We start from the raw sequence: 57671 nt of genomic DNA on the forward strand, positions 1-57671 counted from the left end.
GTGGTGGCGACTGACTTCCGAGGCGAGACCTGCACCAGCGTGTTCGATGCCGACGCTGGCATCGCGCTGGACAGCACCTTTGTGAAGGTCGTGGCCTGGTACGACAACGAGTGGGGCTACTCCAACAAGTGCCTTGAGATGGTGCGCGTGGTGGCCAAGTAAGCGCACGCTTTTTTCTGAAGACAAGGGCACTCAAGGGTGCCCTTGTCATTTCTGGGCCGCAGCGGCGTCACGTTGTGCAGGGAGCGCAAGGCTTGTCCTGCGTCGGCGATTCAAAAATAGACCGACTGGTCTATCGGATGCGGTGATGAAACCTGCTGCCGAACACCCGGGCACCCGCGATCTCCGCCATGCATCGGCCTGACATCCCTTTGTTCAACATGTGCCGCTCCTGCGGAGGCCATGCGCGCCCGATCCGGGCGCACCCAGGGCGCTTACATCGTTGCACCGGCTCTGGTGGCATGGCTGGATGACGCCGCTGGAGCGCCGCATGTGCGTTTTCTGATCCTGGCAGGCTATCGCTACAGCGATATGCGCTCGACTGCTTTGACATACGGGTTGCCACTGCCTGAGTCGGCACCCATATCGCATGCGGGAGGGCCAGAGCCCGCTAACCGGTCTGCAGCGCCCGTCAACCTTCCATCATCGGTGTGACTTTTCAGACCTTCTTCCGCCAGAGGGATGGTCCATGTGCTACACAACGTGTTACAAAACGTTATGTGTGTTGCAGCCCAAGGTATTTCCCGAGTCATCGCGCGCTTCGCCGCGGTGGCGTGCTTGGGCGTGCTCGGCTCGGCGGCGGCGTGGGCGCAGACTTCGGGCGACGTCGAAAAGGCAGCCTCAGGCCTGTTGATCGGCCTGAAGCCAGGTGTCAACAAGGAGCTTGCGGACAACGCAGACCGCAGCCCGACCCGCGATCGGGTGCGTGCGCAAGCGCGTTGGAGCCGAGCTGCGCACGCCGGACAGACCGAGGCTATCCGAGTGGCTCGTGAAGCGGGTGTGTCCATCCGACGTTCCACCGCATCTGGCGATGCCCAGGTCCTGGGTCTGGAGCGCCCGCTCAAGGGCCAGGCGCTGAGTGACGCGATGCGCCGCCTGCGTCTGCACCCCGATGTGGCCTGGGTCGAGCCCGATGTGCTGGTACCGCGCCTGCAGGCGTTGCCGGTGGTCCCCAATGACACCAAGTTTGTGCAGCAATGGCACCTGCAAACACCCGATCCCACGCGACCCGCTGCGCTGAACCTGCCCGCCGCCTGGGCCCGCACCACTGGGACGCCGATTGCCGGTGCGCCGGTTGTGGTGGCGGTGGTAGACAGCGGGGTGCGCCTCGATCACCCGGACCTGGCCGGCAAGCTGTTGCCCGGGCGCGACCTGATCAGCGAGCTGGACATCGCCAACGACGGCAACGGCCGTGACGACGATCCGAGTGACCCTGGCGACTGGGTCAGCGCCAGTGATCTGCACAAGCCGGTCTTTGCCGGTTGCAGCACCAGCGACAGCTCCTGGCATGGCACCTTCATCAGCGGCCAGATCGCCGCGGCGACCGACAACGCGTCGGCTGTCGCCGGTTTGAGTTGGGGCGCCCAGGTGTTGCCGGTGCGGGTCTCAGGCAAATGCGGCGCACGCCTGTCCGATCTGCTCGATGGCGTGCGCTGGGCCGCGGGTCTTCCGGTCGAAGGGCAGCCACTCAATCCCCATCCGGCCCGCGTCATCAACTTGAGCTTTGGTGGCGACGCGTTGTGTTCGCCTGCGTACCAGGAAACCATCGATGCCGCGACCGCAGCCGGTGCGCTGGTGGTCGTGGCCGCGGGCAATGGCGGCGGTGCGCTCAAGCGCCCGGCCGACTGCCAGCGCGTGCTGGCGGTCGCCTCTGTTCAGCGAGACGGCAGCAAGGCGTCCTATTCCAGCTTCGGTGCCAACGTGGCCCTGTCGGCGCCAGGAGGTTCCTGGAGCAGCACGCCCCAGGACACCTTGATCACGTCGATCACCAACAGCGGGCTCAATGGCCCGGTCGATAACACCGTCGGCCTGAAGCAGGGCACCAGCTTTGCCGCGCCGCAAGCAGCCGGCGTGGCCAGTCTGATGCTGTCGGTGAACCCCGCGCTCACGCCTGAGCAGCTCATCGAGCGCATGAAGGTCGCCGCTCGCCCGCATGGCAACTTGGGCTTGCCCGCCTGTGGCCCCACCAGCTCGCAGGTCTGCCAATGCACCACCGACACCTGTGGCGCTGGTTTGCTGGACGCCGACCGAGCGGTCCAGCTTGCATCCGGCCCCGCCGCGATCATTGATGCGCTCGGCTCGGTATTGCCCGGCTCGTTGCTTACCTTGGACGGCCGCCGCAGCGCGGCCGCGCCCAGCGCTGTGGTCGTGAGCTATCGCTGGACGCAGCTGGCAGGTCCACCGGTGGTCATCACCGCCGATGACCAGGCACTGGCCACAGTGCAACTGCCCACCGAAGAAGCGGAGTACAGGTTCCGCCTGAGTGTTACCGACAGTGACGGGCAGGTCGGCGAAAGTGAGTTTCGCGTGCTGGCCAGCCGGCAGAATGTGCTGGCAGGGGCAGCGATCGGTGGCGGCGGCGGCGCCAACAGCCTGCTGTGGGGTGCTGCGTTCTGGGCCTGGGTGCTGGGTCTTGGCCTGGCACAGTACCGGCAACGCCGACCCACCGTCGGCGCCGCCTGACGGGCCTGTGTGACCTCAGTTGCAGGGTTGCAGAGCTTTGCCCGCCAGCGGGGCTCCCAGTGCGGCCACAGCCCGCCGCTGCGCCGGTGTGATTGCCGGCAAACGGAGCGTGAAGTTGAGAGATTCGGCGCGCTCCTGGGCCACGCGCGCGGTGCGCACGCCGGTCCGCGCGACTTCCTGAAGGGCCTGCTGCGCCGAGGCGTCGCTCGAATAGGTGCCCAGCGCCAGGCCGGGACTGAGCCCACCCGAGACCTCGCGAAACGCCACCTTGAGCTCGCGTAGCTCGGCTTTTTTACGCTCAAGCTGCTCTTCGTTATCGTAGCGCCCCATGTAAACAATCCAGCGCCCGCCGCTGCGGCTCTCGTTCATCTGCCAGCTGCTGGCCGGTAGGCCTGCTAGGGTCAGCGCGGCACGTAGGCCATCGGCCTGGGCTTCGGTGAAGGCGCCAGCTTGCCAGCAGGTGCGGGCAGCCTCGGCGGCCTCGGTCACTGGCGGCGCTGGCACCGGCGCTGGAGGCGGGGCCACGGTCTCGGCAGGCTGTGCCGGTGTCGGCAGCTCGATCTCGCGTTCAGCTGCAGGAGCGTTGACCGGAGGCGATTCAGGCGCGATGTCGCGCGGTGTATTGAGCAGGCGTTGCGCTTCGGGCTTGATCTGCGCGTCCAGTCGCTGGGGCTCGCGCACTTGCGGCGGCGCGTAACCTATCGACGCCAGATAGCCTTGGCTCCAGGCGAAATATCCGGCATTGGCCAGCACCAGCAGCCAGATCGCCCACCTCAGCATGGGCGCACGCTCACTTCCGAACTGCTTACGGCGCGCCAGCCGGCGTCGGTCTTCACTCGCAGCGCGCCGCTGGCGTCCACGCCGTCGGCCAGGCCCAAGCTGCCGTCAGACAAGGTCACCCGTTGCTGGAACAAGGCATCGCGGGCCGCAAACCGACTGGCGAACGCCGTAAAACCGTCGGCCTGGAACCGCAGGATGTCGCGCACCAGCGCGGGCACGACCTGCTCCAGCGTTTCCCCGGCGGTCTGACCGACGCAGACCTCAGCCAGCCCTGCCGGCGCAATCGGGGCCGCCGAATCAGGGGAGGCCAGTGCCCGCACGGCCGCTGCATCAGGCCGGGCGATGTTGATGCCCATGCCGATCACCACGGTGCGGGGGCGATCAGGCCCTTCGCCCTGGCTCGCCGTTTCCACCAGGATGCCACCGAGCTTGCGCTGGTGTAGCCACAAATCGTTGGGCCACTTGAGCATCACGTCCGGGTGCAGGCTCTCGGCGAGGCTCACCCCCACCGCCAGCGACAGGCCCGACCAGCTCGACGGGGTCAGCGGCAGGGCCAGTGAAAACGTAAGGGACTGCCCTGGCTGGCTGTGCCAGGCCTTGCCCAATCGCCCGCGCCCGGCCGTCTGGACCTCGGCCGCCAGCAGCACCGGCTCCTGTTGTCCGGTGCGTGCGCGGCGCATCAACTCGCTGTTGGTCGAGTCCACGCTGGGCAGCACCTCCACGGTGAAACCAGGCAGTACGGGTACAACCGCCTGCCAGACGGCCTCGACATGGCGGGTCAGCGAGTCGTGATGCGCCACCGTCATGCGGCCTTCTTCTTGTCCTTGCGCTTGCCCTTGCCCTTATTACCCGGGCGGGCGTCCTTGTCCTGCGGTGCGAGCAGCGTGCCACGGCACTTCTTGGCGCCGCACCAGCAGGGGTACTGCTTGAGCAGCTTGCGCGTGTGGGGCTCGTCGATCACCAGACCGTAGTCGTAAAACAGTTCTTGGCCTGCCGGGATGTTCTTGCGAGCGCGGATGAACACTCGACCGTCTTCCACCTCAGCTTCGCAGTTGGGCTTGCAGCTGTGGTTGATCCATCGCGAAGAGTTTCCGCCCACCTTGGCGTCGATCACATGGTCTTCGTCGACATGAAAATAGAAAGTGTGGTTCGGGTCGGTCGGGTCGTGCGGGTGGCGGCGTAGCGCCTCGTCCCAGGCGATCACCTCGCCCACGTACTCGATCAGCGTCTCGCCTTCAGCTAGGTCCACCAGCGCGTAGACGCCTTTGCCGTGCACGCCCGATCGGCGAGTCTGGATGCGGCGCCCGCCGGACGCTGTCGGCCCGGGCGCTGTCTGTGGAGGGGTATTAGCGAAACCGGCAGTTTTCTTCACGAAGGGAATTTTTGGTAAGGTTGTTTCATGCAGGTGTGCGCGAGTGTGCGCGTGCCCATGTGCGCGTGTACACGCGCGAGCCAACCGATTGTAGAGATGAAAAACCAAGGTTCAGCCAAAACGCTGGTGATTGCCGAGAAGCCCTCGGTGGCCCAGGACATCGTGCGCGCACTCACCCCGGTGGCGGGCAAGTTCGAGAAGCACGACGACCACTTCGAGAACGACCAGTACGTGGTCACCTCGGCGGTGGGTCATTTGGTGGAAATCGCCGCGCCCGAAGAGTTCGACGTCAAGCGCGGCAAGTGGAGCTTTGCCCACCTGCCGGTGCTGCCGCCCTACTTTGATCTCAAGCCCATCGACAAGACCAAGTCACGCCTGTCGGCGGTGGTCAAGCAGGCCAAGCGCAAGGATGTGGGCCAACTCATCAATGCCTGCGACGCGGGCCGCGAAGGCGAGCTGATCTTCCGCCTGATCGAGCAGTACGCAGGCGGGCAGAAAAACGGCGCCTACCAGAGCCTGGGCAAGCCAGTGCGGCGCCTGTGGTTGCAGTCGATGACGCCAGCCGCGATCCGCGACGGCTTTGAGAACTTGAAGAGCGACGAGCAGATGCAGGGCCTGGCCGATGCGGCGCGCAGCCGCTCCGAAGCCGACTGGATGGTCGGCATCAACGGCACGCGCGCCATGACCGCCTTCAATTCGCGCGACGGCGGCTTCTTCCTGACCACCGTGGGCCGGGTGCAGACGCCCACCTTGTCCATCGTGGTCGAGCGCGAAGAAAAGATCCGCGCCCACCGAAGTCGCGACTACTGGGAGATCCACGGCAGTTTCCTGGCCGAAGCCGGCGAGTACCCGGGCAAGTGGTTCGACCCCAATTTCAAGAAGCCTACCGGGGAGGATGCCGACGCCGAACAACGTGCCGACCGCGTCTGGAGTCAGCGCGAGGCGATGGCCATCGCCGAGGCGGTGCAGAGCAAGGCCTGCAGCGTCAAGGAAGAGAGCAAGCCCACCACACAGGCCAGTGGTCTGCTATACGACCTCACCAGCCTGCAGCGCGAAGCCAACGGCCGCTTCGGCTTCTCGGCCAAGACCACGCTGCAGCTCGCACAAAGCCTGTACGAGCGGCACAAGGCCCTGACCTACCCTCGAACCGATTCGCGCGCCCTGCCCGAAGACTACCTGCCCACGGTCAAGCAGACCTTCGAGATGCTGGCCGACAGCGGCATGAAACACCTGGCGCCCCACGCGCTCACCGCGCTCAACAACGGCTACATCCGCCCGAGCAAGCGCGTGTTCGACAACAGCAAGGTCAGCGATCACTTTGCCATCATTCCGACTCTGCAAGCGCCCAGCGGCCTGAGCGAGGCTGAGCAAAAGCTCTACGACCTGGTCGTTCGGCGCTTCCTGGCGGTGTTTTTTCCCAGCGCCGAGTTCCTGGTCACGACCCGCATCACGTCTGCCGTCGGTCATCACTTCAAGACCGAAGGCAAGGTGCTGGTCAAGCCGGGCTGGATGGCGGTGTACGGCAAGGAAGCAGCGGAAGACGTGGCCGATGCCAAAGAAGGGGACAAGGGTCAGAGCCTGGTGCCAGTGCGTGAAGGCGAGACGGTGCGTGCAGAGAGCGTCGAGCCCAAGGCGCTGAAAACCAAGCCGCCGGCGCGCTACTCTGAAGCCACCCTGCTCGGCGCCATGGAAGGCGCGGGCAAACTGGTGGATGACGACGAGCTGCGCGAAGCCATGCAGGAAAAAGGACTGGGCACACCTGCCACCCGCGCGGCCACCATTGAAGGCCTGCTGACCGAGAAGTACATGCTGCGCGAAGGTCGCGAGATGATTCCGACGGCCAAGGCCTTCCAGCTCATGACGCTGTTGCGCGGCCTGAGCGTGGAGGAGCTCTGTAAGGCCGAGCTCACCGGTGAATGGGAGTACAAGCTGGCGCAGATGGAGCAAGGCAAGCTCAGCCGCGCTGCCTTCATGGCCGACATCGCCGCCATGACCGAACGCATGGTGAAAAAGGCCAAGGAATACGACCGCGACACCATCCCCGGCAACTACGCCACGCTGACCACACCCTGCCCCAATTGCGGTGGTGTGGTGAAAGAAAATTACCGGCGCTACAGCTGCGTGGGCAAAGACGGCGCCAGCGAGGGCTGCGGTTTCTCGTTCGGCAAGTCGCCGGCTGGCCGAACCTTTGAACCCGAAGAGGCGGAGCAGCTGCTGCGCGACAAAAAGATCGGCCCGCTCGAAGGCTTCCGCTCCAAGGCCGGCTGGCCCTTCGTGGCCGAGATCGTGATCAAGTTCAACGAGGAAGAGAAAAACTGGAAGCTCGAATTTGACTTCGGCGACGACAAGAAAAACGAAGAGAGCGGTGAGCTGGTGGATTTCGCTGGTGCAGAGTCGCTGGGGGCCTGTCCCAAGTGCGGCAGCCCGGTGTACGAACATGGCAGCAACTACGTCTGCAGCAAGACCGTGCCCACCGAGGCGCAGCCTACGCCGAGCTGCGATTTCAAGAGTGGCAAGATCATCCTGCAACAGCCGGTGGCGCGCGAGCAGATGAGTAAGCTGCTGGAAACCGGCAAGACGGACCTGCTGGACAAGTTCGTCTCCATGCGCACGCGCCGTGCCTTCAAGGCCTTCCTGGCCTGGGACAAGGAGGCCGGCAAGGTGAACTTCGAGTTCGAGCCACGCACCAGCAAGTTCCCGCCGCGCAAGACCGCCGCGGGGGCGCCCGCCAGGACCGCCGCTGCGAAGAATGCCGCGCCCGCCAAAAAGGCGGCGGCCAAGAAAGCCACCGCCCCCAAGGCGCCTAAGGCCCCGCGCAAGACCACCGCGGCCACCGGCAAGCAGCCGAGCGCTGCGCTCATCGCAGTGATCGGCGAAGGCCTGGTGTCGCGCCCCGAAGTGACCAAGAAGCTCTGGGACTACATCAAGGCCAACGCATTGCAGGACACCGCTGACAAGCGCAAGATCAACGCCGACGCCAAGCTGCAGGCCGTATTCGGCAAACCGCAGGTGACGATGTTCGAGATCGCCAAACTGATCGGACCGCACCTGAGCTAGAGACCCCTGCGCTCCGCCGCTGCGCGGGTCGCTGCCTTGGAACAGGGAGGAACCGGTTTCTGCTCCGGTTCCGGGGCCGGACCGGCTCGGGGCGGCCGGGATCGATTTGTTCTTCGCATACTGTCTGACTGGAGTTGCTTTATGAGCCTGAAACTGTATTTCGCCCCTGGCGCCTGTTCGTTCGTGCCGCATGCCATGCTGGAGATAGCTGGCGTGGCGTTCGAGCCCTCCATGGTCAAGCTGCACAAGGGCGAACAGCGCACGGCCGACTACTTGGCACTCAATCCGCGCGGCCAGGTGCCGGTGCTGGTCGACGGCGATGAAGTGATCACGCAGATCATCGCCATCTTGCTGCACCTCGACACCCGGCTGCCTAAGGCGCACATCCTGCCGGCCGATGGCGTGGCGCGCACGCGAGCGTTGTCTTTGCTGGCCTGGATGAACAACACGGTGCACCCGACCTTCACCCACTTCTTCATGCCGGAGAAGTTCAGTGACGACGAAGCAGCCAAAAAGGCGATCCGTGCGTTTGCTGTGCCGCGCTACCGGGAATGCTTGGAAGAGATTGAAGCCCTCGCCGCTCAGGCCTCGCCCTGGTTGTTCGGCGAGCGCCCGGGCGCGCTGGACGGCTATGCGCTCACGCTGTTGCGATGGGGTGGCTACGCCGGCATCGACCCCACCACCCTGCCTGCAACCTGGGGCCTCGTGCAGCGTTTCGCGGCACTGCCTGGTGTGGCCAAAGCGGTAGAACGGGAGCGCCTGGTCTTGAACGTGTACCAGTCCGCGGGCTGAACGGTCGGCGCGGGCAGGTCGTTCAGTCCGTCAGTCCTCATCACCGCGCGGTGGAGAGAACCGCACCGACACCAGCAACCCGCGTTGCTGGAGGTGTTCGGGATGGGCGTCTTCCATCTGCACCGTGGCGCCATGTTGCTGGGCGATTTCCTGCACGATGGCCAGGCCCAGCCCTGAACCGTCGACGTTGGTACCCAGCGCCCGGTAGAACGGCTGCATCACCAGTTCCCGCTCGTTGGCCGGGATGCCGGGTCCGTTGTCTTCCACCTGCAGGATCTGCACGCCGCTGAATCGGTCCACCAGCACCCGCGCCGTGACCACACCGCCGCGGCCGGCGTAGTGTATGGCGTTGTCCACCAGGTTGCGGACCATCTCCTGCAGCAGCGTTGGGTTGCCGTCGATGATGCAGGCCTCGGGCAGCTGCTCGGGACCGTCGTAGCCCAGGTCGATGCCATGTTCCATGGCGCGCGGCACCGAATCCTGCACCACCTGGGTGACCAGTTGCGCGAGGTCGATGCGCGCACTGGGCAGAGCGCGCCCGGTGGTTTCGGCCCGGGCCAGCGCCAGCAGCTGATTGACTGTGTGCGTGGCGCGTGTGCTGGAGCGGGCGATCTGCTGCAGTGAGCCGCGGATTTCGGCCGGGTCGGTCTCACGCTGGGCCAGTTCGGCCTGCATGCGCAGCCCGGCCAGCGGCGTCTTCAGCTGGTGGGCGGCATCGGCCAGGAAGCGCTTCTGGGTGGTGAGCGAAATTTTGAGCCGGGTCAGCAGGTCGTTGATGGAAGACACCAACGGAGCCACTTCTTGCGGAATAAAAGACTCTTCGATCGGGCTCAGGTCGTCGGGCTTGCGGGCACGGATGCGTTGCTCCAGCTCGTTGAGCGGGCGGATGCCGCGCACCAGCGCTAACCACACCAGCAGCACCGCCAGCGGCAGGATGATGAACTGCGGCACCATCACACCTTTGATGATTTCGGTGGCGAGCGTCGAGCGTTTGCCCTTGGTCTCGGCCACCTGCATCAACACCAGGCGCCGGGGGTCGCTGTGCCGCGCCAGCCAGGTGTAGGCGACGCGTACCTCGTCACCGCGCACCAGGTCATCGCGCATCAGCACGCGGCCGGGCTCGGGCGTTTCGTTGTCGCGCGGCAGAGGAAAGTCGGTCTCGCCGCTGATCAACTCGCCGCGCGGATCGACCAGCTGGTAGTACACCAGGTCGCTGTCGTCGGCACGCAGCAGGTCGCGTGCCTGGGGCGTGAGGTTGAAGCTCACCACGTCGTTGCGGGTGACCACGAATTGGGTGAGCGCCTGCAGGTTGAATTCCAGCGCGCGGTCAAAAGGCTTGCTCGCAATCCCCTGCGCCACAAACCAGGTTAAGGCCAGCGAGAGCGGCCAAAGCAGCAGCAGCGGCGTGAGCATCCAGTCCAGAATTTCTCCAAACAGGCTGCGCTGCTCGCGCTGGAACAGCCCGAATGACATCGGCCCGCTGCCCAGTGTTTCGGCGTCGGTAGGACTCCCCCCTGTACCGCCTTTTGCGTCACCCCCCCGGGGGGTCGGCGCACTGCGGCCCGGCCAAGCCGGTTCCGCTGCGCCACTGTATGAACCGCCCTTCATTGGTCGACCAGAGCAGGTCGCCAGCGCCTAAAACAATGCGGCCTGCAACTGACTCTTCGGCGCGGAATGCGTGGTTCAGAAATCCCCTGGAAACGGCTTCGCCGGGCCACAGGGATTGCCCCCCATTGGGGGGGTGACGCCGAAGGCGGCGCAGGGGGGGTCAAATCTTCTCCAAACAGTAACCCAGTCCCCGCACCGTGGCGATGCGGATCGGGCCCTTTTCGATCTTTTTGCGCAGGCGGTGGATGTAGACCTCGATCGCGTTGTTGCTCACCTCTTCGCCCCACTCGCACAGCCGCTCGACCAGCTGGTCTTTGCTGACCAGCCGACCGGCGCGCTGCAGCAAGACCTCCAGTAAGCCCAGCTCGCGCGCCGAGAGCTCCACCATCTTGCCGTCGATGGTGGCCACCCGGCCCGCTTGGTCGTATTCCAGCGGACCGTGTTTGATCGTGTTGGTGCTGCCGCCCATGCCGCGGCGCGTGAGCGCCCGCACGCGGGCTTCCAGCTCCTGCAGCGAAAACGGCTTGGCCATGTAGTCGTCCGCGCCGTAGTCCAGTCCTTTGACGCGCTCCTCCACGCTGTCGGCAGCGGTCAGGATGAGCACCGGGATCGACGATCCGCGCGCGCGCATGCGCTTGAGCACTTCGAGCCCATGCAGCTTGGGCAGGCCCAGGTCCAGGATCAGCAGATCAAATTCGTTGTTGGTCATCAGCGCGGCATCGGCCTCACTGCCGCTGGCCACGTGGTCCACCGCGGCGCCGGCGGCGCGCAAGCCGCGCAGCAGGCCATCAGCCAGCACCTGGTCGTCTTCCGCAATGAGGATGCGCATGCGTGTCTCCGATCGTTTTTTGCATTATGGCGAAAGCCGTACTGGGGGTGCGTGGCGACAAACCCGCATCAACCCAGCATTGACGCGCTGTTCGCATCATCCTGATTCAGCGCGCGCCATAGGCCTCCAGTCCCAACATCACGACGGTCGCCACATCGTCGCCCACCAGCGCGTGGAATTCATCTTGCGCCTGCGTCACCGCCTGGCGGAAGGCTTCCAGCCAGAGCAGCCCGGTGGCGGTGAAGACGATGCGGCGCGCACGCGCATCGTGCGGGTCGGCTTGGCGCTCCACCAGGCCCCAGGCCTCGCATTGCGTCACCAGGTCGCTCATGGCCTGTTTGCTCATGCCTGCTGCCTGCGCCAGTTCGGTCAGGCGCGAACCGGACACCTGAAGGTGGCGCGTGATGTGCACATGGGCCGCCGCGATCTGGTCACGCGCTGCCAGATTGGACAACGCCAGCGGTACGTTGGGGTCGTGCGCCATCAGGTGCAGTACCCGCTCGTCAAAACGCCGCAAAGCCAGACCCATGAGCCTGCCCAGGTGGCTTTGTCGCCAGCGGTCGTCAGGAGTGGTCAGGTCGCGGTTGGTGGCGTTCATGGAAGTGGCCAGGTTGGCGGAGCGAAGCGGCGCAAGGGGGGATATCATATCGTCAAGGAAACTGACCAAAATACGGCTTGTCAGAAAAGTATCGCGCGATAAACTCCTGTTCAAGCATCCAGCCTGTACGCAAAAACATATTCTGGAAGCGAATACCCACTCACACGAAAAGGAGCATTCAATATGGACACAGCCGTCAAACCCAATCCCCTCAACAGCGAAAAGGCCAAGGCCTTGCAGGCCGCCCTGGCCCAGATCGAGAAGCAGTTTGGCAAGGGCACCATCATGCGGCTGGGCGAAGGCGAGGTGATCGAAGACATCCAGGTTGTCTCCACCGGCTCCCTAGGTCTTGACATCGCGCTGGGCGTCGGTGGCCTGCCGCGCGGCCGGGTGGTCGAGATTTACGGCCCGGAATCGTCGGGCAAGACCACGCTGACCCTGCAGGTGATCGCCGAGATGCAGAAGCTCGCCGGTCAGTGCGCCTTTGTCGACGCCGAACACGCGCTGGACATCCAGTACGCGCAAAAGCTGGGCGTGAACCTGCAAGACCTGCTGATCTCCCAGCCCGACACCGGCGAACAGGCGCTGGAAATCGTGGACAGCCTCGTGCGTTCCGGCGCTGTCGACCTGATCGTGGTCGACTCGGTGGCGGCGCTCACGCCCAAGGCTGAATTGGAAGGCGAAATGGGCGATTCGCTGCCAGGTCTTCAGGCGCGCCTCATGAGCCAGGCGCTGCGCAAGCTCACCGCCACCATCAAGAAGACCAACTGCATGGTCATCTTCATCAACCAGATTCGCATGAAGATCGGCGTGATGTTCGGCAGCCCCGAGACTACCACCGGCGGCAACGCGCTCAAGTTCTACGCCTCGGTGCGGCTGGACATCCGCCGCACTGGGACCATCAAAAAGGGCGACGACGCCATCGGCAATGAGACCAAGGTCAAGGTGGTGAAGAACAAGGTGGCGCCCCCGTTCAAGACCGCCGAGTTCGACATTCTGTTTGGCGAGGGCATCAGCCGAGAAGGTGAGATTCTCGACCTTGGCGTAGCCAACCGCGTGATCGAAAAATCGGGCGCCTGGTACGCCTACAACGGAGAAAAAATTGGTCAGGGTCGCGACAACTCACGCGAATTCCTGCGCGAAAACCCCGATCTGCGCCTGGAGATCGAGAACAAGGTGCGCACCGAGCTGGGTGTGCCGCTGCTGCCGGTGGACGAGGCCCCACCCGCCAAGGGTGGCAAAGCCAGCAAGGCCGAGAAAGCCGAAAAGGCTGACAAGCCGGTCACGGCCGAGTAAACACAGCACACCACAGACAACGCGCCGCTTGAGGCGCGCCCTGGCGTGGTGTTGACCGTCTTCAAACGATCAGATGGCTTTTGATCAACCCTCGCTCAAAGGGCGCGCCCTGCGCCTGCTCGGTCAGCGTGAACACTCGCGTGCCGAGCTGGAACGCAAGCTGCGCCAGCATGAGGCAGTGCCTGGCGAACTGGCGCGTGCGCTGGACGACTTGCAGGCCAAGGGCTTCATCAACGAACAGCGGGTACTGGAGTCGGTGGTGCACCGGCGCGCGCCACGCCTGGGCGCGATGCGGGTGCGGCAGGAACTGCAGGCCAAGGGTCTGGCGCCAGAAGCCATCGCTCAGGCTGTGGCCGATTTGCAAGCCAGCGAGGTGGAGCGCGCTCGCGAAGTCTGGCGAAAGAAGTTTGGTGAGCCGGCGGCAGACGCCCAGGGTCGCGCGAAACAGATGCGCTTTCTCGCGACCCGGGGGTTTGGTGCCGAGGCGATCCACCGGGTGGTCAAAGGCGGTGAAGAAGACTGAGTGAGAGCGCGCTCAGAGCTCGCGTGAGCCATCCAGCGGTTCCTTAGCGCGGCGCTTTGACTCAAGGATGCCGTGGAGCGAGCTTTGCCGGACCACAGGCATTGCCCCCAGGGGGGCGACGTACCGCAGGTGCGGCAGGGGGAATCACATCCCGAGCATCAATTGCAAATTCTGTACCGCCGCGCCGCTGGCGCCCTTGCCCAGGTTGTCCAGGCGGGCGATCAGCACCGCCTGGCGGTGCGCTTCGTTGGCGAACACGCGCAGCTCCAGCTGGTTGGTGTCGTTGAGCGCAGTGGCGTCGAGCTTGCCGTCGGCGGTGGCGGGCTCTACCCGCACAAAGCCGCCCGCGGCGGCGCTGGCCGCGTAGTGGGCTACCAGCGCGTCGTGCAGGTCGCTGGCCTTGGGCTGGCCGGGCAAGTGGTCCAGATGCAGAGGCAGCTGCACCAGCATGCCCTGGCGGAAGTTGCCGACGGCGGGGATGAAGATCGGGCGGCGGGTCAGGCCGGTGCAGAACAGGATTTCAGGGATGTGTTTGTGCGCCAGTCCCAGTGCGTAGGCTTCGTGCAAGGGTGCCTCGCCTTTTTCGTACGCCTCGATCATGGTGCGCCCGCCGCCGGAATAGCCACTGACCGATGGCAGCGAGACCGGGAAATCGGTGGGCAGCAGGCCGGAATCCACCAGCGGGCGCAGCAGCGCGATGGCACCGGTGGCGTAGCAGCCGGGATTGCCCACCCGGTCGGCCGACACCACGGCGGCGCGCTGTTCGGCACAGAGCTCGGGAAAGCCGTAGACCCAGCCTGGCGCGCAGCGGTGGGCGGTGGAAGCGTCGATGATGCGGGGCTTGCGGCCGGGCAAGCCATCGATCATGGCCACGGACTCAATGGCCGCGTCGTCGTGCAGGCACAAAATCACCAGATCGGCCTGCGCCATCAGCTCGCGCTTGGCCTCGGGGTCCTTGCGGCGCTCGGGCGCGATGCTCAGCAACTCAATGTCCGGCAGCATCTGCAGCCGTTCGCGAATCTGCAGGCCGGTGGTACCGGCCTCGCCATCTATGAAGAGTTTGGCCATGATCTGTCCGCCTTGTCAGTTCTGGTTCAGAGAATCACTCATATAATTATGCATTACGTTTCGCGCCGCCCCGCCCGATTTTGGTGCGTTGCAGCATGATACATTCCGTCGGTAAAGCGCCCAGCGCGCTCTCGCGGCCTCCTTCGGGGCTGAATTCCGATCCTGTTCACCCTTCCCTGAGAGAGCCCTCATGAAGATCCACGAGTACCAAGCCAAGGAAATCTTGCGCCAATTTGGTGTGCCAGTGCCGCGTGGCATTGCTGCGTTCACGGTGCAAGAAGCCGTCGAAGCCGCCCAGAAACTCGGAGGCCCGGTCTGGGTGGTGAAAGCGCAGATCCATGCTGGCGGCCGTGGCAAGGGCGGTGGCGTCAAGGTGGCCAAGTCAATCGACGACGTGAAGCGCCTGGCAGGCGAGATCCTGGGCATGCAGCTCAAGACCCATCAGACGGGCCCTGAGGGCCAGAAGGTGCGTCGCCTCTATATTGAAGACGGCGCCGACATCCAGAAAGAGTATTACGTCTCGGTGGTCACTGACCGCGCCACGCAGAAAGTGGCGTTCATTGCCTCCAGCGAGGGCGGCATGGACATCGAGGAAGTGGCGCACAGCACGCCCGAAAAGATCATCAAGGTGTTTGTGGACCCGCTGGTGGGTCTCACCGACGCCCAGGCCAAGGAAATTTCTGACGGCATCGGCATGCCGGCGGGTTCCAGCGCGCAGACGATCGACATCCTGCAAAAGCTCTACAAGTGCTACATGGACACCGACGCGTCGCTGGTGGAGATCAACCCGCTGAACCGCGATGGCAAGGGCAACGTGGTGGCACTCGACGCCAAGTTCAACTTCGACCCGAACGCGCTGTTCCGCCATCCCGATGTCGTGGCCTACCGCGATCTGGATGAGGAAGACGCAGCCGAGATAGAAGCCTCCAAGTTCGACCTGGCCTACATCTCACTGGACGGCAACATCGGCTGCCTGGTCAACGGCGCTGGCCTGGCCATGGCGACCATGGACACCATCAAGCTGTACGGCGCCGAGCCGGCCAACTTCCTGGATGTGGGCGGTGGCGCCACCCCGGAGAAGGTTACCGAAGCGTTCAAGATCATGCTCAAGAACGACAAGGTCAAGGCCATCATGGTGAATATCTTCGGCGGCATCATGAAGTGCGACACGATCGCCACCGGTGTGATCACCGCCTGTAAGGCGACCAACCTCAGCGTGCCGTTGGTGGTGCGCATGAAGGGCACCAACGAAGCCTTAGGCAAGAAGATGCTGGCCGAGTCTGGCCTGCCCATCATCAGCGCCGACACCATGGCCGAGGCGGCCGAGAAGGTGGTCGCTGCGGTCAAAGCCGCCTAAGGCGCCCAGAGCGGTTCAAAAATCTTGCGGGACAGACCTTCAGCGCTGTCCCCAACTGAATAAGGTCCAGCATGTCGATCTACATCAATAAAGACACCAAAGTCATCACCCAGGGCATCACCGGCAAAACCGGTCAGTTCCACACGGAAAAGTGCCAGGAATACGCGAACGGCAAAAACTGCTTCGTCGCTGGCGTGAACCCCAAGAAGGCCGGCGAATCGATCTTCAACATCCCGATCTACGCTTCGGTGAAAGAAGCCGCTGCCGAGACCGGCGCCACCGTGTCGGTGATCTATGTGCCTCCCGCTGGGGCTGCCGCCGCGATCTGGGAAGCGGTCGAGGCTGATCTCGATCTGGCGATCTGCATCACCGAAGGCATTCCGGTCAAGGACATGCTGATCGTGCGCAACAAGATGAAGGCCAAGGAAGCCGCTGGTGGCAAAAAGACCTTGCTGCTGGGCCCGAACTGCCCCGGCCTGATCACACCCGACGAGATCAAGATCGGCATCATGCCCGGCCATATCCACAAAAAAGGCCGTATCGGTGTCGTGTCCCGCTCAGGCACGTTGACCTACGAAGCCGTTGCACAGCTGACCGAAATCGGCCTGGGCCAGTCGAGTGCGGTGGGCATTGGTGGCGACCCCATCAACGGCCTAAAGCACATCGACGTGATGCAGGCTTTCAATGACGACCCCGACACCGATGCCGTGATCATGATCGGCGAGATCGGCGGCCCCGATGAAGCCGAAGCAGCGGAATGGTGCAAAGCCAACATGAAGAAGCCCATCGTCGGCTTCATCGCCGGTGTCACGGCACCGGCCGGAAAGCGCATGGGCCACGCCGGTGCGCTGATCAGCGGCGGCGCTGACACCGCCGACGCCAAGCTCGCCATCATGGAAGCCTGCGGTTTCAAGGTCACGCGCAACCCGTCCGAGATGGCCAAGCTGCTCAAAGCCCTGCTCTGAGCCAGTTCGGCATTTTCTGAAAAAGGCAACGCTGGGGCGTTGCCTTTTTTATGGCCTTTGCTATGGCGGTCACAAATCGTTACCACCCAGGGCCGTTGGGGCCCCGCCTGTCAAGGCGGTCTGACAGCGCATGTGGCCACCTCAGACAATCACCTTCCTGCGCGCAGTTCCGTCGATCTGGCGGGATCGGTGCGTGCCCGCATCGGCCCATTGTTCAAGAAGCGCTTTTTGTCCAGCAAGTCCTCCTCATCATTCAAACGCCGCCCAGCCTCCGCCTGGCGGCGCGATGCTGTGCTGGGCGCAGGCGTCTTGCTCGCGGTGCTTGTCTTGCACCTCGCCACCGATCTGCTGGGTGGTCTGGAGCGTCGGTTCTACGACTTTGCCAGTCTGCGCAGCGATCGTGCGCCCAGCGATCGCATTGCCATCATCGCCATCGACGACCAGAGCATCGCCAACATCGGTCGCTGGCCCTGGCCGCGCGAGGTGCACGCCCAACTGATCGACAAGCTTGCGGACGCCGGCGCCAAGACGGTAGCGCACACCGCCTTGTTCCTGGAGCCCCAGGTAGCGCCCGGCATGGACAAGCTGCGCGAACTGCGGAGCCTGCTCGATGGCCGCTCGCCCGCCGCCTCTGATCTGAGTGACCTCGGTGACGTCTCGCGCCAGCAACTGCTGGGCTTCATCGCCGAGGCTGAGCGCGGCCTGGACCACGATGCCCGCCTGGCCAACAGCCTGAAGCAAGCCAACCGGGTTATCGTGCCGTCGGTATTCACCCTCGGTGAGTCGCCTGGGCGCCCTGATCAGCCGCTGCCCCCGTTTGCACAGCGCAGCGTGCTGCCCCTTCCCAGCGGCACTGGCCTGCCCGCCTCGCAGTCGCAGCAACCCATTGAATCCATTGGCGAAGCCGCCCTCGCCGTTGCCCACCTCAACCAGGTGCCGGATCGAGACGGTGCAGTGCGCCAGGAAGCGCTATTGCTCAACTTCGATGGTCAGACCGTTCCGTCCATGGCCCTGGCCGTCGCTGCACACAGCCTGAACCTCGGGCCTGCCGATGTGAGCGCGGTGCCCGGCGAGGGCATCACGCTGGGCAGGCTGCGCATCCCGACCGGTGACGATGGGCTGGTGCTGCCGCAGTTCTACCCCGACCAGGGCGGCCGCCCGGCGTTTGCGGTCGACGCGCTCTACGACGTGCTCTCGGGCAAGATCCCTGCCAGCAAATACGCCGACAAGGTGGTGCTCATTGGCGCCACCGCGGCGGGGGTGGGCACCTTGTTCAACACGCCGGTGTCACCGGCCATGTCGCCCGCGACCATGCTGGCGCACACCACCTCCAGCATCCTCAACGGCCATTTCATCGCTCGCCCCGCCTGGGCGGGTTTCGCCACGCTAGGGCTGCTGCTGGGGGTGGCGGGCTACGTGACCGCGGTGCTGCCCCGTCTCTCGGCCGCCACTGGTGCCTGGATCACGGGGCTGGGCTTTCTGGCCATATTGGGGCTGGAGTACGGCTTGCTTTCCCAGGCCTCGGTGTGGTTGCAGTCGGTGCTGCCCGCAGCCGCCCTGCTGGCCGGCCACTTGGCGCTGACCACGCGCCGATTCCTGGTGACCGAGGCCGGCAAGGTGCGCTCGGATGCCGAGTCGGCCGAAACCAATCGCATGATGGGCTTGGCGCTGCAAGGTCAGGGCCAGCTCGACATGGCGTTTGACCGCTTCCGGCGGGTACCCGCCAGCCCGGAGCTGGTGGACAACCTCAAGCACCTCGCGCTCGACTTCGAACGCAAGCGCCAGTTCAACAAGGCGCATGCGGTCTACGAGCATCTGGGCCGCCTCGGTGGACAAGATGCCGATCTGCAGCAGCGCCTGAGCCGCGCGCAGCGCCTGTCCGAGACCGTCATCCTGGGCGGCGGTGCGTCCCACCCGGGCGGCACATTGCTGCTGACCGGCGGCGGCGTGGAGAAACCCATGCTCGGGCGCTACCAGGTGGAAAAGGAGCTGGGCAAAGGTGCAATGGGTGTGGTCTACCAGGGCCGCGACCCCAAGATTGGCCGGGTGGTGGCGATCAAGACCCTGGCGCTGAGCAGCGAATTCGAAGGCCAGGAGTTGCAGGAGGCGCGCGAGCGCTTCTTCCGCGAGGCCGAGACCGCCGGGCGCCTGCAGCACCCCAACATCGTCACCATTTTTGATGCTGGCGAAGAGCACGACCTGGCCTTCATCGCCATGGAATTTCTGCCTGGCCGCGATCTGGTGGAGCACACCCGGCCGGGCCACCTGCTGCCGCTGGCCACTGTGATCAACATCGGCGAGCAGGTGGCGCGTGCACTGGACTATGCCCACCAGCACCAGGTGGTGCACCGCGACATCAAGCCCGCCAACATCATGTACGACCCCGCGTCCGAGGCGGTGAAGGTGACCGACTTCGGCATCGCCCGCATCACCGACGCCAGCAGGACCAAGACCGGCATGGTGCTTGGCACGCCCAGCTTCATGTCGCCCGAGCAACTCGCCGGCCAGAAGATCGAAGGCAGTTCCGACCTCTACTCGCTGGGCGTGACCCTGTTTCAGATGCTGACCGGCACGCTGCCGTTGCGGGGAGATTCCATGGCCGCGCTGATGTACCAGATCGCCAACCAGCCCGCGCCCGACCTGCGCACCCTGCGCCCAGATTTGCCGTCAGCGCTCGCCGATATACTGGCGCAAGCGTTGTCCAAGTCGCCGCAGGCGCGTTTCGCGAACGGCAAGTCCATGGCAGATGCCCTGCGGGGTATTGCCCTGGCCCTGCCTCCCGAGCCATCCGCCGTGCCCACGCCGACCGTCGCCTCCGCTGAGACCATCACCGCCTACGAGACCACGCAGATCGAAGTGAACACCGCGCAGTCGTCGTTTGCCGCCACCGAGGCCGCCCATGAGGCTTATCCGCCTCTGGTCCGCTGAGCACCTGACGCCTGCCACCCTAACCCGATGATGAACTTCGAGTACTTCAGCCTGACCGACCCCGGTCTGGTGCGCGACAACAACGAGGACTCGGTGGCCCTGGACCCGGACCATCAGGTGGCCGTTCTGGCCGATGGCATGGGCGGTTACAACGCGGGCGAAGTTGCCAGCGCAATGGCCACCACCTTCGTCAAGACCGAGCTTGGCCGCTGGATTTCGGAAGGCGGTTCCGAAGCGAGCGCACGCGAGGTGCGCCGGGCGATGGAGATCTGCATCGACAACGCCAACCGCTCCATCTTCAACGCCGCCAATTCCAACCCCTTGTACGCCGGCATGGGCACCACCCTGGTCATGGGCGTGTTCCAGGGTGCACGCACCTTGATCGGCCATGTGGGCGACTCGCGCTGCTACCGCCTGCGCCAGGGATCGCTGGTCCAGCTCACGCGCGACCACTCCCTGTTGCAAGAACAGATCGATGCCGGCCTGATTTCGCCCGAGCAGGCCCAGTACGCCACCCACAAAAATCTGGTCACGCGCGCCCTGGGCGTGGAAGACACGGTGTTGCTAGAAGTCAGCGAGTACCGGGCCGAAGAAGGCGACATTTACTTGCTTTGCTCCGATGGCCTGACCGATATGATGACCGACGAGCGCATCGCCGCCATCCTCGTGACAGCGGGTACGCTGGAGGAAAAAAGTCGCGCTTTGGTCGACGCCGCGAATGACAGCGGAGGCCGCGACAATATTTCGGTGATACTTGCGCAAGCCCGGCCCAAACCGGCGCGCAGAGGGTTGCTGTCCCGCATGCTGGGCCAGTGAGTGGGTTTATCGAACGGGTTCTTCAGGTTCCACAGGAGTCGGCCATGCCGAAAATGATCGTTTCCATTGACGGCGTCGTCATCAAGGAAGTGCAGCTCACCAAAGACCGCACCACGCTGGGTCGGCGGCCATACAACGACATCGTTATCGACAACCTGGCCGTCAGCGGCGAGCACGCGGTGATGCAGATGTCGGGCAATGACGTGACCCTGGAAGATCTCAACAGTACCAACGGTACCTACGTCAACGGCAAGGCGATCAAGAAGCAGGCCTTGCAGAATGGCGACACCGTCGAGATCGGCAAATACAAGATCAAGTTTGTTCACGAGGGCACCTCAGACCACCATGAAAAGACCATGGTGATCAACTCTGGTGCCGTGGTGGGTGCGGCTGCCGCGCCGGCCGCGGCAGCCGCTTCGACCGCCACCGCTGCAATCAAGGTGCTGTCAGGCGCTGCGGCGGGCCGCGAGGTGCCGTTGGTCAAGGTGGTCACCACCATCGGCAAGCCTGGCGTGGCGGTCGCGGCCATCACGCGGCGCCCCCATGGTTACGTGGTGGCCCTGGTGGAAGGTGCGACCAAACCCACGGTGAACGACAAGCCACTCGGCACCGAGGCGATCGAGCTGCGCGACGGCGACGTGATCGAGCTCGCCGGCACGCGCATGCAGTTCGTCCAGTCCTGAGGGAAAGTCGGGTGAGCCCACCGGCTCGCCCGAACCTGAGGCGGCCGCGCCCGGCCGTGCGCGCCCCTTCCAAGTCATGGCGGTCCTGAGGCAACACGGCGCGCGGATCGCCGTCACCCTGATCCCGCTCATCCTTGCCGTGCTGCACGCCATAGGCTTGGCGCCCATGGGGGTGCTGCAGCGGCTGGATCACCTCATTTACGACACCCGTCTGCGGGCCACCATGCCCGCCACGCTAGACGAGCGGGTGGTGATCGTCGACATCGACGAAAAGAGCCTGGCTGAAGTCGGGCGCTGGCCTTGGTCGCGCGACCACATCGCCCAGCTGGTCGACACCTTGTTCGATCAGCTGGGCATCGCCCTGCTGGGCTTTGACACCGTGTTTGCCGAGCCTGACAACAGCTCGGGGCTGCGCCAGCTGCAACGGCTCGCCCAAGGGGAGCTGGCAGAACAACCGGGGTTTGCCGCCGCGGTGCAATCCCTCGCGCCACAGCTCGATCACGACGCGCGCCTGGCGCGCGCGCTGCAGGGGCGGCCGGTGGTCCTGGGGTATTACTTCACCAGCGACCGAGAAGCCCACCGCAGCGGCACACTGCCCGAACCGGTGATGCAGGCCAGCGACCTGCAGGGCCGCAGCATCTTGGCCACGCGCTGGGACGGCTTTGGCGCCAACATCGCCCCGCTGGTCGCCGCCGCGCCGCGCGCCGGCTTCTTCAATGCGATCACCGCGCCCGACGGCGTGGTGCGCTCCCTGCCGCTGCTGGCCGAGCACGACGGGCGTTATTACGAATCGCTGTCGCTCGCGATGTTTCGTCTGCTGCTGGGTTCGCCGACGGTGCAGCCTGGGTTTCCGGCCAACCGCCTGCTGCCGCGCAACTACCTGTCGCTTGAAAGCGTGCGGCTGGTGCAGGGCACGACCACGCTGGCCATACCCGTCGACGAGCGGCTCTCGGCGTTGATCCCGTTTCGTGGACCTGGGGGCCCGCAGGGGGGCTCGTTTACCTACGTGTCGGCCAGCGACGTGCTGGCCGGGCGGCTGGCGCGCGACCAGCTGCGCAACAAGATCGTGCTCGTGGGCACCACCGCGCCGGGCCTGCTCGATCTGCGCGTGACCCCGGTGGGCGAAGCCTATCCCGGCGTGGAGACCCACGCCAACCTGATCGCCAGCCTGCTCGACGGCGAACTGGTCAGCCAGCCCGATTACGCGCTCGGCTACGAGCTGGTGGTGCTGGTCGCCGCGGGCCTGATGCTGGCACTGGTTTTGCCCCTCCTGAGCGCGTGGCGCGCCGTGGTGCTCAGTCTGGGTGTGGTGGCCGCTGTGGTGGGCCTGAACCTCTGGCTCTACCTCGGCCCGGGGCTGGTGCTGCCGCTGGCCAGCGCCCTGGTCATGATCGGTTTTGCGTTTGCACTCAACATGAGCTATGGCTACTTCGTGGAGAGCCGCGCCAAACGCGAGCTGGCCCAGCTCTTTGGCACCTACGTGCCGCCGGTGCTGGTCGAGGAGATGGTCAAAGACCCGGCCAGCTACAGCATGCAGGCCACCACGCGCGAACTCACCGTGATGTTCTGCGACATGCGCGGCTTCACCGCGCTTTCTGAAAGCATGGAGCCTGCCCAGTTGCAGGCCTTGCTCAACACCGTGTTCAGCCGCCTGACGCAGGTGATTCGCGAGCACCGCGGCACCATCGACAAATACATGGGCGACTGCGTCATGGCGTTCTGGGGTGCGCCGGTCGACATGCCCGACCACGCGGCCCAAGCGGTGGCTGCGGCACTGGACATGGCGCGCGCCGTTGACGCACTCAACCGCGAGCACGCCGCCCAGGGCCTGCCCGCCATCGGTGTGGGCATCGGCCTGAATACCGGCGCCATGTGTGTGGGCGACATGGGCTCGGACGTGCGCCGCAGCTACACGGTGATTGGCGATGCGGTCAACCTCGCGTCCCGGCTCGAGGGCCTGTGCCGGGTTTACGGCGTGGACGTGATCGCTAGCGACAGCACCCGGGCCCAGGCCAGCGGCTGGGTGTGGCAGGAGCTCGACCGGGTGCGTGTCAAGGGCAAGGCCAGTAGCGTGACGGTTTACACGCCCTGGGGCGTCGGGCCCGATCTGCCCCCCGTGCAGGCCCAAGAAATGCAGCGCTGGAACCAGGCTTTGCAGGCCTGGCGGTCGCAAGACTGGCCCACCTGCGAGGCAGTGCTCGCGCAGCTGCAGCGGCAGAACGAGAAAAAAGTCCTTTACCGCCTCTATGCCCAGCGGGTAGCCTCCCTAAAGGTGCTGCCAATGGACCCTGCGTGGGACGGCACTACCACTTTTGAAACCAAGTAGGCAGACCCGGGTCCGCCTGCCAACCACCAGACCACCCATGCGGGTTCGCGTACTCGGCTGTTCCGGCGCCATCGCCAAAGACTGCCGCACCACCTCGTTTCTCCTGGACGATGACGTGCTTGTCGACGCCGGCACCGGCGTCGGCGATCTCACGCTCGACGAGATGGCGCAGATCCACCATGTGCTGCTGACCCACTCGCACCTGGACCACGTGGCCGCGCTGCCGCTCATGCTCGACGCGGTCGCGGCGCGCCGGCTCACCGCCGGCGCCGAGCCGCTGCTGGTGCACGCCCTGCCCGGCACCATCGCCGCACTCAAGGCCCACGTGTTCAACAACCTGATATGGCCCGACTTCTCGGTCATCCCCAGCGCCGAGCGCCCGCTGATGCGCTTTGTGCCCATCGAGGTGGGTCAGGTGCTGCAGGTGGGCAGCCAGACGGTCGAGGTGCTGCCGGCGGTTCACACCGTGCCTGCGGTGGGCTATGCAGCGACAGGGACCACTGGCCACTGGGTGTTCACGGGTGACACCGAGCGCAACCCGGCGTTCTGGGCGCGCGTGAACCAGATGAACGTGGCCATGCTCGTGATCGAGACCGCCTTCAGCGACCGCGAGAGGGCCCTGGCCGCCCGCAGCCTGCACCTGGCACCCAGCGTGCTCGCCACCGAGCTTGACCACATCAACCGCGCCCACCACTACCCGATCTACATCACCCACACCAAGCCGGCCGAAACCGGCTTGATCATGGAAGAGATCGAGCGCTTCGATCAGACACCCAGCCGCCCCGGCGATTTGCGCCACGACATCCGCTGGCTCAGCGCTGGAATGCGCTTCGAGGTGTGACAAAAGCTGTCGGCAACCGGCGAGCTGACAAAAATCGTCACCCCGGGCTGGGGCAACACGACACAAAACGTCACTCCTTGGCGGCAAAACGTGAAACAGAACACAAAAAACACCCCAGTTCAGGTTGGCACGGTCCCTGCTGAATAGAACCCGTCAGTCAACCTGTTTCCCCAATCCCTCAAGGAGTTTTTCTCATGAACATGAAGCGGTCCATGCAAAAAGGTTTCACCCTCATCGAACTGATGATCGTGGTGGCCATCATCGGTATCCTGGCTGCTGTGGCCCTGCCGGCTTACCAGGATTACACGGTGCGTGCTCGTGTGACGGAAGGCTTGTCGCTGGCCGGCGCGGCCAAGTTGGCAGTCGGCGAAAACAACGCCAACGGCAATGCTTTCGGCGCTGGTTACGGTGGCACTGTGGCGACCCGCTCCGTCGGCGCGACTGTTTGCGCTGCGGCTGGAGCTTGTACCTTGGCCGAGCTGAATACCGCCTTTGATGCTGGAGCGGCCGCTGGCGGTCTTGGTATTGGTATCGACCAGGAAACGGGCCATGTTTCCATTGGCTTCTTGCCCGCAGTGCAGCCTGTTGCCACCTCGCGCCTGGTCTTGAACGTTACGGCCAACGGTGCTGCTCTTGTTGGTGACGCGAACGGAAGCACGCCCGCAGCGGTCAACCTCCGCTGGGATTGCTACGCTGCAGGTGTGGCGACCCGTGCCACGCTCGCTGTGGCTGGTGGCCCGACCCTCCCGGTGCGCTTCGCTCCTGCTGAGTGCCGTTGATCCAAGCAACTTGCACCCAATGAAAAAGAGCGCTTCGGCGCTCTTTTTCATTGAGGTATGCAGACACTGGGTGAATTTCCCCCGGTACTCGCTTGATCTCTTGCCAACAGCTTTAAAAATGACGTGCTGAACTCTGCAGGTGAAGTGACAAGCATTGTCACCAAGTACCCAAGGCTCGTGAGATTTCTCACGAGAATCTGCACATCCAGTATGGCGCGTTCTTTGCTGTAAATCAGGTCTGCAGGCATGCAACTGCAGATCTCAGATCCATTTAAAAAGCAGGTACACAAAATGAAGCAAACATCACACAACGGCTTCACCTTGATCGAACTGATGATCGTGGTGGCCATCATTGGCATTTTGGCTGCGGTGGCTCTGCCTGCTTATCAGGACTACACCATTAGGGCACGGGTAGTAGAGGGCATCACATTGGCCGGTGCCGCAAAAATCTCAGTCGTCGAAAACAACGCCGCGAGCAACGCATTTGGTGCTGAGTACGGGGGCACCGTCGCCACGCGCGCGGTGGGGGCAACAGTATGCGCGGCAGTGGGTGCCTGCACCGTTGCCGAGCTGAACACTGCTTTTGATGCTGGCTCAACGCTCGCTGGGGCTGGCATTGGTATTGATCAGGAGACAGGGCATATCTCAATCGGCTTCCTTCCCACAGTTCAGCCTGTCGCGACCTCACGTTTGGTCCTTAACGTCACCGACAACGGTTTGGCACTCGCTGGCGACGCCGCAGGCAGTACGCCAGCGGCTGTAAATCTGCGCTGGGACTGCTACGCAGCTGGTGTACCCTCCCGTGCCACGCTCCCGGTGGCTGGAGGGCCTACTCTACCGGTTCGTTTTGCTCCGGCAGAATGCCGATAGATTGGCGTGCTCTCCCGAACTGAACAGGCAATGTCGTCATCTCGCCTTGGCCTCTCTTGCTCGGTGATCCTTTGACGCCTCGGCAGACTCCCGTGTCTCAAGATCGGGATTGTGATGGGTACGAGCTAGGCGAATTGACACGAAAGGAGATGTCTTGATAAAGACGGGACGCATACGTTTCGCGCTGCGATGGGCATTCGGGCACTTCTTGGTCAGTGCCTTGGTGGTGTCCTTGGCCGCAATCTTGGTTTTTTTGATTTGGTACCCGTCCCCCTGGCGGGAGATGTTGGGCATCGGATCAATTTTTGCGCTGGTAGCCGTGGTGGACTTGGTGTGCGGGCCTATCTTGACCTTGGTGCTTGCGAGCCCAGTGAAATCGAGACGGGAACGATGGCTAGATTTGACGCTCGTGGCGCTCATCCAAATCGCTGCCTTGGGCTATGGCCTCTGGTCAGTGGCTTCAGCGCGTCCTGTTGTGCTGGTTTTTGAGGTTGATCGTTTGTTTGTCTTGACGGCCAACGAGGTGCAGATGGAGTTACTTGGTCAAGCTCCCGAAGCGCTGAATCAACTCTCATGGGCTGGAGTCGCCCGAGTGGGACTTCGTGAAGCCACTTCGCCGCAAGAGTACCTGAGCAGTGTCGAGCTGTCGATCCAAGGGATCACTCAAGCCATGCGTCCAAACTGGTGGCGGCTCTATGACGGTGAAGTGAAATCCGCCATTCTCAAGAAGGCTAAACCGCTCATCACGCTGAAGGAAAAACGACCTTTACAGGCTGATGAGCTGCAGCGAGCGGTAAGAAAGACCGGACGAAGTGCTGAGAGCCTGTATTTCCTACCACTAACTTCTAGCAAGGAGATGGGATGGATAGCATTGCTCGATGCCTCTGGAGAAATCGTGGGGTACGCACCCGTGGATGGATTTGACTGAAATTGGTACGAGTGTGACGGTCTACGGGAAGAAGCAGCTTCACGAAATGCAAGTCGGGAGCAACTTGTTATTCAACTCGAAACCGCCCGCTCTTGCCCCCGGCCTTCTCCACCAAGCGCACCCCGCCCATCACCATGCCCCGATCCACCGCCTTACACATGTCGTAGATGGTGAGCAAGGCCACCGAGACAGCGGACAAGGCTTCCATCTCCACACCGGTCTGGCCGGTGCATTCCGCCGTGGCGCGGCAAAGAACTTGGTTCGCGGAGGCGTCCACCTCAAACTCAATCGCCACCCGCGTCAGCGCGATCGGGTGGCACAGGGGTATGAGGTCGCTCGTCTTCTTGGCGGCCTGGATGCCGGCGATGCGGGCGATGCCCAGCACATCGCCTTTTTTTGCAGTGCCCTGCTGGATAAGCGTCAGCGTGGCGGGCAACATGGTGATGTGGCCTTCGGCAATCGCTACCCGGTGGGTGCTGGCTTTCGCCGACACGTCGACCATGTGCGCCTGACCCTGCTGATCGAAGTGCGTCAAGGGGCTGTCTGGGGAGGGTTGGGCGTCGGTGTGGGCAGGGGCGGTCATGGCAGCGCTTTGCGCCGGCTTTACAGCCGGTGGGTGGAAACCTTGGGGTGAAGGCGGCATCATACGGGGATGACCTTTTTGACAAGCCTTCGGCCTGCCTGGCCGCGGTGGTCTGGCCCCCTGTTGGTGCTGGCGCTGCTGAGCGCATCGGCCAGCCTCTCGGTGGCGCAGACCGGCCTGCCACCCGTGGGCGCGGGCGTGTCTGGCTTGCCCAGCCTGGGTGACGGCGCGGGCATGACGGTGGCCGAGGAACGGCGGCTGGGCGACCGCATTGCGCGCGACATTTACCGTGACCCGGACTACCTGGATGACCCAGTGCTGGTCGACTACCTGCAGTCGGTGTGGCAACCTTTGTTGGCTGCGGCCCGTACGCGCGGTGACGTGGCGCCCGAGCTGAGCGAGCGGTTGGCCTGGGAGCTGATGATTTCGCGCGACAAGCGCGTCAACGCGTTTGCCCTGCCGGGCGGCTACCTGGGCGTGAACCTGGGCTTGCTGGCCGTGACTGAGCGGCCCGAAGAGCTGGCCTCCGTGCTGGCGCACGAGCTCAGCCATGTCTCGCAACGCCACATCGCTCGCATGATCGCCACGCAGGACCGACTCGCACCATGGATGCTGGGCGCCATGATTCTGGGTGCACTGGCGGCACGCAGCAACGTCGACGTGGCCAATGCCGCCATTGCGGGCAGCCAGGCAGTCGCAGCGCAAAGCCAGCTCAATTTTTCGCGCGACATGGAGCGCGAGGCCGATCGCGTGGGTTTCGGGATGCTGACCGGCGCGGGTTTTGACGGCCGGGGATTTGTCAGTATGTTCGACAAGCTGCAGCAGGCCGGCCGCCTCAACGACGATGGGTCGTTCCCCTACTTGCGCAGCCACCCGTTGACCGGCGAGCGCATCGCCGACATGCGCGCACGGCTGCCGCTGGTGGGCGCTGCCCCCGTCCATGGCCCGCTGCGCCAGGGCGCTGCAGGCGGCGCTGGCCAGTTGGGACCATCCACGCAACTGCATGTGCTCATGGCAGCCCGCGCCCGCGTCCTGGCGGAAAACAGCCCCGACCGCTGGCGCGACTGGCAGCAAAACGGGTCTTCCGCCGCTGCCTCGCCGGGCGATCGTTACGCTGCCGCCTACGCCAGCCTGCGCTTGGGGCAACGCGCGCAGGCCCTGGCGCTGGCGCAGCGGCTGCGCGGTGAGGTGGAATTGAGCCAGCGGACCGCCGTGGATCAGCTCCAGCTTGAGATCCTGCTTTCGCCTGGTGCGCCACTGACCGCCGCTGAACTGACGCTGCGCGCTCAGCTGGGTGACAAGGCCTGGGCTGGTGGCTCGCGTGCGGGGATGCTGCTCGGTGCGCAGGCTGCGCTGGCCAGCGACCAGCCGCAGCGGGCCAGCGCGCGCTTGCTGGACTGGGTGGTGCAGCACCCGCGCGATGCCCTGGCCTGGCAGACCTTGGCGCGTGCCCAGCAGGTGCAAGGCCAGACGCTGCGCGCCGTGCGCGCCGAGGCCGAGTCCAGGGTGGCGCAGCGCGATTACGCTGGTGCGCTCGATCGTTTCAAGGCCGCGCAGGCGCTGCCGGCGGTGCTGCGGGCGGCCGACCCGATCGAGCTGGCGATCGTGGACAGCCGTCGGCGCGAGGTGGAGGTGTTGCTGCGCGAGGCCGAGTCGGAGAAGTGAACGGGCTCGCGCTCAGCGCGCGAACACCGCCTTGAGCCCTGCGTCCACCACCAGCATCAACACCGAATAAATCAGCGAACCGATCAACGCAGCCCAGAAGCCGGGCACCTGAAAACCGTCGAGCAGGCTTGCGGCGGCCCAGAACATCAGCGCGTTGATGACGAAAAGAAACAACCCCAGCGTGACCACGGTCACCGGCAGGGTGAGCACCACCAGTAGTGGGCGCACCAGGGTGTTGAGCAAGGCGATGACGGCTGCCGCGATCAGCGCCGCGCTGTAGCTCTGAATCTGCACGCCGGGATAGAGGTAAGCCACCAGCAGCAGTGCACTGGCTGCGAGCAACCATTTGGCAATTAATTTCATGGGGTCAGCATAGCACTGGGCGGTGATGACGCTGCCCGGTGCCAGGAGATCACGCCGCCTCGGCGGGCGGCTGCCGGGCGGCCAGCGCTTTGCCGATGGCCAGCACCAGCAAGGCCCCTGCGATGGCCGCACCGTACTTCACCAGTGACGATTGCGGGATTTTGACCATCCACTGCCACTGGCTGGGGTCGGCGAAAACCGGGTCGGTTACCAGCATGCCGCCGGCGATCCAGCCCAGCAGCATGCCGCCGGCTACGATGATGAAGGGAAAACGCGCCATCAGCTTGATGACGATCTGGCTGCCCGCCACGATGATGGGAATGGAAATCAGCAGGCCCAGCACGACCAGCAGGGTGGAGTGTTCGCCTGCGTTTTGCGCCGCGCCCGCGATCGCGATCACGTTGTCCACGCTCATCACCAGGTCGGCGACGATGATGGTCTTGATGGCCGCCAGCAGCTTGTCGCTGCCAGCCACATTGCCGTGCTCTTCCGAGTCAGGCGCCAGCAGCTTCACGCCGATCCACACCAGCAGCAGCGCGCCGACAAACTTGAGGAAAGGCAGGTTGAGCAGCGTCATCGCAAACAGGATCAGCACCACCCGCAGGACGATGGCGCCCGCTGTGCCCCAGATGATCCCTTTGGTACGCTGTGCTGGCGGCAGCTTGCGGCAGGCCAGTGCAATCACCACCGCGTTGTCGCCACCCAGCAGGATGTCGATCACCACGATCTGGCCCAGCGCAACCCAGAAGGCCGCCGATGTCAGGAATTCCATAAACTTTTCAAGGTGGGGCGCACCGTGGGCACCGGTTCGGGCCCATGAGGATGGGGGTTGGGTGACCCGCCTTAGGCAGGTGGGACGGACCTTGTTGACCAGCTGGCCACTGGGTCACAGGATTGTATCGACGCCGACCTGTCGCCAGCTGTCAGTCCACTTGTTGCCAGCAGGGCATGCATCGACCGAGGGGATTGACCACGCACCCTGCTCTGTGGGCCCCGCTGGCTATGATCGATCTCCCCATGGCCGGCATCCACATCACCGACATCGAAGCCGCGATCAACCACTGGCGCGCCCGCTCACCGTCCGCCGACGGGGGCGCGCTGGCGCCGCCTCTGCGCGCGCTGGCCGAGGTGTACGCCCTTTTGGTCTACCACGGCGAAACCGAGGCCGACGAAGCCACGCTGCCTGCGGAGGCAAAAGCCGCCTGGCAGGTCTGGTTCGACAGCACGCCCGACACACCCTGCATCGCGATCTGTTCCACCAGCCAGGGCGATGCCATGTGCAAAGGCTGCGGCCGCAGCTTCGACGAGGTGCAGCGCTGGACCGAGATGAGCCCGGGCGAGAAGCGCTCCACCTGGCGCCGCATCACGCTCGACGGCACAGCCTGGCGCTTCAACCGCTATGCCGAGCGGGCGTTGGAAAGCAAGGCGGGCTGACGCATCGCATGAGGGGAAGCCCCTCTCAGAACGCCGCGGATCTGGCTCCGCCAGTCCGCCAGCGTTGCCCCCCTGGGGGGGTGACGCCGCAGGCGGTGCGGGGGGTCACACTCTGCGGGCCAGCTCCGCTGCCTTGCCTACGTAGCTGCCTGGCGTCATGGCCAGCAGGCGGTCTTTCTCCGGCTGGGGAATCTCCAGGCTGCGGATGAGCTCGTGCAAGGCCTCGGCCGTCACGGTCTGGCCACGCGTGACTTCCTTGAGCTTTTCGTAGGCACCGGACACGCCGTAGCGGCGCATCACGGTCTGGATCGGTTCGGCCAGCACCTCCCACGAGTTGTCCAGGTCTTCGGCCAGCGCGGCCTCGTTGAGCTCGAGCTTGCCCAGGCCCACGCCCAGCGAGTGATAGGCCAGCACCGCGTAGCCAAGGGCCACGCCCATGTTGCGCAGCACGGTGGAGTCCGTGAGGTCGCGCTGCCAGCGGCTGACGGGCAGCTTCTCGGCCAGGTGCTTGAGCAAGGCATTGGCCAGGCCCAGGTTGCCCTCGGCGTTCTCGAAGTCGATCGGGTTGACTTTGTGCGGCATGGTCGACGAGCCGATCTCACCAGCTTTGAGCCGTTGCTTGAAATAGCCCAGGCTCACATAACCCCAGATGTCGCGTGCGAGGTCGATCAGGATCGTGTTGCTGCGGGCGATGGCGTCAAACAGCTCGGCCATGTAGTCGTGCGGCTCGATCTGGATGCTGTAGGGCTGAAAGCTCAGGCCCAGACCCAGCGGCTCGGGCGTTTCCACCACGCGCTGGCTGAAGGCTTCCCAGTCGAATTCGGGCCAGGCGGCTAGGTGGGCGTTGTAGTTGCCCACTGCGCCGTTCATCTTGCCCATGAGCTTGACGCTGGCGATGCGCTCGCGTGCGGCCACCAGGCGCACCACCACGTTGGCGATCTCTTTGCCCACGGTGGTCGGGCTGGCGGTCTGACCGTGGGTGCGGCTGAGCATGGGCACAGCCGCGAACGCGTAGGCCATTTCTCGCAGCTTGGTGATCACTGCATCGAGCGCCGGTAGCAGCACGGCGTCGCGCCCGCCCTTGAGCTGCAGCGCGTGACTGGTGTTGTTGATGTCTTCGCTAGTGCAGGCGAAATGCACAAATTCGGCGGCGCGCTGCAGCTCGGGGCGGGCCTCGAACTTGGCCTTGATCCAGTACTCGACCGCCTTCACATCGTGATTGGTGGTCTTCTCGATGTCCTTGATCGCGTTGGCATCAGCTTCGCTGAAGTTTTTCACCAGCCCCATGAGGTAAGTGCGCGCACCGGGCGACAGTGGCTTGAACTCGGCAAAGCCAGCGTCGGACAAGGCAATGAACCAGGCCACTTCGACCTGCACGCGCCGGTGCATGTAGCCCTGCTCGCTCATGAAGGGGCGCAACTGGGCCAGTCGGCTGGCGTAGCGGCCGTCCAGCGGCGAAAGGGCGGCCACAGGGGAGGGCACGGACTGGGCGGCGGCAGGCGCCAGTTTGGGGGCAGGGGCGGTAGGGCGCATGGCGCGATTGTAGGAGGGCACGGTGAAGCGCCTGCGCCGAAACCTCTCTGGCCCCGGTATCCGGTATCCGGTGTCAGGGGTGGGGCCGGACACGCTGGCTAAAATGGCCAGCCCGAGGGAAACCTGTCACCCATCACCCAAGTCCATGAAACTGATTGGCGCCATCACCAGCCCCTACGTTCGCAAGGTGCGCATCGTCATGGCCGAAAAGAAGCTGGATTACCAGTTCCTGCCCGAGGACGTGTGGTCGGCGACCACCCAGATCGGCGCGTCCAACCCGCTGGGCAAGGTGCCCTGCCTGGTGATGGAAGGAGCCGAGGCGGTTTTTGACTCGCGCGTCATCGTCGAGTACCTCGACACCCTGTCCCCGGTGGGCAAGCTCATCCCGGGTCAGGGCCGCGAACGAGCCGAGGTCAAGACCTGGGAAGCGCTGGCCGACGGTGTGCTCGATGCCGCTATCCTCGCGCGCCTGGAAGCCACCTGGCCCGGCCGCGACGAGGGACAGCGTTCCCAGGCCTGGATCGATCGCCAGCTGAGCAAGATCAACACGGCCTTGGCCGCCATGGCGCGTGGTCTGGGCGACAAGCCCTTTTGCTCCGGTGTGCATTTCAGCCTGTCCGACGTGGCTGTGGGCTGTGCCTTGGGCTACCTCGACTTCCGCTTTCCCCAGATCGACTGGCGCACGCCCCACCCCAACCTGACCAAACTCAGCGACAAGCTGGCCCTGCGGCAGAGCTTTATAGATTCTCGACCAGACTAGGCACACCCCCGCGCCACAGGCGCGGCGCGGGGGTGTCGTCAGGTGACGGCGCGCTTTTTCAACCAGCGCATCAACCCCCCCACCACCGGCAGCTTCTCGTACAGCTCCTCGGCCGCATCCCAGTAGTCGCGGTGGTCGCTGATGTGGCCGTCTGGCGTGAGGGTGAGGTGTGAGCCGCCGCGGATCACCTGTGGGCTGACAGTGTCGAAACGCTTGAAGCGAAAGTGCATCTCCCACACCAGAAACAGCTGCGTGTCATCGACGATGCGCCGCGTGACCACAAAACGCGGCTCATGCAGGCTCTCGAACATGTGCTCGAAGATGCGGGTGATGGCGGCGGTGCCGAAGACTTCGTTGAACGGATCCTTGAAACGCGCGCCCTCGGTGTAGAGGGCGGCGAGTTGCGGCAGGCTGTGTGGCGTCAGGGTCTCGAACTGACGGGCGATCTGCTCGGCCGCAGCCCGGTGGTCGCGCGCTTCGCTCATAAACCGGTGAAGCGGCGAACCGCCGGGAAGTAGGCCCGGTAGGGCAGCAGGCTGAGCAGTTTCATCACGCGGGTGAAACGCTTGGGGTAGTGGATTTCAAACTCGCCCCGCGCCCAGCCGGCGATCATGTCTTGGGCTGCCTGCTCGGGGGTGATGAGCGCGGGCATGGTGAAGTTGTTTTGCGCCGTCAGCGGCGTTTGCACAAAGCCTGGGTGCACCACGCTCACGCCCACGCCCAGCGGCTCCAGGTCGAGGTAAAGGTTTTCCGCCAGGTTGGTGAGCGCCGCCTTGGTGGGTCCATACGCCAAGCTCTTGGGCAGGCCGCGGAAACCGGCCACACTGCTGATCAGGCTCACATGGCCGCGGCCGCGCGCGATCAGCGCGGGCAACACCGCGTCCATGACATGCAGTGCGCCGGTGTAGTTGATGGCCAGGTGCTGCTTCAGATCGGCCATGTCTATCTCGGTGGCGCGCATCTCGCGGTAGTGGCCGGCGCAGTACAGCACCAGATCCAGCGGGCCCTGGGCCAGGATGGCCTGCGCCGTGGCGCGGACCGCCTCGGCGTCGGTCACATCGAGCGGCCAGGCCTGAGGAGCGTTGCGAGGGTCTTGGTGGTTGCTACTGTGCTGTTCGACAAAACGATTCAAGGCCTCGGCGCCGCGCGCCGAAACCAGCACCTGCGCGCCGAGGGCGTGCAGGGCCGATGCCGTGGCCGCGCCGATGCCGCTGGAGGCGCCGATCAGCCACACCCGCTGGCCACGCCAGTCGGTGATTCGTGGGTTGAAGCTGGGCCACCAGGCACTGCCGCGCGTCGGCGCCGCCGCCATAGGAATCGCGGTGGGCTGGTCTGCGGCGAATTGGCGAGGTGCGGTCATGGGTGCATCCTCACACATGGCGCTTGACGAAGGTGAGTTGCACTTCGCCCAAGTAGATGCCGAACTTGCTCATCATGGCCTTGTTGAGCATGACGCGATCGTCCATCAGGTACATCCAGTCGTCGAACTGCACCTCGTACACCTTGCCGTCGACCGGCAGCGACAGCGTGTAACCCCAGCGGAACGCATTGCCCGCAGTCTGGCCGAAGGCGGTGCCGACCACGTCGTCCGCGGTGCCGCTGTAGCGGCCTTCGCCGAGGTACTTCATGCGCCAGATGCGCTTTTGTTTCTCACCGTCCGAGTAGATGAAATCTTCATCGAGCACACCGTCGGCGCCATTCCAGCTGCAGTTCATCACCACGGTGAAGCGGCGCGCCACCGTGCCGGAGCGGTCCAGAAAGACGCCGTACGCGTCGAGCGTGCCGTTGAAGTACTGGCGCAGATCCAGTTCGGGTTTCTGACCGGCGTAGTCGGAGATCTGCGGGCCGGCACAACCGGTGAGGGCGGCTGCACCCGCCAGGCCGGCGCCGAGCAAGAGTCGTCGTTGCATCATGAGGGGACTTTCAGGGAGGCAGAGAGAGGGCTGGCCGCGCGCTGTTCAGGGCGGATGACCAGGGTGTATAGGGCACCGCCCGCCAGCAGCTTGAGGGCGCAAGGCAGCAGGCAGTAGGCGAAGGTGAGGGTCCACAGGGCTTGCGCATCGCGCGCGCCAGGCGTGTAGCCAAACCAGGCCAGCAACGGCAGTGCGAGGCCGGCGGCGAGCGCCAGGTTGAGCTTGGCGGCGAAGCTCCACCAGCCGAAGTAGGCGCCTTCTCGCTGGCCACGCTCGCCGAGCCGACCGATCACGCCGGCCAGCATTGCGCCGGGCAAGGCCAGGTCGGTGCCGACCGCGATGCCCGAGAGCGCGCACACGATCAGGAACGGCACGATGTCACCCGTGCCCAGCGTGGCGGTCCACACGAACACCGCGACCGCCAGCGCCATGCCGGCCAGCCAGGTGCGCGCCAGCCCGAAGCGGCTCACCGCGCGCACCCACAACGGGATGGAGAGCGCAGCAAACAGAAAGTAGATCGCGAGGAAGGCCGGCTCCTGCGCGGGCGTGGCCTGCAGCCGGTCTTGCACAAAAAACAGCACCAGGGTCGCCGGTATGGCGCTGGCGGTGCCGTTGAGCACAAACACGGCCAGTAGCTTCTGGAATGCGGGCTGGCGCAGCGGCGACAACGAGGGCAGGGCAGTGGCCGAGGCGTCGGGCTTGTTAGCAGGATGGGTGTTCACGGGCCGCACTGAGCGACTCCAGGCCCACCAGCCCAGCGTGAGCAACACCGCAAAGGTGGACACCGTCACGCCCAGGCCCAGCGTGCCCGGCAGCACCGCGGCCACCAGCACGCCCACCAGCGCCAGCGCCTCGCGCCAAGCGACCACGCGGCTGCGCTGCGCCTCATTGCCGCCCAGCCGCGCGCCCCAGGCCTGGTGCGCCACGCTGACCACGCTGTAGGCGGTGTAGGTGACGGCCATGACCGCGCCGGCCCAGCCCAGCAGCGCGGCCATGCCGGCGGCCTGCACCGCGGCGGGCGGGAACAGCAGGCCCCACAGGCCCAGCGCCAGCACCACCGCCGAAACCGCCGCAGCGCCCAGCACCGCGCCGATCGAGCGCGCAAACAGGCGGTCGCACCAGCGGCCGATGATGGGGTCGAGCACGGCGTCGACCAGGCGCGCGCCCAGCAGCACGGCGCCCAGCGCGGCCAGCGGCGCAGCGAACTCGCGCGCATAGTGGTTGGGCAGGATGACGTAAAGCGGCAGCGCCACAAAGGCCAGCGGCAGGCCGAGCAGGCCGTAGCCCAAGCCGTGGCGCCAGGCGCCCGCACCGATGAACCGGGCCGCTGGCTCGCTCACCGGTGCGGATGCGTTCATGGCGCGCGCGCGCTCACGCGTTGCAGCAAGGTCTCGCGCATCGCGGGTTGCGAGGTTTTAGGCGAGAGCCAGATGCCGAAGAAGAGGCGCGAGAAGCGGTCGTCCGCCACCTCGCCCAGCAGGCGGTCATTCAGGTAGAAGGCGGCGCCCCGACCCGGCGTGTGCACGCCGGTGATGCGGTCGCCCTTCTTCACATCGGGAAACAGCGCGCGCATGGCGGCCTGCCATTGGGTGGCCAGATCGGGCGCGATGGTTTCCAGATCGCGCATCTCGTCGATCGACCGTTTGGCGATCTCGGCACCTTTGAAATTGCGCAGGTACTGCAGCTCCAGGGCAAATGGCTGCTGGCCGAATTGGGTGCTGTCAAAGCCGGGCGAGGCGAACAGGCGCGCGTCGTAGACCTCGAAACCCCAGACCCGCAGGCGCGCGTTGCCCACCACCTGCTTGCCTTGCAGCGCCTCAGTGAGCACCGGCTCGGGCGTGTTGGCGCGTGCGGGCAGGGCCAGCGCCAAGGCCGCCAGCGCCAGCAGGCTCGCGGCGGCGAGCGCGGTGAAAGGCGCGGCAGGACGGGCAACGATGAACGTTGTGCGGGCTCGGGTCATGTGGCTTCTCCTGAGGCAGTTCAACCTGGCTTGCGCAAGGTGAACTGCACAACATCGATGTTGCCTTCGGCAAAGGCGGCTTCGCAGTAGGCCAGGTAAAACTCCCAGATGCGCAGAAAACGCTGGTCGAAGCCGAGCTGCAACACGCGCTCCTGCTGCTGCAGGAAGGCATCGCGCCAGAGTTGAAGCGTGCGCGCGTAGTCAGGGCCAAAGGCAAACTGGTCGACCACCTGCAGACCGGCGCGCTCGGCTTCGGCGTGAAAGCGCGAGGGGCTGGGCAGGCAGCCACCGGGGAACACGTACTGCTGGATGAAATCGGTGCTCTTGAGGTAACGGTCAAACAGCGCGTCGTCGATCACGATGCTCTGGATGCAGGCCTGACCGCCGGGCTTGAGCAGCTTTTCCACCGCCTGGAAGTAGGTGGGCCAGTACGCCTGCCCCACGGCCTCGACCATTTCGATCGAGCAGATGGCGTCGAAGGGGCCGTCCTGGATGTCGCGATAGTCCTGCAAACGCAGGTCGGCTTGGTCGGTGACGCCGAGCTTGGCCATGCGCTGCTGCGCAAACGCCAGTTGTTCGGTGGAGAGCGTCACGCCGGTCACGGTGGCGTCGAACTCGGTGGCGCCCAGCTCGGCCAGCGCACCCCAGCCGCAGCCGATCTCCAGCACACGGTCGCCCGCTTTCACGCCGGCCATGCGCAGCGCGCGCCGCACCTTGGCGCGCTGGGCGTCGCCCATGCTTTGCTCTGGTGTCTCGAACCAGGCCGACGAGTAGTTCATCGTGTCGTCCAGCCACAGCTCGTAGAAGGCGTTGCCCAGGTCGTAGTGGGCGTGGATGTTCTTGCGGCTATTGGTTTTTGAGTTGCGGTTGAGCAGGTGGCGCACGCGGTAGGCCAAGCGGCCCAGCCAGGAGCCGTAGACCATGTCTTCGATGTCGCGCCGGTTGGTGATGAAGAGGCGCAGCAGGTCGGTGAGGTCGGGCGTGTGCCAGTCGCGGGCAATGTAGGTTTCGGCAAAGCCGATGTCACCCGACTTCAGCGCCGCACTGCACACATTCCAGTTGTGCCAACTCATGCTGGCAGCCGGGCCCTGGCCGTCGCCGAAGCGCTGGATACTGCCATCGGGCAGTTGCAGCGTGAGGCTGCCGTGGCGCAGGCGCTGCAGCATCTGCAGGATGGTGCGCGCGGCGGCCGGTGCGTTGCGGGGCAGATCGAATCCAGCGGGGTGGCGTTGGGCGGTCGAAGAGGTCATGGGCTTGTGGGCAGGTCTGACGAAACGGATGAAAGAAGACACTCAGCGCATTTGCGCCGGGTCCGGGGCGTGGGCCGCGGTCACGAAATCGGCCGGCGGCGCGGGTTGGCGGAAAAACGGCGCCTTCTTGATCCACAGGTGCAGAGCCTGCCAGTGGATGCGGGCGATCACGCCGAAGGTCATGGCCGGGTAGCGAAAGAGCGCGCGCCGGGTGCTGCGCGCATCCAGCGGCAACAAGCTGCCGCTCACGCTGGTGTTGATGAGCACGTCTGACCCGTCCTGGTCGAAGTAGTCGATGCGCGCCACGGTGCGAGCCACGGCGTTGGCCGACGCATCGGCCTCGGTGCGCATGAAGACGAAGCGGTAGTGGCCGCGCACGGGACAGAACGGCGACACATGGAACACCTTGCTGGCGGTGCAGGGGACGCCGTAGTGTGGTGCGTCGAGCAGGTAGCAGTGGCGTTCACCAAAGGTGTTGTTGACTTCGGCCACCACCGCGCGCAGCGAGCCGTCGCTGCGGTGGCAATACCAGAAGCTCACCGGCCTGAAGCTGTAGCCCAGCACGCGCGGGTAGGTGTGCAGCCAGACTTCGCCCTGGGCATCGGTGACGCCATGCTGCTGCAGCAAGCCATCGATCCAGTCCAGACAGTCGCCGCGGCCGTCGCCGTGGTCGCGGTCGTGGAAGGCGAGCGTGGCTCGCCGGTTGCGCGCCAGGGCGCCATTGCCATGGGCCTTGAGGCTGCGCAGCGGCAGCATCAGGAAGTAGGTGGGGTAGGCAAACGCATGGTGGCGGGGGCGGTGCCGCGTGTGGCGCACTTGTCCAAAACCGATCTGTGCGACGGCTGGGGTGGGTGCCTGGCCCTGGGTCAAGCAAATACCCCGGGCAAGGCGGCGCGGCGCGCGGTGGCGTCGTCCGTGGCACTGACCATGTGGTGCGTCTGCATCAGGTGGCGTGCGGCCTGCAGGCCCGACTTCAGGCCGTCTTCGTGGAAGCCGTAACCGGCCCAGGCGCCTGCAAACCAGGTGTGCTGGCGCCCTTGCAGCGCGGGCAACTGCGCTTGCGCGCGGATGGCAGCGAGGTCGAACACCGGGTGGGCGTATTCGTAGCGACCCACGACCTGATCGGGCGCGATCTCGCCCTGCGGGTTGAGCGAGACCACCACTGGCTGGGGCACCGGCAGGGGTTGCAGGCGATTGAGCAGGTAGTGCAGGCAGACCTGGGCGCTCTCGCGGTCGGCCGAGGGCGCGCGTTCGTAGTTCCAGGCGGCCCAGGCGCGCGGGTTGGCGGGCAGCACCGAAGCGTCGGTGTGCAGCACGGCCTGGTTGGGCTGGTAGCGAATGGCACCCAGCACGTCGCGCTCGGCGGCGGTGGCATCGTGACCCAGGATGTCCAGGGCCTGGTCGCTGTGGCAGGCCATGACGATGGCGTCGAAGCGCTCGACCTGGCCGCGTGTGACGACGCGCACGCCCTGCTCGTCGCGCAGCACCTGCTGCACCGGCGTGTTCAGGCGCTTGTCGGCGATGTTCGCGGTGATCTTCTCCACATACTGTCGCGCGCCACCTGCCACCGTGTACCACTGCGGTCGGTTGGTGATCTGGATCAGGCCGTGGTTGTGGCAGAAGCGCACCATGGTGGCGACCGGGAAGGCCAGCATCTGGTCGGTTGGGCAGCTCCAGATGCAACCCATCATGGGCAGGAAATACCAGTCGCGGAATTCGTCGGAAAAGCGCTGTTGGCGCAGGAAATCGCCCAGGGGCTGCAGCAGCGGGCTGTCGGGACGCAGGTCAACGCCCTGCTGCGCCAGCCGGGAGGTGATGCGGTTGAAGCGCACGATGTCGGTCAGCATGCGCCAGAAGCGCGGGTTGGCCAGGTTTCCCCGCTGAGCGAACACGGTGGAGAGATCTGAGCCGCTCCATTCCAGCGCCTGCCCGCCGCGCCCGGCGCCCGGGGCCTTGACGGAGAACGACATGTCGGACTTGGCGATCGGCACGTCCAGGCGGTCGAACAGCGCAAGCAGGTTGGGGTAGGTGCGTTCGTTGAGCACCAGAAAGCCAGTGTCCACACCGAAGGTCACAGGCTGGCCCTGGGCGTCGGGCAACGTCATGTCCACCGTGTGGGTGTGGCCGCCGAAATAGTCGCCTGCCTCAAACAGGGTGATGTGGGCCAAGCCTTGCAGCGTGTGGGCCGCAGCCAGCCCGGCGATGCCGGAGCCGACGATGGCCACGCGGGGCATCGAGTGAGTGGAGCCTGGGCTGGGCAGCTTGGGGTCTGCGTACATGCTCAGACCCGGGGGGCCGAGTGGCCCGAGATACAAAAGACTGCGAAGCGCCCCGACGCGAACGAGGGAGGGAGGGAGGAGGAGGAGAAGCGCCCCGGGATTTCAGTCAGGCCCCGAAAGGCTTGAAGGCTTCGCAGTTCAAAAACGTTGTTGTCATGGAGAGCCGGTGGGGCAGAAAAGTTCCGAGGCAAATTGGTCATCATGGCCCTGAGTCGGCTGGGGGGAAACAAGAGTGGATCGTAGGATTATGCACCGAATAGTCTGATTGTGACTAATCAGTCACTATTTGGGCGAGATGATTTTTTCAATGTCCCTGATCAAACCAGGGTCATTGGGGTCCAGCGCGCTGGGGTAGCTGCGCACGGTCGTGCCGTCCCGGGCGATCAGGTACTTGTGAAAATTCCAGCCCGGTCGTTCCCCGGTGCGCTGGGCCAGCTCTTGGTACAGCGGGTGGGCGTTGCGCCCCACTACCTGGATTTTGCTGAACATGGGGAATTGCACCCCGAAGGTGTTTTCGCAGAAGTCGGCAATCGCCGCGTTGCTGCCGGGCTCCTGGCGCCCGAAGTCGTTGGCGGGGAACCCCAGCACCACCAGCCCGCGCGCCTGGTACCGCTGGTGCAAGGCTTCCAGGCCTTTGTACTGGCCGGTGAAGCCGCAGTAGCTCGCGGTGTTGACCACCAGCACCGCGCGCCCGGCGTACTGACAAAGCGATTGCGGCTTTTCGTCTTGCAGGCGGGGCAGCGTGTGCTGCAGCAGCGTTGGGCAGGCGGTGCCCGGGGCGGCCGCGCCAGCCGGCTGGGCCTGTGCGCTTGGAACCAGCGCCAGCCCAGCCAGAGCCAGCAGCGCCGAGATCACGCCCCGGTGAGGGCGCAGGTGGCGAAGAGTCGAAAGTGTTGCTTGGACAAACCACGAAATCATGAGGCGCGCTCCATAATAAAGAGAACGATTGAATCATTTGTCCATGACAAGTTCAAGCCACGCCATCGCCGATGTGGAGCGGGATACCGGTCTGTCCAAAGACACCTTGCGGGTCTGGGAGCGGCGCTATGGCTTTCCCAATCCGACGCGCGATCCGGTCGGTGAGCGCCGCTACGACGACGACCAAGTGCTGCGCCTGCGCCACCTGCGGCGTCTCCTCGATGCCGGCTTTCGGGCCGGCCAGATCGTACCGCTGCCGCTCGACGCATTGTTGTCCCTTCAGGCCGAGCCCACCAAGGGCGTTGACGAGCCGGCAGCCCGACCCGGCCGGCCGGTCGACGCCGCGTTGATGCGGGAGGCGCCGTCCCATGTAGCGCCCTGGATGGCGCTGCTGCGCCAGCACGACGCGCGCGGTCTGCGCACCGCCATGGAGCAATACCTGCTGACCCACGGTCTCGCGCGCCTGGTGCGCGATGGCATCACGCCGGTGAACGTGATGGTGGGTCAATCCTGGCTCGAGGGGCAGCTCGCCATCTTTGAGGAACACCTGTATTCCGAGGTGGTGCAGCAAGTGCTGCGCCAGGCGCTTGCTCAGCTGGGCGCAGCCCGTCCTGCGGCGCCGCCGCGTGTTTTGCTCACCACGGTGCCCGGGGAGTCGCACAGCCTGGGCCTTCTCATGGCCGAGTGCGTGATGTCGCTGGAGGGTTGCGAAACCCTGGCGCTGGGCGTGCAGACACCGCTGACCGAAATCGTCTCTGCCGCGCAGGCCTGTCGCGCCGATGTGGTGGCCCTGGGTTTCAGCGCGGCGCTCAATCCCCGCGACGTGCGGGCCGCGCTCACCCAACTGCGCCGGCAGCTACCGTCCGAGCGAGACCTCTGGACCGGAGGCCAGTGCCCGGCCTTGATCGGCAACGGTCGAGGCCGAGGCGGTCTTCGCCTGGAAGGCCACTGGCACATGGCCCGGCTGGACGACATCCCGGTGGGCGTGGCGCGCTGGCGGAGCGGCGACCGGCAATACGAAGCCCCGGTCGCAGAACCCCAGACATGAAACCGCGTGGAGACGATCTTCAGCGGGGCGCGGCAGGCTTCAAGGGCAACAAAGCGGCGCTGCCGAGCAAACCCTGTCTGGTCTGCGGCCGTCCGATGAGCTGGCGCAAGGCCTGGGCGCGCAACTGGGCGCAGGTGAAGTACTGCAGCGACCGCTGCCGGTCGCAAGCGCCCCGAAGCTCTGCGCCGGCATGAGCGAGCTGGCTTCGCGCGTGCGTCGCCTGGTGCTGGTGCTTGGCGACCAGCTCTGGCTCGGCAACCCGGCGCTGGCAGATGTCGATCCCGTGCAAGACCGGGTGCTGATGATCGAGGCTGCGGGCGAATCCACCGGCGTCTGGAGCCACCGCGCGCGCATCGCCGTGTTTCTCTCGGCGATGCGCCACTTCAGCGATGAGCTGCAACAAGCCGGCCTGCCGCTGACCTACCTTGCGCTGGACGAGTCTCGATGCGCCGCCGACACGCTGGCCGAGCGGTTAGCCTTGGCCATCGATGCGTTGCAGCCCCAAGCCCTGTGGGTCTGCGAGCCAGGCGAATGGCGACTGCAACAGGACATCGAAGCCGTGGCACAAGCAGCCGGTGTGCCGCTGACCTGGTGTGAAGACGTCCACTTTCTTTGCAGCCGTGCGAGCTTTGCCGACTGGGTGCGCGGCCGCAAGGAATGGCGCATGGAGCACTTCTACCGCGCGATGCGGCGCGAGCACCGCGTGCTCATGGCGGGCGATGAGCCGCTTGGAGGCCAATGGAACTTCGATACCGATAACCGCCGCGCCTACCCCAAGGCTGGTCCGGGTGCCATCCCCGAGCCGGCCCGGTTTGAACCCGACGACATCACCCAGGAGGTGATCGCGCTGGTGTGCGAACGTTTTCCCGATCACCCCGGATTACTCGATCACTTCGGCTGGCCCGTCACGCGTGCGCAAGGCCTGGCCGCACTGCACCACTTCATCGACGAACGCCTGCTCGGCTTTGGCCCCTATCAAGATGCGATGTGGAACGACACGCCGTATGGCTGGCACTCGCTGCTGTCGGTGGCGCTCAACCTGCACCTGATCCACCCGCGCGAAGTCATCGACGCGGTGGAGGCAGCGCACCACCAGCGAGGTGCACAGGCGCTGCCGCTGGCCAGCGTCGAAGGCTTTGTCCGCCAGGTGCTGGGCTGGCGCGAGTTCATCCGCGGCGTGTACTGGCAGCAGATGCCGGGACTGAAAACCGCCAACCACTTTGGCCACACCCGCAAGCTGCCGCGCTGGTACTGGACTGGTGAGACCCAGATGGCTTGTCTTCGCGACACCATCACCCAGACGCTGAAGCATGGCTACGCCCATCACATCCAGCGCCTGATGGTCACCGGTCAGTTTGCGCTGCTGGCGCAGATCGATCCGGCGCAGGTCGCCGACTGGTATCTCGCGGTCTACGTGGACGCGATCGAATGGGTCGAGCTGCCCAACGTGGCCGGCATGGCGCTCTATGCCGATGGCGGACGCTTTACCAGCAAGCCCTACATCGCCAGCGGTCAGTACATTGCCCGCATGAGCAACCACTGCGCTGGCTGCCGCTACCAGCCCGCAGAACGCACCGGTTCCCAGGCCTGCCCGATCACCACGCTGTACTGGTACTTCCTCGACCAGCACGAGGCCGAGCTAAAGGCCAACCCGCGCACCGCGCTCATGGTGCGCAACCTCACCCGCTTGGGGGATGACGATCGTACTGCGCTGCGTGAACATGCACAGCAGGTACTGACTCGCATCGACGCGCTCTGAGCGCAGGGGTTGCATTTCTTCACACACTCGGCCTTGCCTTCAACAGGTCTGGGGTCAATACTGGTTTGAAATAAATCACGGTTACCGATTCAACCGCTTGATCCAGGTGGACGCATTTAGGGGCGCGCAAGACGTCCCGCTGGGCCCACCTCGCAACAGAGGGGGAGCCCATGTTGATGACACGATCCCAAGGCTGGTGCAGCCGCTCCCCGACATCCAGGGGCGGCTGATGCCCATCTCGCCTGAGGTCCTGAAACTGCGCGAACTGGCCAAGAGCCAGCTCTTCGTGATGGACCTGCGTGAGACCGATGCGCCTGGCCTTCTAGCCGCCCAGCTCGGTGGACCCGACGCGAAACAGCCCGTGGTCTGGCGCGACGCCGAGAGCGAGCTACTGGTTTTCCCGGGCTCCACGGTGGTGAGGTTCGCGCCCGGGTTTGTGTTCGTCGAACTCGCTGTGCTCAGCGACCAGACGGGCGACGCGCGCCTGCTGTTCGCTTTCAAGATCGGCGCCTCACCCAACGAAGCTAGCCTCACCGCCGTCGCCGAAGACCGCCCGCGCGGCAACGCCGTGCTCGCCAAGCGCTGGGCCCAACCCGCCACCGAGCTGGTCTGGCACGCGCTGCTGCGCTGCGGCGAAGCCCTGCTGGCGCGCCGCCGCCTCAAATCGCCACAGCAGCTCGGTGGCGTCTACACGCTGGGTCGTGTGCTCAGCTTCATCACCACCGAACCGGTCACAACCGAAGGCCTGCGCGGCTATTACGCCGAGGCAGCGCAGCGCGAGCAGCCGCTGGACCCGTCCATTCTCAACCGCCGTTTCCTGGGCAGCGTGCCGCTGCGCCGCACGACGAAACGCTGACCCCCGACCCACAGAAAGAGGTGCGCCATGGCCGAATCGATCTCGCTCACGATCAGCAGCAACGGTGAAAACATCCCGGGCGACAGCACCGTGTCCAGCCTGGGCCGAGAGAACACGATCGAGGTGCTTTCTCTTGAGCAGACGCTTTTCAGGCCGTTTGATCGAGCGTCCCTGCGGGCGACCGGACGGACGATTTATACCCCTTTGAAATTCAGCAAGCGCTTGGATCGAGCAACTCCCTCCTTGCGCCAATCACTGGCGCAAAACTCGGTGATGGTCGGGGAGTTTCGCTGGTTTCGACCGAACCCTGAAGATGGAAGCACCGAGCATGTGTTCACGTTGGGGTTCACCGGTAGTCGGGTGACAAAGAGCACGCTGCGATTGCCGGATACCTTATCGACTGAAGCCAGCAACTTGCCACCCATGGAAGACATCGAGATGGTTCTGGGTTTCGTGTCCTTGGAGTGGGTTTCTGGAGATGTGTTTTTGCACAACAACGACGTGGACGCCTGATCGTTGCCCCCATGGCCGCCAGCTTCCCTACCGACGCACTAGACCCGCTTGTCCGGCGGATCGGCGAGGTGGCGGGCCTGTTCAGACCCGGGGCTGACGGTGCGATCGAGGTCAACGAGGACTTCTTCAAGGACCCCATCACCGAACTCGGCCGTGCGATTGCCGACCGCCAGGAATCCATCATCGAGCTGCTGGGCGAGCTCATGGGCCGCACCAGTGGCGAGGTCGTGGGCCTGCCGGCCGCAGGCGACGTCGATCAGTGGATTCCGATCCAGGGCCCTGATGGCGACACCGGGCTTTACCTCGTACTGTGCAGCAAGCTCGGGCGTCTGCACTTTGGCCTGGGCTGGCGATGGCGCGTCACCGCCGACGAGCTGGCGTCGTCGATGTGGGCTCACGTGCCGCTGCTCTCCACCGACGGCACCACCACCGCCGGCGGCACGCGGGTCGAGGTGGCCACGCGCGATGCGCCTTTGCGGCTGGCGGCCGATGTCAGCTTGCGTGATGGCTTTGGTACCGCGGGCCTTGCGTTTAGTGGCGTGCGCGGCAGCGTCAGCATCAGCGGCATCAGCGAGCCGCCCAGCGTGGCACTGGTGCTGCTGGGGCTTCAGCTGCCCGGCGAAACCACGCCGCGTGACCGATCGCTCGCCGACCTGATCAACCTGCCCGGGTCGGCTTGGATCGAGACCGCGGTGGCCTTGTTCACCGCACAACTGAGCGCTGCGGCCGGCACGGACGATACCGCGTCGCGCAAGGTGCAGGCGGTGCTGGACCACCTGCTGCCCCTGCTGGGTATTTCGGCGCCCGCCGGGAGTCCGCGCTTGCGCTGGGAAGAGCTGCCCGCCCGCGGGGAGGCGGTATTCGACGACTGGTTCCTGGCCTTGGTCAATACGCCGAACGCCATGCGGCGCTGGCTCGGCCACTGGCAGGGTCTGCTCAGCGAAGGCCTGGGCACGTCCATCCCGGCCGGCGTGGACATTGCGGTGAACGGCAACGGCACGCGCGCCGACCCCTGGCATGTGGGGCTCTCGGTGGGTGGCGTGGACACCGCCGCCACCGCTGCGGTGGACAGCCCGGCCAGCGGCACCCGGCTGCTGTTCCTCGGTCTGCGCGTGGGCGCTACGCCGATCCCGCTGGCGGGCCCGCTGCGCTTGACGGTGGGCGGTGCGGCCGAGGTGGTGGCCATCCCGGTCGGCGGATCGGGTCAGGTGCGCGCGCTGCCTTCCTTGGCCATCGCCCTCAAGCTGCATGCCCAGACCGGCCCGCTGGTCTCGCACACCTTCGGCGCGGGCGATCCGCTGGCCGCGCTGGCGCAGCTCAGCGTGGGCTCGATCGAGGCCGGTCTGGGGCTGGACGCCGCAGGCAAGCCGGTGCCGCTGTTGCAGTTGCGCGAGGTGAGCTGTGCGCGCGGCAGCTGGCCGGTGCTCGACCTGTCCTCGGCCGACGCGGTGATCGATGGCCTGGGCGCGGTGGCGGGCAATGCCATCCAGCAACTGATCGAACAAGGCTTGGGCCTGCTGGACGGCGGCACCCACGCCGGGCGCCGCGTGGCGGCCCTGATGGGGCTGGTGCCGCCCAGCTCGCGAGCGGCGCCTGGCGCCTGGCCGGTGCCGCTGCTCACCGATGCGGCGCAGATCAGCGCGTTTCTCGGCGACCCGCTGGGCGCCATCGGTCGCTACCACGCTCGCTGCCTGCTGGCCGATGTTGACGGCGTGCCAGGCTGGCGCCACCTGCTGAGTGAACTGGGTGAACTGCTGCGCAGCGCCGGCGGGCCGAGCCTGCCGTTGCGAGGCAGCGGCTCGGCGTCCGACCCGTGGCGCCTGTCGCTGGCGGCCACCGACGCGGGCGCGGTGGTGCTGCGGGCCGACAGCGCCCTCGTAGGCGGCCGTCCACAGCTGCGGCTCGCGGCAGCGTTCGAGCCGCGCGCGCTGACGGTGGATGCGGTGCAGTTCTCCTTCGCCGCCCTGGCCGAGCTGCTGCACCTGGACCTGCCCGCGCCGGCCAACACTGGCGCGCCGCGCGCCACGTGGCTGTCTGGTCTGCGCGCCGAACTGCGCCTGCATGGCGATCTGCAAACTCTGCCACTGGCTGATCTGCGCCTGAGCGCCGAAGCGCTCAGCGCGGCGATCGAATGGCGTCCAACCGAGGGCGTGGGCTGGCGCGTGGCGCTCACCGCGCCGGGCGCGCAGTGGAACGCCGCCAGCCGCGCCATCGCCCTGCCCGATCTGGTGCTTGACCGCGATGGCATCGCGGGCTGGACGCTCGACGCGCCCGACCTGGGCGGTGCGCTGGATAGCGCGCGCGGCGCCGTGTCGCGCGATGGTGTGGCCGAGTTGGTGCAGTACCTGCTCGGCCACTTGATGCTGGAGCATGGGGGGCCGATGGGCTTTGGGCTCTCGGCCTTGCTCGGTTTGTTGCCCGGCGATCCCGGCATCCGGTTGCCGGCGTGGCGCGGTGAGGCGGACGGCATCGCCCTACCCGCCGACTTTCCGCGTCTGCAACCGGCCGACTGGGGTGCCTTCTTCGCCGATCCGCTGCCGGTGCTGCGCGGCCATGTGGCAGCCATCTTGTCCAACCCGCGTCATGCGCTGCCCTTGCTGCGCTGGCTGGGGTTGGCACTGCAAGGGCTGGCGCCCGCGCGCAGCCGCTTGGGTGAGCTGCTGACCTTCGAAGAGGCCTTGGGTGATCTCGGCGGCTTTCCGCATCCCGACGCGATTGAGACAGCCGCCTTTGGCGAAGCCTTGGCCAGTCCGACGGCCACCGACGACGCGCCATTGGCCTTGCCCAGCCTGGAAGACCTGCCCTTCACCTTGTCCGGCCAGGGCAGTTACGAAGCCCCTTACGCCCTGGGCTTGCGTGCCAAGGGTGTGCGCAGTGTGCAGGCGCTGGTCTGGCTGGATCCAGACGGTCCGCCTGTGGGCGACGCGGTAGACCTGGCCATCGCCACGCTGGTGCCCGCACTGCGCGACCTGGGCCTGCTCGGCAGCCGGCCGGCCGAGCAGCTTGCGCCGGTGCTTGATGTGCTGGCGCAGCTGGACGCGGGCATGGCCGATGCGCTCAGCGGTGTGCTGCCCGCGAGGCTGGGCAACGGGCTGCGCGCGCTGGAGGAGTTCCTGCGCACCAGCGACGGGCTGGTGCTCTCGGCCAGCCAGCTGCCGCCGGTGGCCAGCGGCTGGAGCCGACCTGCCCAGCCGCTCGCGGCCGATCATGTGCACGCGCTGGATCAGGCCGCGGTGGTGGCCGAAGTCCGGCGCCAGCTGCTGGTTTGGGATGCTGCGAACACCGGTCCGGTGCTGCTGCTGTGCGCGCCCTTTGCCGGCGCCGAGGCCTGGTCGACGGTGCAGACCGACCTGGGCGGCGCCCGCAGCGCCTTCAGCTTTCGCGTGGCCGGGGTGGCGCCCTTGGCGGTCAGCCTGGCCTCGCTGGACCCAGGCGCGCGCCTGATCGCCGCCGAGCTTTCGGCGTGGAACGGGGCACCGGGTGTGGCGCCCGCTGCGCGGGCCGTGCCGCTGGACGCGCCGGCCGGCAGCAGCAGCCAGGCCGAGCAGGTGGTGCGCCTGCTGCAGCGCATCGCCCAGCTGCACCCGGGCCAGCGCGTCACGGTAGTTGCCCACTCGGCCAGCGGCTTGGCAGCGCGCGCCGCCGTGCAGCGCGCCGGGCTGGCGCCTCTGGTGCGCGGCCTCATCACGGTGGGCACGCCACACGTGGGCACGCCGCTGCCTTGGCTGGCCAATGCGCCGCTGGCCGAAGCGCTGTCGGCGCTGCAGCGCCTGCGCACCCGCCTGCCGTTGACCGGTGCGCTCGGCGAGGCGCTCGACGCCTTGTGGGGCTTCCTGCGCGAGCGCACGCCCGAGGGCCTGGCGATGGCTTGGCCCTCGCAGGCGTTTGCACCGGTGGGCGACGAAGCGCTGCCCGCCGGCGTGTCCGGCCATGCGGTGGCGTTGCGCTTGCCGACCGCCAGCCTGGCATCGGCCCTGGCGAGCGCCGTCACCACACGGGCCACCCAGCTGCGCGCCGCGATGGCCGCGCGTGCGCCGGTGTCGCACCTTGGAGTTGGTCTGGCGCTGGCGCCCAGCGTGCGCGCTGCGGAGGGCGCGCTCAAGCTGCGCACCCATGCGCGGCTGGACATCGCCCGCGTGCGCATCGCTGCCGGAGATGCTGCGCGCGAATTGCCAAGGCTGGCGTTGCAGGCCGAGATCTGGCGCGAAAGTGGCTGGCTGGTGGGCGACCCGGCGGCGCGCGTTCGGGTACGTCGCGCCGAGCTGGGCTGCGAAATCACAGAGGCGGGTATCGTGCCGAGGGTGCGGCTGACCGATGTGTCCGTCGACGGCGTGGAATTGCCGTTGGCCACACTGCGACGCCTGGCCACGTCGGGCCCCTGGGTGCCCGACGACCTACTGGTGCCGGCCTTGGATGCGCTGCTCGCCGAGCTGACCACCGGGCCGGGGCTCGATCCGGGCGTGCTGGCGCTCGCGCGACTGCTCGCCAGTGTGGAGCTCACGCAGCTGCGGCAAGGCGGTGCAGACGACGACAGCGGTGGCTACGCCATCCACGGCGACGGCTGGGCCGCCATGCTGGCCGACGCGCCCGCCTGGTGGCAGCGTGTGCTGGCGGCCGCGCTGGTCGACGTGCCGCGGCGTGATGCGCTGGTGCAGCGCCTGCGTACCGTGCTCGGCCTGGCGGGCGATGACCTGTCTCGTCTGCTCATCTCCCAGGCCAGCGACGATCCCGCCTGGCAGGCGTTGCGCGCGTTGCTGCAGGCGGTGGGGCTGCTGGCGAGCGACGCGCGCGGCGCGGTGCCAGAGCTCGCCGCCTGGTTGGCCCTGCTGCGCGATCCGGTGGCCTGGGCCACGATCCGGCTGCGCCCGCTGCTGGCCGACGCCACCCGGCGCGGCGCGCTGCTGGGTCGTTTGCGCAACCTGCTGGGTGTGCGCGACTTGGGCAGCCCGGTGGTGGAACTGGCCCTGGGTGGCGGGGTGGCGGTGCGCGTCGAGGCGCTCGGGCAGGTGGCGCTGCGGCTGGACGGAGGGGCGTTTCGGCTCGGTGGCGCGCTCTCCGTCAGCGGCGACATCGGCCTCAACCTCGCCAGCGGCAGCGCAGCGGTGGCGCTGCGCCTGCAGCCCGCGGCGGTGGCGACCGGTTTGCGCCTGTCGCTCGACCTGCCGGTGGGCGCGGCCGGCGCGCGCTGGGGCCTGGCGCTGGATTTCAGCGACGGAGCGCGTGGCGCGCCCTTTGCCGAATTACCGCTGGTGCCGCTGCCGGCCGACCTGCCGGCGCGCCTGGGGCAGCTGTTGCCGCGCTTTACCCTGACCACCCTGGCCACCAGTCTGCTCGACAACCTGCTGCTGCCCCGCGTGCCGCAGATCGCGCCGGTGCTCCAGGCCCTGGGTCTGGCCACGCCGGTCAGCGCGACCGAGCGCGCCCGGGTGCGCAATCTGGCGCGCGTTCTGGCCGACCCGCTGGGCTGGCTGCGCACGGGCGGCAATCTGTTCTCCCTCGCCGGCACCGGACCAGTCTTGGTTCCCGAGAACGTGGTGGCGCTGGTGCGCCAGCTGTTCGGCACTTTCGGCCTGACCGATGCGGCCGGCGATGTGAGCCTGCCGCTGAACCTGCGCCTGCGCATGGCCAGTGCGCCGCAGACTCGCCTGTCGCTGGCCACCACTGCCCCGATGGCCTTCGAGGGCGGCGTCACCCTGGCGGGCACTTTGGAGCTCGCCTGGTCACCGGCCGGCAGTCTGGGCGCTGGCGGCAGCCTGGCGCTGGGCGCACCCCTGCCCGCCGGCAGCCCCTGGGGTCAACTGGTGGTGCAGGCCGGCGCGGTCGACGGCGCTTTTACTCTGTCCCTCGGCCCCGATGGCGCGCCGATCCGGCTGCTGCCGTTCGGCGGCTTCGACGCCGCCAGCGTGGGTGCCGCCGCCGAGCGCCTGTTGCCCACGCTGATCGACGGCGCCTTGCGCGCGCTCGCAGACTCGGGCGACGCGGCGGTGGCGGCGTTCATCACCAACCTGCGTGCTGCGGCGGCCACGCTGCAGGTCGACAGCACCGCCCACCTTGACCGCGTGGCCCACCACCCGGTCGAGTGGTTGCGCGATCGGTTCTCGGTGGTCAACGCCCCGGCCTCGCTGAACGCGGTGCTCAACCTGATCCCGGTGGCGGTTCGTGGCCCGTTCACCGTGCCGGCGGGCGCGCTGCGCTTCGAGCCGCCGGGCTCGCCGGTGTCGCTGTCGCTGGGTCAGTTCGGCGCGGGCGGTGGAGCAAACATCGGCGCGGCCGTCGAGCTCGATATTGACCTCGGACCGGTCACCCTCAGCGGCGCGCTGTCGGTAGGGCTGCTCGCAAGTGGCATCGAAACCCTCAACCTGGACCCGGTGGTGAACGTGATGTTCAACGCCGCTGTGGACCCGGGCGTGATCCAGCCCGGCGGCGTGTCCATCGAGCCCGCAATCGGCCTGGCCGTTGGCGCCAGCGGCGTGCAGCTCTGGCTCTACCCGATCGGCAACGTGGAAGGTTCGCCCGACTTCCGGCTCGACGTGCTCCCCGAGCTAGATTTCGGCGTCGACGACGGTGGCTCCATCGAAGACGCGCTGCTGGAGCTGGCGCGCCGCGTGCTGGTGCCGGTGGCGGTGGAAGCAGTGCTAGACAGCGACCCGGTCACCGGCTGGCTCAACACCTCGATCACCACCTCGCCCTTGGAGTCGCTGGTGCCCGGCACCGTTCTTGTGAGTGCTGGCCTGCTCGTGGTCGTCGAGCCGCCGGCGGGCAGCCGCACGGCATACAACCTGGCGCCGCTCAGCAGCTTGGGCGACCCGGTGCGCCTGGTCGAGGGCCTGATCGGTGCCGTCTTCGATGCGATGGCCACAGCGTTTTCAGCTCTCCCCATCGTGGCCTTCGACGTGCCCGGCTCGGGCATCTTCCTGGCGCGCGACAACACAAGCCTGCCGCACCGCTTCGGCCTTCGTGTGGCGCTGCCCGAGCTGCGCCTGGGCGACGATCCGGAAATCATCATCCGCCTGGGTGGCGAGACCGACTGGATCGCGCCCGCTGGTGGCCCGGCCGGCGTGGTGCCCGGGCTGTCGCTGCTGCTGCTCACCGACGCCGGCGCTGGCTCCGGCGTGGCCACCCGCTTCGGCATCGAGCCGGTTATCGAGCTTGCCGGCGTGGGCATCGACATCAGCGGCCGCGCCGACGAGCCGCTGTTCGATCTCAGCGGCTTCCAGCTCGGCGGGCTGGAATCGCTGCTGTACCTGAGGGTGCAGGTGCCGGCCAGCGGCTCGGCGCCTGTGGTGACGTTTGGTGCCTACGGCGACCTCGATGGCATCGCGATTCCGCTAGGCACCTCCAACAGCAACCCGGTAGCTGCCTCGCTCATGAGCGGCAGCGGGGGCGAGAGTGCGCCGGTCAACCCGCGCTTCTCGGTGCGCGCGGCCTACGTCGAAGACTTCTGGCTGGAGCTGGGCGACACGCCCGGACGCAACGAGGTGTGGTTCCCGATCCAGCGCACCTTCGGGCCGGTCAGCATCCAGCAGATCGGCATCCGCTGGATCGGTGGCGAAGATCTCAAAGGCGCCATCCTGCTCGACGGGGGCGTGGCGCTGGCCGGCCTCGCGGTGGGAGTGGACGACCTGTCGCTCACCATTCCGCTGGCCCACATCGACGACCTGAGCAAATGGGAGCTGGGCCTGCGCGGCCTGGCCGTGAGCTACGACGGCGGCGGCGTGCGCATCGGTGGCGGCCTGCTGCAGGTTGACGTGGGTCCAGGGCAGTTTCAGTACGACGGCTTTCTGCTGATCGAGGTCGGGGGCTACAGCTTCGTGGCGCTGGGCTCGTACGGGGTGATCAATGGCGAGCCCTCGCTCTTCGTGTTCGTGGTGATTAACGCCACGCTGGGCGGGCCACCCATGTTTTTTGTCACCGGACTGGCGGGTGGCTTCGGCTACAACCGCGGCCTGGTGGTGCCCGCCATCGATGGCCTGCCGCAGTTCCCGCTGATCGAGGCGATGGGAGAGTCGTCGGCGGTCACCGCCACGCCGATGGCGTTCCTGCAGCGCATGGGGCCTGCCGTGCCGATGGAGCGCGGCAGCTACTGGTTCGCCGCCGGGGTGAACTTCACCTCGTTTGCGCTGGTGAAATCGCAGGCCTTGCTCTACGTGCTGCTCAACCGCGGCCTGGAGATCGGCCTGCTCGGCAAGAGCCAGTTCGAGCTGCCGCCAGCGGTGCCGCTGGTCAGCGTGGAGCTGGCGCTCAAGGCGCGCTTCTCCACCATCGAAGGCGTGGTGTCGGTGGAAGCGCGGCTCACCGACAACTCCTGGGTGCTCTCGCGCGACTGCCGGCTCACCGGAGGTTTTGCCTTCTTCCTCTGGTTCGACGGACCCTACGCCGGCGACTTCGTCATCACCATCGGCGGCTACCACCCGCGCTACACGCCGCCCGCCCACTACCCCAGCGTGCCGCGCCTGGGCTTCAACTGGCGCGTCTCCAGCAGCATCTTCATCAAGGGCGAGGCCTATTTCGCGCTCACACCGCGCGAGGTCATGGCCGGTGGTCTGCTCGAAGCGGTGTACGACAGCGGCGACGTGCGCGCCTGGTTCCGCGCCTGGGCCAACATGTACATCCAGTGGCGGCCCTTCTTTTTCGAGGTCGAGATCGGGATTTCCATCGGCGTGGCGGTCGACACCTGGCTGGGCACGGTCAAGGTAGAAGTCGGCGCTTCGCTGATCGTCTGGGGTCCGGAGATCGGCGGTCGCGTCACGATCGACATCTGGATCATCAGCATCACCATCCCCTTCGGCGCTGCCCGCATCATTCCGCAACCGCCGATGTCCTGGGACCAGTTCCGCGCCTCGCTGCTGCCGCCCGAGGATGAGAAATTGTTCGGCGGGCTGGTCGAGCGAGGCCTGGCCAGCGGCGATCCGGCCACCGGGCCCTGGGACCTGCTGCCTGAGTTCGTGCTGCGCACCGAGACCTTCCTCGGCGCCAGCGGCGTGCGCGTGGGCAACGGATCGACGGTCACCACCGGCCCGACGGAGACGCGGTCGATTGACGTCAAGCCCATGGACGTGACCGGCGTCGATAGCCTGCACCGCGTGCGCGTGCTGCAGATCGATGTCGACGTGACCGACCGCTTCCAGGTGCGCGAGGCCATTGGCGGCAACGTGCCGCGCGCGCTGTGGGATACCGAGAAAGCGCCCGGCAAGGAAGTGATTCCGGCCTATACCGGCCTGCGCCTGGTGGCCGAGATCGATCGCAACGCGCTCGATTCCACCGGCAGCGTTCCCTGGGCCACGCTGTTCGAGGAAGGCTCGACGCACCCGCTGCCGTTTGGCCGCGAGCTCGACCTGCGCGCCACCGTCCTGCTGGCCGCGCAGCAGGCGCTGGCGCTGGACGTGCGAGCCAGCCACAGCAGCGTGACCACCTGGCTGGCGCAGGACACGGTGTTGCACAGCGCGGCCTGGGCCGAGCGGCGCAACGCCACGCTGCAGGCGCTCGCTGCCGAGGGCGTGCGCGTGACGCCATCGAATCGCTCGGGCGACGTGATGCCGCGCGGCAGCTTCCGGCGCGCACGCCGCAACGCGCCACCGCTGGTGCGCTCGCTGCACGAAGGCCTGGCAGCCGAGCCGGTGCTGTCAGTGCAGACCTCGTTGATACCGCCGCTGGCCGAGGCCACGCCGGTCAGGGTGCGCGCGCGTCCCGAACTGCGCGCGGTGATCCGCCAGCGCGTGGAGCCCACCAAGGCCGGCTCGGGCAGCGTGCGCACCACGGTCTCGTCCGAGCGCAAGGCGCTGCGGCTGAGCGCAAGCCAGATGGACACCCTGCGGGCGGGGCCCAGCCCTGGCGCCTCGGTGAAGCGCCAGGGGTCGGCCAATGAGGCGCGTGCCACGGGCCTGGCCATGGCCGCACCTACGGTGATGCGCGCATCCACCGCCACCCGGCGCGAGCGCGAGTGGCTCGACCAGATGGGCGCGGCCACCCTGGGCAAAGCCTTGCGCGACGGCAGCGCTGTCCGGCGCGATGCCGCGGCGCCCGGCGCGGTGCTCGATCCGGGCAGCACGCTGCGCTTTGAGCTGCCCACGCGCAACGTCGACGGTGAGCCGCCGGTGCTGGTGCTCAGCGGTGACGCGGCGGCCCGTGTCACCGCGCTCGACCGCAGCGGTGCGCCGCGGCTGGATGTCGAAACCGTGGGCTCGACCAAACTGGCGATTCCGGTGGGCACGGCGATGCTCGCCGTGACCGGCCTTGGGCGTTCCAGCCAGCGGCCCAACGCGCCGGCGCTGGGGGCGGTGAGCCTGGGCGAGGCCACCGACGCCGTGCCGGTGGTGGGCTGGCAGGCGCACAACGAACTGGTGGCCCTGACCGACAACTGCCTGCTCGCGCGTGGTGCCTTGCTGCGCCTGGGGGCATCGGTAGCCGACTTGTCGCAGCGCGGCTGCGTGCTGGCGTCCACCGCGCTGGACCGGCAGTCCAGTCTGGAGACCTTGTTGCCGACCAGCATCCGCAGCCTGGCCGTGGTGCTCGACGAAGGCGCTGGCGAGCCCGGTTCCGACCTCGCCAGCTCGCTGGGCCTGTCGGTGCGCCACGGCGCCGTGTCCGAAGAGCCCACGCTGATCGTGGCTGGCGGTCGCACGGTGTTGCTCTACGAAGTGCTCAAGGTCGAGGCCCAGACGCCGTGGCTGGTGGTGGCGCTCGCACACACCGACGCCTGGAGCGTGGCCGGCGTGATGGGCTTTGCCGCGCCACCCTCGGTCTGGGAACCGCTGCTGGCCGAGGGCGAGCTCGACGCCCTGGTCGAAGACGGCCCGCTGTCGGCCAGCGGCAGCCTGCGCCTGCAATTCATTGAGAGCTGAACACCGCCATGGCCACCTTGCCTACTCCCGAACGCGGCTCCGTCATCTTCCACGCTGCCTGCCGTCCGGCCCTGACCGCGGGCGACTACAAGCTGGAGGTCTCGCACACCATAGAAGGGCCAGGCGGTGCGCTGGACGCCGGCGCGTCCAAGCCGCTGCCGGGCCCGCGTGAGTTCCCGTTCAAGCTGCAAGCGCCGCGCTTTACGCTCGACCCGTCGATGATTCACGCCGTCTTTCCGCCCACCAACGGCGTGGGCAGCTATGTGTCGCGCCTGCCCATGATCGTGCTGCGCCGGCGTACGCTGCCCTGGGAGCGCACGCTGGCAGCGGGCGACACCACTCCCTGGCTGGCGGTGCTGCTGCTGGAAAAGGGGGAGGCGACCACTCTCTCGCCCTGCACCGTGCGCGATGTGTTGGCCGGGGCCACGGGCAAAACGTCGCCGCGCCTGAAATTGCCCGATGTGCCTGCCGCCGCACAGAGCCAGCCCTGCATGGGTCTGGAGCTGCCGCTTGGCCTGTTCCAGGAGATCGCGCCTTTGCGTAGCGAGATCCCACTGCTGACCCATGTGCGCCAGGTCAACACCGATGACAAGGAGTTGCTGGGGCAGGACGAAGACGGCTGGTTCTCGGTGGTGGTGGGCAACCGCCTTCCCGAGCCGGGCAAGCAGTACGAAGCCTGTCTGGTCTCGCTCGAAGGCACGCAGGACTTCCTCCCGACGGAGGCCAGCACGCCGGTGCTCACCGCCGCCGATCTGCGTCGCACCCCGCTGGAAATCTACACCGAGGCACTCGCGACCATGCAGGGGCAGGTGCTGTTCAGCGAGCCCGACCTCACGCCGGAGGTGCAGAACCAGGTGCTGCTCGACCACATGGTGAGCACTGGCTCGGCCTACAAATG

Annotated in this window: 46 protein-coding genes and 1 pseudogene (1 of these 47 running past the window's edge); 26 read left to right on the forward strand and 21 right to left on the reverse strand. The window is 66.3% G+C overall.

The genetic code is table 11. The features are described from left to right. Positions 1 to 162, forward strand: a pseudogene (locus tag GPT34_RS08785) (type I glyceraldehyde-3-phosphate dehydrogenase); the annotation flags it as partial. 555 nt (positions 163 to 717) lie between these two features. After that, positions 718 to 2682: a S8 family peptidase gene (locus GPT34_RS08790; RefSeq protein WP_291011188.1), complete on the forward strand. Its 1965-nt coding sequence runs from the start codon at positions 718 to 720 to the stop codon at positions 2680 to 2682. A 15-nt stretch (positions 2683 to 2697) separates the two neighbouring features. On the opposite strand, the gene GPT34_RS08795 is transcribed toward GPT34_RS08790, so the two are convergent. From GPT34_RS08795 to GPT34_RS08805, 3 genes are read right to left on the reverse strand one after another with little or no spacing between them, the layout of a single operon-like run. After that, positions 2698 to 3462 carry an SPOR domain-containing protein gene (locus GPT34_RS08795; protein WP_291011191.1) on the reverse strand — a complete coding sequence of 255 codons (765 nt, stop codon included), beginning with the start codon at positions 3460 to 3462 and terminating at the stop codon, positions 2698 to 2700. After that, entirely contained in the window at positions 3456 to 4268 is an 813-nt protein-coding gene (locus GPT34_RS08800; RefSeq protein ID WP_291011193.1) for a biotin--[acetyl-CoA-carboxylase] ligase, read from the reverse strand. The genes GPT34_RS08795 and GPT34_RS08800 overlap by 7 nt, the downstream gene beginning before the upstream one ends. Beyond that, positions 4265 to 4834, reverse strand: coding sequence for an SET domain-containing protein-lysine N-methyltransferase (locus tag GPT34_RS08805; RefSeq protein WP_291011195.1), 570 nt, complete (start codon positions 4832 to 4834; stop codon positions 4265 to 4267). The genes GPT34_RS08800 and GPT34_RS08805 overlap by 4 nt, the downstream gene beginning before the upstream one ends. A 96-nt stretch (positions 4835 to 4930) precedes the next feature. On the opposite strand from GPT34_RS08805, the gene GPT34_RS08810 reads away from it, so the two are divergent. After that, complete coding sequence (locus tag GPT34_RS08810) at positions 4931 to 7891, forward strand: DNA topoisomerase III (protein ID WP_291011198.1); 2961 nt, start codon at positions 4931 to 4933, stop codon at positions 7889 to 7891. 141 nt (positions 7892 to 8032) lie between these two features. Further along, positions 8033 to 8683: a glutathione S-transferase family protein gene (locus GPT34_RS08815; protein ID WP_291011200.1), complete on the forward strand. Its 651-nt coding sequence runs from the start codon at positions 8033 to 8035 to the stop codon at positions 8681 to 8683. A gap of 30 nt (positions 8684 to 8713) precedes the next feature. Here the strand turns inward: GPT34_RS08815 and GPT34_RS08820 are convergent, their stop codons facing one another. The 3 genes from GPT34_RS08820 to GPT34_RS08830 form a co-directional block, all read right to left on the reverse strand. After that, a complete protein-coding gene (locus GPT34_RS08820; RefSeq protein ID WP_291011203.1) occupies positions 8714 to 10156 on the reverse strand; it encodes a sensor histidine kinase in 1443 nt (480 codons plus the stop codon). Positions 10157 to 10451: 295 nt separating this feature from the next. Next, positions 10452 to 11120, reverse strand: coding sequence for a response regulator transcription factor (locus GPT34_RS08825; RefSeq protein WP_291011206.1), 669 nt, complete (start codon positions 11118 to 11120; stop codon positions 10452 to 10454). A gap of 106 nt (positions 11121 to 11226) precedes the next feature. Beyond that, positions 11227 to 11718, reverse strand: coding sequence for a MarR family transcriptional regulator (locus tag GPT34_RS08830; RefSeq protein WP_291011209.1), 492 nt, complete (start codon positions 11716 to 11718; stop codon positions 11227 to 11229). Between the two features lie 183 nt (positions 11719 to 11901). Here GPT34_RS08830 and recA point away from each other — a divergent pair, with 183 nt between their 5' ends. Together recA and recX are read left to right on the forward strand one after the other, a co-directional pair. Next, positions 11902 to 13014: a recombinase RecA gene (gene recA, locus GPT34_RS08835; protein ID WP_291011211.1), complete on the forward strand. Its 1113-nt coding sequence runs from the start codon at positions 11902 to 11904 to the stop codon at positions 13012 to 13014. Positions 13015 to 13087: 73 nt separating this feature from the next. After that, positions 13088 to 13537, forward strand: a complete 450-nt coding sequence (recX, locus tag GPT34_RS08840) for a recombination regulator RecX (RefSeq protein WP_291011213.1) — start codon at positions 13088 to 13090, stop codon at positions 13535 to 13537. A 144-nt stretch (positions 13538 to 13681) separates the two neighbouring features. On the opposite strand, the gene argC is transcribed toward recX, so the two are convergent. After that, the gene (argC, locus tag GPT34_RS08845; RefSeq protein WP_291011215.1) at positions 13682 to 14605 is read right to left on the reverse strand and encodes an N-acetyl-gamma-glutamyl-phosphate reductase; all 924 of its coding nucleotides are present in this window, start codon (positions 14603 to 14605) and stop codon (positions 13682 to 13684) included. A gap of 190 nt (positions 14606 to 14795) precedes the next feature. Between argC and sucC the strand changes: the two genes are divergently transcribed. The 9 genes from sucC to GPT34_RS08890 all read left to right on the forward strand — a co-directional run bounded on the left by sucC (position 14796) and on the right by GPT34_RS08890 (position 26170). After that, a complete protein-coding gene (gene sucC / locus GPT34_RS08850) occupies positions 14796 to 15962 on the forward strand; it encodes an ADP-forming succinate--CoA ligase subunit beta (protein ID WP_291011216.1) in 1167 nt (388 codons plus the stop codon). 71 nt (positions 15963 to 16033) lie between these two features. After that, the gene (gene sucD, locus GPT34_RS08855) at positions 16034 to 16927 is read left to right on the forward strand and encodes a succinate--CoA ligase subunit alpha (RefSeq protein ID WP_291011218.1); all 894 of its coding nucleotides are present in this window, start codon (positions 16034 to 16036) and stop codon (positions 16925 to 16927) included. A gap of 132 nt (positions 16928 to 17059) precedes the next feature. Continuing rightward, positions 17060 to 19855 carry a serine/threonine-protein kinase gene (locus tag GPT34_RS08860; protein ID WP_291011221.1) on the forward strand — a complete coding sequence of 932 codons (2796 nt, stop codon included), beginning with the start codon at positions 17060 to 17062 and terminating at the stop codon, positions 19853 to 19855. A 30-nt stretch (positions 19856 to 19885) separates the two neighbouring features. Next, complete coding sequence (locus GPT34_RS08865; protein WP_291011373.1) at positions 19886 to 20671, forward strand: Stp1/IreP family PP2C-type Ser/Thr phosphatase; 786 nt, start codon at positions 19886 to 19888, stop codon at positions 20669 to 20671. A gap of 44 nt (positions 20672 to 20715) precedes the next feature. Beyond that, the gene (locus GPT34_RS08870; protein ID WP_291011223.1) at positions 20716 to 21354 is read left to right on the forward strand and encodes an FHA domain-containing protein; all 639 of its coding nucleotides are present in this window, start codon (positions 20716 to 20718) and stop codon (positions 21352 to 21354) included. Positions 21355 to 21430: 76 nt separating this feature from the next. Beyond that, positions 21431 to 23680 (forward strand): adenylate/guanylate cyclase domain-containing protein, encoded by a 2250-nt coding sequence (locus GPT34_RS08875; protein ID WP_291011225.1) that lies wholly within the window; start codon positions 21431 to 21433, stop codon positions 23678 to 23680. Between the two features lie 37 nt (positions 23681 to 23717). Continuing rightward, positions 23718 to 24521, forward strand: a complete 804-nt coding sequence (locus tag GPT34_RS08880) for a 3',5'-cyclic-nucleotide phosphodiesterase (RefSeq protein WP_291011228.1) — start codon at positions 23718 to 23720, stop codon at positions 24519 to 24521. Positions 24522 to 24721: 200 nt separating this feature from the next. Further along, positions 24722 to 25300, forward strand: a complete 579-nt coding sequence (locus GPT34_RS08885; RefSeq protein ID WP_291011375.1) for a pilin — start codon at positions 24722 to 24724, stop codon at positions 25298 to 25300. 246 nt (positions 25301 to 25546) lie between these two features. Continuing rightward, a complete protein-coding gene (locus tag GPT34_RS08890) occupies positions 25547 to 26170 on the forward strand; it encodes a pilin (RefSeq protein WP_291011229.1) in 624 nt (207 codons plus the stop codon). A gap of 36 nt (positions 26171 to 26206) precedes the next feature. Here GPT34_RS08890 and GPT34_RS08895 read toward each other — a convergent pair whose 3' ends face one another. Beyond that, a complete protein-coding gene (locus GPT34_RS08895) occupies positions 26207 to 26590 on the reverse strand; it encodes a hypothetical protein (protein WP_291011231.1) in 384 nt (127 codons plus the stop codon). Here GPT34_RS08895 and GPT34_RS08900 point away from each other — a divergent pair. After that, positions 26580 to 27098 carry a hypothetical protein gene (locus GPT34_RS08900; protein WP_291011233.1) on the forward strand — a complete coding sequence of 173 codons (519 nt, stop codon included), beginning with the start codon at positions 26580 to 26582 and terminating at the stop codon, positions 27096 to 27098. The genes GPT34_RS08895 and GPT34_RS08900 overlap by 11 nt on opposite strands. Positions 27099 to 27165: 67 nt before the next feature. Here GPT34_RS08900 and moaC read toward each other — a convergent pair whose 3' ends face one another. Continuing rightward, the gene (gene moaC / locus GPT34_RS08905) at positions 27166 to 27681 is read right to left on the reverse strand and encodes a cyclic pyranopterin monophosphate synthase MoaC (protein ID WP_291011235.1); all 516 of its coding nucleotides are present in this window, start codon (positions 27679 to 27681) and stop codon (positions 27166 to 27168) included. Positions 27682 to 27750: 69 nt separating this feature from the next. On the opposite strand from moaC, the gene GPT34_RS08910 reads away from it, so the two are divergent. Then, complete coding sequence (locus GPT34_RS08910) at positions 27751 to 29346, forward strand: M48 family metalloprotease (protein WP_291011237.1); 1596 nt, start codon at positions 27751 to 27753, stop codon at positions 29344 to 29346. Positions 29347 to 29358: 12 nt separating this feature from the next. On the opposite strand, the gene GPT34_RS08915 is transcribed toward GPT34_RS08910, so the two are convergent. Further along, positions 29359 to 29709, reverse strand: coding sequence for a phage holin family protein (locus GPT34_RS08915; RefSeq protein WP_291011240.1), 351 nt, complete (start codon positions 29707 to 29709; stop codon positions 29359 to 29361). A gap of 49 nt (positions 29710 to 29758) precedes the next feature. Continuing rightward, positions 29759 to 30481 (reverse strand): TerC family protein, encoded by a 723-nt coding sequence (locus tag GPT34_RS08920; RefSeq protein ID WP_291011242.1) that lies wholly within the window; start codon positions 30479 to 30481, stop codon positions 29759 to 29761. Between the two features lie 245 nt (positions 30482 to 30726). Here GPT34_RS08920 and GPT34_RS08925 point away from each other — a divergent pair, with 245 nt between their 5' ends. After that, entirely contained in the window at positions 30727 to 31143 is a 417-nt protein-coding gene (locus GPT34_RS08925) for a DUF3717 domain-containing protein (RefSeq protein ID WP_291011244.1), read from the forward strand. A gap of 105 nt (positions 31144 to 31248) precedes the next feature. On the opposite strand, the gene purB is transcribed toward GPT34_RS08925, so the two are convergent. Continuing rightward, complete coding sequence (gene purB / locus GPT34_RS08930; RefSeq protein ID WP_291011246.1) at positions 31249 to 32676, reverse strand: adenylosuccinate lyase; 1428 nt, start codon at positions 32674 to 32676, stop codon at positions 31249 to 31251. A gap of 145 nt (positions 32677 to 32821) precedes the next feature. On the opposite strand from purB, the gene GPT34_RS08935 reads away from it, so the two are divergent. Beyond that, entirely contained in the window at positions 32822 to 33436 is a 615-nt protein-coding gene (locus GPT34_RS08935) for a glutathione S-transferase C-terminal domain-containing protein (RefSeq protein WP_291011249.1), read from the forward strand. A 38-nt stretch (positions 33437 to 33474) separates the two neighbouring features. On the opposite strand, the gene GPT34_RS08940 is transcribed toward GPT34_RS08935, so the two are convergent. The 9 genes from GPT34_RS08940 to GPT34_RS08980 form a co-directional block, all read right to left on the reverse strand. Beyond that, positions 33475 to 33921 (reverse strand): nuclear transport factor 2 family protein, encoded by a 447-nt coding sequence (locus GPT34_RS08940; protein ID WP_291011252.1) that lies wholly within the window; start codon positions 33919 to 33921, stop codon positions 33475 to 33477. Then, positions 33918 to 34748, reverse strand: coding sequence for an SDR family NAD(P)-dependent oxidoreductase (locus tag GPT34_RS08945; protein ID WP_291011377.1), 831 nt, complete (start codon positions 34746 to 34748; stop codon positions 33918 to 33920). Before GPT34_RS08945 ends, GPT34_RS08940 begins: the two co-directional genes overlap by 4 nt. A 58-nt stretch (positions 34749 to 34806) precedes the next feature. Further along, entirely contained in the window at positions 34807 to 35349 is a 543-nt protein-coding gene (locus tag GPT34_RS08950) for a DUF3833 domain-containing protein (protein ID WP_291011255.1), read from the reverse strand. Next, on the reverse strand, positions 35346 to 36707 hold the full coding sequence (locus tag GPT34_RS08955; RefSeq protein WP_291011258.1) for an MFS transporter: 1362 nt from the start codon (positions 36705 to 36707) through the stop codon (positions 35346 to 35348). The genes GPT34_RS08950 and GPT34_RS08955 overlap by 4 nt, the downstream gene beginning before the upstream one ends. Beyond that, on the reverse strand, positions 36704 to 37309 hold the full coding sequence (locus tag GPT34_RS08960) for a chalcone isomerase family protein (RefSeq protein ID WP_291011260.1): 606 nt from the start codon (positions 37307 to 37309) through the stop codon (positions 36704 to 36706). The genes GPT34_RS08955 and GPT34_RS08960 overlap by 4 nt, the downstream gene beginning before the upstream one ends. A 20-nt stretch (positions 37310 to 37329) precedes the next feature. Continuing rightward, on the reverse strand, positions 37330 to 38559 hold the full coding sequence (locus tag GPT34_RS08965; RefSeq protein ID WP_291011262.1) for a cyclopropane-fatty-acyl-phospholipid synthase family protein: 1230 nt from the start codon (positions 38557 to 38559) through the stop codon (positions 37330 to 37332). 42 nt (positions 38560 to 38601) lie between these two features. Next, positions 38602 to 39429 (reverse strand): DUF1365 domain-containing protein, encoded by an 828-nt coding sequence (locus tag GPT34_RS08970; protein WP_291011265.1) that lies wholly within the window; start codon positions 39427 to 39429, stop codon positions 38602 to 38604. Beyond that, positions 39426 to 40838 carry an FAD-dependent oxidoreductase gene (locus GPT34_RS08975; RefSeq protein WP_291011268.1) on the reverse strand — a complete coding sequence of 471 codons (1413 nt, stop codon included), beginning with the start codon at positions 40836 to 40838 and terminating at the stop codon, positions 39426 to 39428. Before GPT34_RS08975 ends, GPT34_RS08970 begins: the two co-directional genes overlap by 4 nt. A gap of 282 nt (positions 40839 to 41120) precedes the next feature. After that, positions 41121 to 41756, reverse strand: a complete 636-nt coding sequence (locus GPT34_RS08980) for a glutathione peroxidase (protein ID WP_291011271.1) — start codon at positions 41754 to 41756, stop codon at positions 41121 to 41123. 43 nt (positions 41757 to 41799) lie between these two features. Between GPT34_RS08980 and GPT34_RS08985 the strand changes: the two genes are divergently transcribed. The 7 genes from GPT34_RS08985 to GPT34_RS09015 form a co-directional block, all read left to right on the forward strand. Beyond that, entirely contained in the window at positions 41800 to 42804 is a 1005-nt protein-coding gene (locus tag GPT34_RS08985; RefSeq protein ID WP_291011274.1) for a cobalamin B12-binding domain-containing protein, read from the forward strand. After that, positions 42801 to 42998 carry a DUF2256 domain-containing protein gene (locus GPT34_RS08990; RefSeq protein ID WP_291011275.1) on the forward strand — a complete coding sequence of 66 codons (198 nt, stop codon included), beginning with the start codon at positions 42801 to 42803 and terminating at the stop codon, positions 42996 to 42998. The genes GPT34_RS08985 and GPT34_RS08990 overlap by 4 nt, the downstream gene beginning before the upstream one ends. Next, the gene (locus GPT34_RS08995; protein WP_291011277.1) at positions 42995 to 44563 is read left to right on the forward strand and encodes a cryptochrome/photolyase family protein; all 1569 of its coding nucleotides are present in this window, start codon (positions 42995 to 42997) and stop codon (positions 44561 to 44563) included. Before GPT34_RS08990 ends, GPT34_RS08995 begins: the two co-directional genes overlap by 4 nt. Before the next feature lie 229 nt (positions 44564 to 44792). Beyond that, positions 44793 to 45419: a hypothetical protein gene (locus GPT34_RS09000; RefSeq protein ID WP_291011278.1), complete on the forward strand. Its 627-nt coding sequence runs from the start codon at positions 44793 to 44795 to the stop codon at positions 45417 to 45419. Positions 45420 to 45446: 27 nt separating this feature from the next. Further along, on the forward strand, positions 45447 to 45932 hold the full coding sequence (locus GPT34_RS09005) for a type VI secretion system tube protein Hcp (protein WP_291011280.1): 486 nt from the start codon (positions 45447 to 45449) through the stop codon (positions 45930 to 45932). 11 nt (positions 45933 to 45943) lie between these two features. Continuing rightward, the gene (locus GPT34_RS09010; protein ID WP_291011282.1) at positions 45944 to 56773 is read left to right on the forward strand and encodes a DUF6603 domain-containing protein; all 10830 of its coding nucleotides are present in this window, start codon (positions 45944 to 45946) and stop codon (positions 56771 to 56773) included. A gap of 8 nt (positions 56774 to 56781) precedes the next feature. Continuing rightward, positions 56782 to 57671, forward strand: the start of a protein-coding gene (locus tag GPT34_RS09015; RefSeq protein ID WP_291011284.1) for a hypothetical protein. The gene runs 1105 nt beyond the window's last position; only the first 890 of its 1995 coding nucleotides appear in the window; the start codon lies at positions 56782 to 56784; its stop codon lies off the right edge, out of view.

The sequence above is a fragment of the Hydrogenophaga sp. genome, assembly GCF_011390835.1.
In the GTDB taxonomy this organism is placed as follows: domain Bacteria; phylum Pseudomonadota; class Gammaproteobacteria; order Burkholderiales; family Burkholderiaceae_C; genus Hydrogenophaga.

Bases quoted from the DNA above. Each gene is read 5' to 3' on its own strand.
- GPT34_RS08790 (WP_291011188.1), top strand. From the start codon at position 718: ATGTGTGTTGCAGCCCAAGGTATTTCCCGAGTCATCGCGCGCTTCGCC.
- GPT34_RS08795 (WP_291011191.1), bottom strand. From the start codon at position 3,462: ATGCTGAGGTGGGCGATCTGGCTGCTGGTGCTGGCCAATGCCGGATAT.
- GPT34_RS08800 (WP_291011193.1), bottom strand. From the start codon at position 4,268: ATGACGGTGGCGCATCACGACTCGCTGACCCGCCATGTCGAGGCCGTC.
- GPT34_RS08810 (WP_291011198.1), top strand. From the start codon at position 4,931: ATGAAAAACCAAGGTTCAGCCAAAACGCTGGTGATTGCCGAGAAGCCC.
- GPT34_RS08815 (WP_291011200.1), top strand. From the start codon at position 8,033: ATGAGCCTGAAACTGTATTTCGCCCCTGGCGCCTGTTCGTTCGTGCCG.
- GPT34_RS08820 (WP_291011203.1), bottom strand. From the start codon at position 10,156: ATGTCATTCGGGCTGTTCCAGCGCGAGCAGCGCAGCCTGTTTGGAGAA.
- GPT34_RS08825 (WP_291011206.1), bottom strand. From the start codon at position 11,120: ATGCGCATCCTCATTGCGGAAGACGACCAGGTGCTGGCTGATGGCCTG.
- GPT34_RS08830 (WP_291011209.1), bottom strand. From the start codon at position 11,718: ATGAACGCCACCAACCGCGACCTGACCACTCCTGACGACCGCTGGCGA.
- recA (WP_291011211.1), top strand. From the start codon at position 11,902: ATGGACACAGCCGTCAAACCCAATCCCCTCAACAGCGAAAAGGCCAAG.
- recX (WP_291011213.1), top strand. From the start codon at position 13,088: ATGGCTTTTGATCAACCCTCGCTCAAAGGGCGCGCCCTGCGCCTGCTC.
- argC (WP_291011215.1), bottom strand. From the start codon at position 14,605: ATGGCCAAACTCTTCATAGATGGCGAGGCCGGTACCACCGGCCTGCAG.
- sucC (WP_291011216.1), top strand. From the start codon at position 14,796: ATGAAGATCCACGAGTACCAAGCCAAGGAAATCTTGCGCCAATTTGGT.
- sucD (WP_291011218.1), top strand. From the start codon at position 16,034: ATGTCGATCTACATCAATAAAGACACCAAAGTCATCACCCAGGGCATC.
- GPT34_RS08865 (WP_291011373.1), top strand. From the start codon at position 19,886: ATGAACTTCGAGTACTTCAGCCTGACCGACCCCGGTCTGGTGCGCGAC.
- GPT34_RS08870 (WP_291011223.1), top strand. From the start codon at position 20,716: ATGCCGAAAATGATCGTTTCCATTGACGGCGTCGTCATCAAGGAAGTG.
- GPT34_RS08875 (WP_291011225.1), top strand. From the start codon at position 21,431: ATGGCGGTCCTGAGGCAACACGGCGCGCGGATCGCCGTCACCCTGATC.
- GPT34_RS08880 (WP_291011228.1), top strand. From the start codon at position 23,718: ATGCGGGTTCGCGTACTCGGCTGTTCCGGCGCCATCGCCAAAGACTGC.
- GPT34_RS08885 (WP_291011375.1), top strand. From the start codon at position 24,722: ATGAAGCGGTCCATGCAAAAAGGTTTCACCCTCATCGAACTGATGATC.
- GPT34_RS08890 (WP_291011229.1), top strand. From the start codon at position 25,547: ATGCAACTGCAGATCTCAGATCCATTTAAAAAGCAGGTACACAAAATG.
- GPT34_RS08895 (WP_291011231.1), bottom strand. From the start codon at position 26,590: ATGAGCGCCACGAGCGTCAAATCTAGCCATCGTTCCCGTCTCGATTTC.
- moaC (WP_291011235.1), bottom strand. From the start codon at position 27,681: ATGACCGCCCCTGCCCACACCGACGCCCAACCCTCCCCAGACAGCCCC.
- GPT34_RS08910 (WP_291011237.1), top strand. From the start codon at position 27,751: ATGACCTTTTTGACAAGCCTTCGGCCTGCCTGGCCGCGGTGGTCTGGC.
- GPT34_RS08915 (WP_291011240.1), bottom strand. From the start codon at position 29,709: ATGAAATTAATTGCCAAATGGTTGCTCGCAGCCAGTGCACTGCTGCTG.
- GPT34_RS08920 (WP_291011242.1), bottom strand. From the start codon at position 30,481: ATGGAATTCCTGACATCGGCGGCCTTCTGGGTTGCGCTGGGCCAGATC.
- GPT34_RS08925 (WP_291011244.1), top strand. From the start codon at position 30,727: ATGGCCGGCATCCACATCACCGACATCGAAGCCGCGATCAACCACTGG.
- purB (WP_291011246.1), bottom strand. From the start codon at position 32,676: ATGCGCCCTACCGCCCCTGCCCCCAAACTGGCGCCTGCCGCCGCCCAG.
- GPT34_RS08935 (WP_291011249.1), top strand. From the start codon at position 32,822: ATGAAACTGATTGGCGCCATCACCAGCCCCTACGTTCGCAAGGTGCGC.
- GPT34_RS08940 (WP_291011252.1), bottom strand. From the start codon at position 33,921: ATGAGCGAAGCGCGCGACCACCGGGCTGCGGCCGAGCAGATCGCCCGT.
- GPT34_RS08945 (WP_291011377.1), bottom strand. From the start codon at position 34,748: ATGGCGGCGGCGCCGACGCGCGGCAGTGCCTGGTGGCCCAGCTTCAAC.
- GPT34_RS08950 (WP_291011255.1), bottom strand. From the start codon at position 35,349: ATGATGCAACGACGACTCTTGCTCGGCGCCGGCCTGGCGGGTGCAGCC.
- GPT34_RS08955 (WP_291011258.1), bottom strand. From the start codon at position 36,707: ATGAACGCATCCGCACCGGTGAGCGAGCCAGCGGCCCGGTTCATCGGT.
- GPT34_RS08960 (WP_291011260.1), bottom strand. From the start codon at position 37,309: ATGACCCGAGCCCGCACAACGTTCATCGTTGCCCGTCCTGCCGCGCCT.
- GPT34_RS08965 (WP_291011262.1), bottom strand. From the start codon at position 38,559: ATGACCTCTTCGACCGCCCAACGCCACCCCGCTGGATTCGATCTGCCC.
- GPT34_RS08975 (WP_291011268.1), bottom strand. From the start codon at position 40,838: ATGTACGCAGACCCCAAGCTGCCCAGCCCAGGCTCCACTCACTCGATG.
- GPT34_RS08980 (WP_291011271.1), bottom strand. From the start codon at position 41,756: ATGATTTCGTGGTTTGTCCAAGCAACACTTTCGACTCTTCGCCACCTG.
- GPT34_RS08985 (WP_291011274.1), top strand. From the start codon at position 41,800: ATGACAAGTTCAAGCCACGCCATCGCCGATGTGGAGCGGGATACCGGT.
- GPT34_RS08990 (WP_291011275.1), top strand. From the start codon at position 42,801: ATGAAACCGCGTGGAGACGATCTTCAGCGGGGCGCGGCAGGCTTCAAG.
- GPT34_RS08995 (WP_291011277.1), top strand. From the start codon at position 42,995: ATGAGCGAGCTGGCTTCGCGCGTGCGTCGCCTGGTGCTGGTGCTTGGC.
- GPT34_RS09000 (WP_291011278.1), top strand. From the start codon at position 44,793: ATGCCCATCTCGCCTGAGGTCCTGAAACTGCGCGAACTGGCCAAGAGC.
- GPT34_RS09005 (WP_291011280.1), top strand. From the start codon at position 45,447: ATGGCCGAATCGATCTCGCTCACGATCAGCAGCAACGGTGAAAACATC.
- GPT34_RS09010 (WP_291011282.1), top strand. From the start codon at position 45,944: ATGGCCGCCAGCTTCCCTACCGACGCACTAGACCCGCTTGTCCGGCGG.